At 71.3% G+C, this 42,069-nt stretch carries 44 protein-coding genes; 18 read left to right on the forward strand and 26 right to left on the reverse strand.

Features of this window, described 5'->3' with window-relative positions:
• Nucleotides 1-62: 62 nt before the first annotated feature.
• The 12 genes from ACWEVN_RS16580 to ACWEVN_RS16635 all read right to left on the reverse strand — a co-directional run bounded on the left by ACWEVN_RS16580 (nt 63) and on the right by ACWEVN_RS16635 (nt 10,472).
• Nucleotides 63-830, reverse strand: coding sequence for an enoyl-CoA hydratase family protein (locus tag ACWEVN_RS16580; protein ID WP_449686550.1), 768 nt, complete (start codon nt 828-830; stop codon nt 63-65).
• A gap of 37 nt (nt 831-867) precedes the next feature.
• Nucleotides 868-1,371, reverse strand: coding sequence for a DUF3291 domain-containing protein (locus ACWEVN_RS16585; RefSeq protein ID WP_449686551.1), 504 nt, complete (start codon nt 1,369-1,371; stop codon nt 868-870).
• Nucleotides 1,372-1,413: 42 nt separating this feature from the next.
• Nucleotides 1,414-2,043: a cyclase gene (locus ACWEVN_RS16590; RefSeq protein ID WP_452051817.1), complete on the reverse strand. Its 630-nt coding sequence runs from the start codon at nt 2,041-2,043 to the stop codon at nt 1,414-1,416.
• Nucleotides 2,044-2,197: 154 nt separating this feature from the next.
• On the reverse strand, nt 2,198-2,935 hold the full coding sequence (locus tag ACWEVN_RS16595) for a sirohydrochlorin chelatase (RefSeq protein ID WP_452051818.1): 738 nt from the start codon (nt 2,933-2,935) through the stop codon (nt 2,198-2,200).
• On the reverse strand, nt 2,932-4,194 hold the full coding sequence (locus ACWEVN_RS16600) for a sulfate adenylyltransferase subunit 1 (RefSeq protein WP_452051819.1): 1,263 nt from the start codon (nt 4,192-4,194) through the stop codon (nt 2,932-2,934). Before ACWEVN_RS16600 ends, ACWEVN_RS16595 begins: the two co-directional genes overlap by 4 nt.
• On the reverse strand, nt 4,194-5,114 hold the full coding sequence (gene cysD, locus ACWEVN_RS16605; RefSeq protein WP_452051820.1) for a sulfate adenylyltransferase subunit CysD: 921 nt from the start codon (nt 5,112-5,114) through the stop codon (nt 4,194-4,196). The genes ACWEVN_RS16600 and cysD overlap by 1 nt, the downstream gene beginning before the upstream one ends.
• An 11-nt stretch (nt 5,115-5,125) precedes the next feature.
• Nucleotides 5,126-5,821, reverse strand: coding sequence for a phosphoadenylyl-sulfate reductase (locus tag ACWEVN_RS16610; protein WP_449686555.1), 696 nt, complete (start codon nt 5,819-5,821; stop codon nt 5,126-5,128).
• Nucleotides 5,818-5,967, reverse strand: a complete 150-nt coding sequence (locus ACWEVN_RS16615) for an eL43 family ribosomal protein (RefSeq protein WP_086860657.1) — start codon at nt 5,965-5,967, stop codon at nt 5,818-5,820. Before ACWEVN_RS16615 ends, ACWEVN_RS16610 begins: the two co-directional genes overlap by 4 nt.
• On the reverse strand, nt 5,964-7,658 hold the full coding sequence (locus tag ACWEVN_RS16620) for a nitrite/sulfite reductase (RefSeq protein WP_449686556.1): 1,695 nt from the start codon (nt 7,656-7,658) through the stop codon (nt 5,964-5,966). Before ACWEVN_RS16620 ends, ACWEVN_RS16615 begins: the two co-directional genes overlap by 4 nt.
• 95 nt (nt 7,659-7,753) lie before the next feature.
• A complete protein-coding gene (locus ACWEVN_RS16625) occupies nt 7,754-7,840 on the reverse strand; it encodes a putative leader peptide (RefSeq protein WP_396136942.1) in 87 nt (28 codons plus the stop codon).
• Between the two features lie 74 nt (nt 7,841-7,914).
• Complete coding sequence (locus tag ACWEVN_RS16630; protein ID WP_452051821.1) at nt 7,915-9,921, reverse strand: tetratricopeptide repeat protein; 2,007 nt, start codon at nt 9,919-9,921, stop codon at nt 7,915-7,917.
• A 110-nt stretch (nt 9,922-10,031) separates the two neighbouring features.
• Nucleotides 10,032-10,472 (reverse strand): hypothetical protein, encoded by a 441-nt coding sequence (locus ACWEVN_RS16635; protein ID WP_449686559.1) that lies wholly within the window; start codon nt 10,470-10,472, stop codon nt 10,032-10,034.
• Between the two features lie 116 nt (nt 10,473-10,588).
• Between ACWEVN_RS16635 and ACWEVN_RS16640 the strand changes: the two genes are divergently transcribed.
• The 3 genes from ACWEVN_RS16640 to ACWEVN_RS16650 are packed head-to-tail and all read left to right on the forward strand — an operon-like array spanning nt 10,589 to nt 13,264.
• On the forward strand, nt 10,589-11,005 hold the full coding sequence (locus ACWEVN_RS16640; RefSeq protein WP_452051822.1) for a VOC family protein: 417 nt from the start codon (nt 10,589-10,591) through the stop codon (nt 11,003-11,005).
• Between the two features lie 46 nt (nt 11,006-11,051).
• Nucleotides 11,052-12,284 (forward strand): radical SAM family heme chaperone HemW, encoded by a 1,233-nt coding sequence (gene hemW, locus ACWEVN_RS16645; RefSeq protein WP_449686561.1) that lies wholly within the window; start codon nt 11,052-11,054, stop codon nt 12,282-12,284.
• 59 nt (nt 12,285-12,343) lie between these two features.
• Nucleotides 12,344-13,264 (forward strand): NADP-dependent oxidoreductase, encoded by a 921-nt coding sequence (locus tag ACWEVN_RS16650; protein ID WP_452051823.1) that lies wholly within the window; start codon nt 12,344-12,346, stop codon nt 13,262-13,264.
• On the opposite strand, the gene ACWEVN_RS16655 is transcribed toward ACWEVN_RS16650, so the two are convergent.
• Nucleotides 13,261-13,962, reverse strand: a complete 702-nt coding sequence (locus ACWEVN_RS16655) for a TetR/AcrR family transcriptional regulator (RefSeq protein WP_452051824.1) — start codon at nt 13,960-13,962, stop codon at nt 13,261-13,263. The two genes, ACWEVN_RS16650 and ACWEVN_RS16655, sit on opposite strands and share 4 nt — an antisense overlap.
• 90 nt (nt 13,963-14,052) lie before the next feature.
• Between ACWEVN_RS16655 and ACWEVN_RS16660 the strand changes: the two genes are divergently transcribed.
• The 4 genes from ACWEVN_RS16660 (at nt 14,053) to ACWEVN_RS16675 (ending at nt 16,910) form a co-directional block, all read left to right on the forward strand.
• Nucleotides 14,053-14,463 carry an SgcJ/EcaC family oxidoreductase gene (locus ACWEVN_RS16660; protein WP_452051825.1) on the forward strand — a complete coding sequence of 137 codons (411 nt, stop codon included), beginning with the start codon at nt 14,053-14,055 and terminating at the stop codon, nt 14,461-14,463.
• On the forward strand, nt 14,460-14,795 hold the full coding sequence (locus ACWEVN_RS16665; RefSeq protein ID WP_452051826.1) for a hypothetical protein: 336 nt from the start codon (nt 14,460-14,462) through the stop codon (nt 14,793-14,795). Before ACWEVN_RS16660 ends, ACWEVN_RS16665 begins: the two co-directional genes overlap by 4 nt.
• Before the next feature lie 63 nt (nt 14,796-14,858).
• Nucleotides 14,859-15,671 (forward strand): siderophore-interacting protein, encoded by an 813-nt coding sequence (locus ACWEVN_RS16670; protein ID WP_452051827.1) that lies wholly within the window; start codon nt 14,859-14,861, stop codon nt 15,669-15,671.
• 9 nt (nt 15,672-15,680) lie between these two features.
• Entirely contained in the window at nt 15,681-16,910 is a 1,230-nt protein-coding gene (locus tag ACWEVN_RS16675; protein ID WP_452051828.1) for a serine hydrolase domain-containing protein, read from the forward strand.
• Here ACWEVN_RS16675 and ACWEVN_RS16680 read toward each other — a convergent pair.
• The 6 genes from ACWEVN_RS16680 to ACWEVN_RS16705 form a co-directional block, all read right to left on the reverse strand.
• Nucleotides 16,889-18,019: a type I restriction endonuclease gene (locus ACWEVN_RS16680; protein WP_452051829.1), complete on the reverse strand. Its 1,131-nt coding sequence runs from the start codon at nt 18,017-18,019 to the stop codon at nt 16,889-16,891. The two genes, ACWEVN_RS16675 and ACWEVN_RS16680, sit on opposite strands and share 22 nt — an antisense overlap.
• Before the next feature lie 290 nt (nt 18,020-18,309).
• Nucleotides 18,310-19,746, reverse strand: coding sequence for an alpha/beta fold hydrolase (locus tag ACWEVN_RS16685; RefSeq protein ID WP_452051830.1), 1,437 nt, complete (start codon nt 19,744-19,746; stop codon nt 18,310-18,312).
• A 71-nt stretch (nt 19,747-19,817) separates the two neighbouring features.
• A complete protein-coding gene (locus tag ACWEVN_RS16690) occupies nt 19,818-20,816 on the reverse strand; it encodes a TIGR03842 family LLM class F420-dependent oxidoreductase (RefSeq protein WP_449686572.1) in 999 nt (332 codons plus the stop codon).
• Between the two features lie 9 nt (nt 20,817-20,825).
• Entirely contained in the window at nt 20,826-22,208 is a 1,383-nt protein-coding gene (gene hydA, locus ACWEVN_RS16695) for a dihydropyrimidinase (RefSeq protein ID WP_449686573.1), read from the reverse strand.
• A complete protein-coding gene (locus ACWEVN_RS16700) occupies nt 22,208-22,990 on the reverse strand; it encodes a nitrilase-related carbon-nitrogen hydrolase (RefSeq protein ID WP_449686591.1) in 783 nt (260 codons plus the stop codon). The genes hydA and ACWEVN_RS16700 overlap by 1 nt, the downstream gene beginning before the upstream one ends.
• A gap of 10 nt (nt 22,991-23,000) precedes the next feature.
• Complete coding sequence (locus ACWEVN_RS16705) at nt 23,001-24,560, reverse strand: NCS1 family nucleobase:cation symporter-1 (RefSeq protein ID WP_452051831.1); 1,560 nt, start codon at nt 24,558-24,560, stop codon at nt 23,001-23,003.
• A 241-nt stretch (nt 24,561-24,801) separates the two neighbouring features.
• On the opposite strand from ACWEVN_RS16705, the gene ACWEVN_RS16710 reads away from it, so the two are divergent.
• From ACWEVN_RS16710 to ACWEVN_RS16720, 3 genes are all read left to right on the forward strand, one after another.
• Nucleotides 24,802-25,473: a response regulator transcription factor gene (locus tag ACWEVN_RS16710; protein ID WP_449686592.1), complete on the forward strand. Its 672-nt coding sequence runs from the start codon at nt 24,802-24,804 to the stop codon at nt 25,471-25,473.
• The gene (locus ACWEVN_RS16715; protein WP_452051832.1) at nt 25,470-26,462 is read left to right on the forward strand and encodes a HAMP domain-containing sensor histidine kinase; all 993 of its coding nucleotides are present in this window, start codon (nt 25,470-25,472) and stop codon (nt 26,460-26,462) included. The genes ACWEVN_RS16710 and ACWEVN_RS16715 overlap by 4 nt, the downstream gene beginning before the upstream one ends.
• A gap of 371 nt (nt 26,463-26,833) precedes the next feature.
• Nucleotides 26,834-28,198 carry a DUF4153 domain-containing protein gene (locus ACWEVN_RS16720; protein ID WP_452051833.1) on the forward strand — a complete coding sequence of 455 codons (1,365 nt, stop codon included), beginning with the start codon at nt 26,834-26,836 and terminating at the stop codon, nt 28,196-28,198.
• Nucleotides 28,199-28,321: 123 nt separating this feature from the next.
• Here the strand turns inward: ACWEVN_RS16720 and ACWEVN_RS16725 are convergent, their stop codons facing one another.
• Nucleotides 28,322-28,654 (reverse strand): SSI family serine proteinase inhibitor, encoded by a 333-nt coding sequence (locus ACWEVN_RS16725; protein WP_452051834.1) that lies wholly within the window; start codon nt 28,652-28,654, stop codon nt 28,322-28,324.
• A 58-nt stretch (nt 28,655-28,712) separates the two neighbouring features.
• On the reverse strand, nt 28,713-30,350 hold the full coding sequence (locus ACWEVN_RS16730; RefSeq protein ID WP_449686578.1) for a PucR family transcriptional regulator: 1,638 nt from the start codon (nt 30,348-30,350) through the stop codon (nt 28,713-28,715).
• Between the two features lie 133 nt (nt 30,351-30,483).
• On the opposite strand from ACWEVN_RS16730, the gene ACWEVN_RS16735 reads away from it, so the two are divergent.
• Nucleotides 30,484-31,974 (forward strand): CoA-acylating methylmalonate-semialdehyde dehydrogenase, encoded by a 1,491-nt coding sequence (locus tag ACWEVN_RS16735; protein ID WP_452051835.1) that lies wholly within the window; start codon nt 30,484-30,486, stop codon nt 31,972-31,974.
• On the opposite strand, the gene ACWEVN_RS16740 is transcribed toward ACWEVN_RS16735, so the two are convergent.
• Nucleotides 31,946-32,770, reverse strand: a complete 825-nt coding sequence (locus tag ACWEVN_RS16740; RefSeq protein ID WP_452051836.1) for a helix-turn-helix transcriptional regulator — start codon at nt 32,768-32,770, stop codon at nt 31,946-31,948. The genes ACWEVN_RS16735 and ACWEVN_RS16740 overlap by 29 nt on opposite strands.
• A 111-nt stretch (nt 32,771-32,881) precedes the next feature.
• Between ACWEVN_RS16740 and ACWEVN_RS16745 the strand changes: the two genes are divergently transcribed.
• Entirely contained in the window at nt 32,882-33,940 is a 1,059-nt protein-coding gene (locus ACWEVN_RS16745; RefSeq protein WP_452051837.1) for an aldo/keto reductase, read from the forward strand.
• On the opposite strand, the gene ACWEVN_RS16750 is transcribed toward ACWEVN_RS16745, so the two are convergent.
• From ACWEVN_RS16750 to ACWEVN_RS16765, 4 genes are read right to left on the reverse strand one after another with little or no spacing between them, the layout of a single operon-like run.
• Complete coding sequence (locus tag ACWEVN_RS16750) at nt 33,921-34,415, reverse strand: hypothetical protein (RefSeq protein ID WP_452051838.1); 495 nt, start codon at nt 34,413-34,415, stop codon at nt 33,921-33,923. The two genes, ACWEVN_RS16745 and ACWEVN_RS16750, sit on opposite strands and share 20 nt — an antisense overlap.
• Complete coding sequence (locus tag ACWEVN_RS16755; RefSeq protein ID WP_452051839.1) at nt 34,412-35,593, reverse strand: PPE domain-containing protein; 1,182 nt, start codon at nt 35,591-35,593, stop codon at nt 34,412-34,414. The genes ACWEVN_RS16750 and ACWEVN_RS16755 overlap by 4 nt, the downstream gene beginning before the upstream one ends.
• Entirely contained in the window at nt 35,590-35,916 is a 327-nt protein-coding gene (locus tag ACWEVN_RS16760) for a type VII secretion target (protein WP_452051840.1), read from the reverse strand. The genes ACWEVN_RS16755 and ACWEVN_RS16760 overlap by 4 nt, the downstream gene beginning before the upstream one ends.
• Complete coding sequence (locus ACWEVN_RS16765; protein ID WP_452051841.1) at nt 35,916-36,296, reverse strand: YbaB/EbfC family nucleoid-associated protein; 381 nt, start codon at nt 36,294-36,296, stop codon at nt 35,916-35,918. The genes ACWEVN_RS16760 and ACWEVN_RS16765 overlap by 1 nt, the downstream gene beginning before the upstream one ends.
• 240 nt (nt 36,297-36,536) lie before the next feature.
• On the opposite strand from ACWEVN_RS16765, the gene hrcA reads away from it, so the two are divergent.
• The 6 genes from hrcA (at nt 36,537) to ybeY (ending at nt 42,014) form a co-directional block, all read left to right on the forward strand.
• Nucleotides 36,537-37,562, forward strand: a complete 1,026-nt coding sequence (gene hrcA / locus ACWEVN_RS16770; RefSeq protein WP_452051842.1) for a heat-inducible transcriptional repressor HrcA — start codon at nt 36,537-36,539, stop codon at nt 37,560-37,562.
• Between the two features lie 31 nt (nt 37,563-37,593).
• Nucleotides 37,594-38,760, forward strand: coding sequence for a molecular chaperone DnaJ (gene dnaJ, locus ACWEVN_RS16775; RefSeq protein WP_449686587.1), 1,167 nt, complete (start codon nt 37,594-37,596; stop codon nt 38,758-38,760).
• A gap of 3 nt (nt 38,761-38,763) precedes the next feature.
• The gene (locus ACWEVN_RS16780) at nt 38,764-39,516 is read left to right on the forward strand and encodes a 16S rRNA (uracil(1498)-N(3))-methyltransferase (RefSeq protein ID WP_452051843.1); all 753 of its coding nucleotides are present in this window, start codon (nt 38,764-38,766) and stop codon (nt 39,514-39,516) included.
• Between the two features lie 412 nt (nt 39,517-39,928).
• Nucleotides 39,929-40,297, forward strand: a complete 369-nt coding sequence (locus ACWEVN_RS16785) for a histidine triad nucleotide-binding protein (RefSeq protein ID WP_449686589.1) — start codon at nt 39,929-39,931, stop codon at nt 40,295-40,297.
• Between the two features lie 86 nt (nt 40,298-40,383).
• Nucleotides 40,384-41,451, forward strand: a complete 1,068-nt coding sequence (locus ACWEVN_RS16790; protein WP_013228400.1) for a PhoH family protein — start codon at nt 40,384-40,386, stop codon at nt 41,449-41,451.
• On the forward strand, nt 41,448-42,014 hold the full coding sequence (gene ybeY, locus ACWEVN_RS16795; RefSeq protein WP_449686590.1) for an rRNA maturation RNase YbeY: 567 nt from the start codon (nt 41,448-41,450) through the stop codon (nt 42,012-42,014). The genes ACWEVN_RS16790 and ybeY overlap by 4 nt, the downstream gene beginning before the upstream one ends.
• Nucleotides 42,015-42,069: the final 55 nt, after the last annotated feature.

Genomic DNA, 42,069 nt, shown 5'->3' on the forward strand with positions numbered 1-42,069 from the left:
GTTGGACGCACCGAACGCCACATTGGGTGCGCTGGACGCAACCAACGCCACATTGGGGCGCTTCAGGCCTGGGGGACCCAGTTCGGCTTGCGCTTCTGAGCGAAGGCCAGGATGCCCTCCTGGCCTTCCTCGCTGGCGAAGAACTTCGCCGACAGGCCGAGCATCTCCTCGAAGCCGTCCGAGGGGGTCGCCGGGCGGGGACGGCTCAGCAGTGCCTTCGTCTCGGCCAGCGCCTTCGGGCCGCCCGCCGCCAGCGACTTCACGAACCGGGCCACTTCGGCGTCGAGGTCGTCGGTCGCCGAGTTCAGCAGGCCGATCTCGACCGCGCGGCGGGCGTCGAAGGTGTCGCCCGTCAGGAACAGCTCGTGCGCCGCGCGCGGGTCGAGGCGCGGGAGGACGGTCAGGGAGATGATGGCCGGGACGACGCCGATGCGGACTTCGGAGAAGGCGAACGTCGCTTCCGGGACCGCCACCGCGATGTCGCACGCAGCCACCATGCCGATGCCGCCCGCGCGGGCGGGGCCGGCCAGCCGGGCGACCACCGGCTTCGGGCTGGTCCACAGCTGTTCGAGGATCTTCGGGAACTCGTTCACGCCCTGGTCGCCCGCGCCGGCGCCGCGGGCCTCCTTGAGGTCCATCCCCGCGCAGAACACCGGCCCGGTGTGGGTCAGCACGATCACGCGGACGGCGTCGTCGGCGGCCGCCTTGGCCAGCGAGTCCGACAGTTCGCGGCGCAACTGGGCGGAGAGCGCGTTGCGGTTGTGCGGGGAGTCCAGGGTGATCGTGGCGGTGCCGCCCACCACGTCGTAGTGCACCAGTTCGTCAGCCATGCCGACACCCTTGCACATCCGCCTCGCCCGCCCGGTGTTACGCGGGGCACAGCCAATCGGCCTCACCCTGCCGGGCGGCGGCGGCCGGGGAGAAGTGCTGCTTCAGCGTGAACGCCTCGGGCGTCGGACCGTGGACGCGCAGGTGCTTGATCTTCGCTTCGGCGTCGGCGGTGGTCGGCCGGTACCCGGCGGGCACCCACCACAGCGCGGTCATCACGTCCCGGACGTGGTGGAACCACTCGCGGCGGCGCTTGAGGATCGCCAGGTGCTCGCCGGAGAACACGAAGTCCGCCAGCGCCTCCACCGACGTCCACACGGACATGTTGACCAGGATCCCGGACGTGCCGCGCACGTCCCATTCGAAGGCGCGGACCGAGGTCGCGTCGCCGTCCTCGGTCTGCAGCCGCCACACGAAGCCCGGCGCCCGGTCGGCGACGGCGTTGACCGGCTCCAGAGCGTCGACGAAGTCGCGGAAGGACTCGTCGTCGAGCGGCGCCTTCATCCGGCTGATGTTGACCTGAGCGAGTTCGAAGTTCCCCATGCGATCACCCTACGGACTTTCGCCCGTAGGGTGATCCGGTGCTCAGCCGATGGTCGTCGTGGTGAAGACCGGGCTGGGGTTGGGGAAGCAGGCCGTCGGCGCGGTGAGGTCGCCGATGATCGTGCTCGCCACCGCCTTGAACGTCAGGCCCGGGTCGGTGTAGCCGGTGCCGGCCAGCTTGGTCTGGATCGTGCCCGACTGGCCCGCCTTCAGGTGCGCAGTGACGGTGGGCAGTTCGAACGTCGCGCCGCCGGCGATCGGGCCGGGGAAGCTCAGCGTGGCGACGCCGTTCGCGACCGAGATCTTCGGCGGGGTGGCGCCCAGGCCGGAACCGCCCGCCAGATCCGCGCCGACGTACGACGAGTTCGCCGGGATCGGGATCTTGAGTGCGAAGGTGTTGATGTTCTTGACCTTGTTCCCGCTCACCGTGCCCGGCACGGTGTTCGGAGCGGGATCGATGACGACGTCGAACGCCCCGCCGGGAGCGACCGTGGCGGGCGCGCTGACGTCGGCGTCCTGGTTCAGCGCCACCTTCTGCGGCCCGACGATCGGCGCGTTGGCCTGGCAGTCGAAGGTGACGCTGGTGGCCGCCGACGCCGGAGCGGCGAGAGCGAGGGGGAGCACCGCGGCCGCGGTCAGCGCGGCGATCCGGGAAAAGTGAAGCGCTTTCATCTGTGTCCACCTACCTGCGGTTTCACGAGGGGAGGGAGGAAAGCTGCGCAGCCGACCCGATTGTTACCGGCAAGTTAAGTAGGACGTCAAGGATTCACCGTTCCCATACGCGCTGGGTAACAAAAATGTGAAAAAGGCTCGCCTTTTGGCGGTGTCAGGCGTACTGGCGGAGCAACCCGCTGACTGCGGAGGCGTACCGGCTGACCACGACGTCCGCGACGCGCGGGTCGTCCGCCAGCGGCTCGGCGACGAACGCGCCCGGGTCGGCTTCACGGGCCAGCCGGGCGATCCGGTCCGGCAGCAGGCCCGGCGCCAGGAACCACGACGCGACGACCAGGTGCCGCACGCCCCGCGTCCGCAACGCGGCCGCCGCGGTGGGGATGTCCGGCTGGGTGGCGGACGCGAACGCCTCGCTCACCGGGACACCCAACCGCTCTTCCCACCGCGCGGCCAGCGAAGCCACCACCGCGTTCGCGGAAGCGTTCGACGAACCGACCGCGCTGACCAGCACTCCCGTGCCCCCACGGTGAGGCGCCGCCGCCAGCCGGTCCAAGGCGACCGCCTCCAGCGCCGGGTCGGCGCCCAGCACGTCCGAAACCTGCACCCGGAAGCCCGGGCAGTCCGTGACGACCGAGTCGATCAACGCCGGCAGGTCGACCCGGGCGTGGAACGCGCTGCCCAGCAGCAACGGCACCACGACCGCCGTCCGGTGGCCGGAGTCGTACAACCCCCGCAGCACCTCCGTGACGAGCGGTGCCGAAAGGTCCAAAAAGGACTCGTGCACCGGCACGCCCGGGGCTTGGGCGCGCACGACGTCGACGAGCGCCCGCACGGTCGCCGCCGAGCGGGGGTCACGGCTGCCGTGCGCGACGGCGACCAGGGGAGGCGTCACGAGAAGCGCTCACCCACCAGGCCGGCCGCGAGGGTGTCGCCGTCCTTCGGGTCGATCACCAGGAACGCGCCGGTGCGCGGGCTGACGCCGTAGTCGTCGACGCCCAGCTCCTCGGCCAGCCGCAGCGTGACGCGGCCGATGTCGTTGAGCTCCAGCGACGCCGGCGAGTCCACACTGGACAGGGTCTGCTCGTCGAACCGCGCGTGCAGCTCGTCGACCAGCGCCTGCACCGTGCGGGTGCCGTGCTTGACCAGCACGCGCGCGCCCGGCTTCAGCGGCTTGGACGACAGCCAGCACAGCGTGCCGGTGATCTCGTCGGTGATCCGCGGCGGCGCGTCCGCGGCGGCGATCAGGTCGCCGCGGGAGATGTCGATGTCGTCGGTGAGCAGCAGCGTCACCGACGTCCCGGCGCCGGCCTCGGCCAGCGGTCCGTCCGCGGTGTCGATCCGTTCGACGCGGCTGCGGATGCCCTGCGGCAGCACGACGATCTCGTCGCCCGGCCGGACCGTGCCCGCCGCGATCTGGCCCGCGTAACCGCGGTAGTCGAGGTACTCCGGGGTGCGCGGCCGGATCACGTACTGCACCGGGAACCGCAGCGCGGAGTCGTGCGGGTCGGGTGCGACCGGCACGTCCTCCAGGTGCTCCAGCAGGCTCGGCCCGGTGTACCACGGCGTCCGCTCCGAGCGCGTCGCCACGTTGTCGCCTTCCAGCGCCGACACCGGGATGGCGAGCACGGACCCGCGCTCGTAGCCCAGTGAAAGGGCGTTCTCGGCGAACTCCTCGGCGATCACCGTGAACGTCGCCTCGTCGTAGCCGACCAGGTCGATCTTGTTCACCGCCAGCACCAGCTGCGGCACGCCCAGCAGGGCCAGCACGGCCGCGTGCCGCCGGGTCTGCTCGATGACGCCCTTGCGCGCGTCGACCAGCAGCACGGCCAGCTGCGCGGTGGACGCGCCGGTCACCGTGTTGCGCGTGTACTGCACGTGCCCCGGCGTGTCGGCCAGCACGAACGACCGCTTCGGCGTGGCGAAGTAGCGGTACGCGACGTCGATGGTGATGCCCTGCTCGCGCTCCGAGCGCAGGCCGTCGACGAGCAGCGAAAGATCCGGTGTGGACAGTCCCTTGTCGACGGACGCGCGGGTGACGGCGTCGAGCTGGTCGGCGAGCACCGACTTCGTGTCGTACAGCAGCCGGCCGACCAGGGTGGACTTGCCGTCGTCGACGCTCCCGGCGGTGGCCAGGCGCAGCAGCGAACTCATCAGAAGTACCCCTCACGCTTGCGGTCTTCCATGGCCGCCTCGGACATCCGGTCGTCGGCGCGGGTCGCGCCCCGCTCGGTGAGCCGCGAAGCCGACACCTCGGCGATCACCTCTTCGACGGTGGCCGCGGTGGATTCGATCGCGCCGGTGCACGAGCCGTCGCCGACGGTCCGGTAGCGGACGGTCAGCTCCCGGACCTCTTCGCCGGGCCGCGGGCCGCCCCACGGGCCCTCGGCCAGCAGCATCCCGTCGCGCAGGTAGACCTCGCGCTGGTGCGCGTAGTAGATCGACGGCAGCTCGACCTTCTCGCGGGCGATGTAGTTCCAGACGTCGGCCTCGGTCCAATTGGACAGCGGGAAGACGCGGACCTGCTCGCCCGGGCGGTGCCGCCCGTTGTAGAGGTTCCACAGCTCGGGCCGCTGCCGGCGCGGTTCCCACTGGCCGAAGGCGTTGCGGAGGCTGAAGATCCGCTCCTTGGCCCGGGCTCGTTCCTCGTCGCGGCGGCCGCCGCCGAAGACGGCGTCGAACTTGTTTTCGGCGATCGTGTCGAGCAGCGGCGTGGTCTGCAGCGGGTTGCGCATCCCGTCCGCGCGCTCTTCCAGGCGCCCGTCGTCGATCCAGTCCTGCACCTTCGCGACGACCAGGCGCAGGCCGTGGCGCGCGACGACGCGGTCACGGAACTCGATGACCTCGTCGAAGTTGTGCCCGGTGTCCACGTGCAGCAGCGGGAACGGCACCGGCGCCGGCCAGAACGCCTTGATCGCCAGGTGCAGCAGCAGCGTGGAATCCTTGCCGCCGGAGAACAGGATCACCGGGCGGTCGAACTCGCCGGCCACCTCCCGGAAGATGTGGATGGCCTCGGACTCCAAGGCCGCCAGGTTGTCTTGTGCCGCATCGGTCGCGGGCTCCAAGGTCGTCATGCGTCCCTTCCTCAGCCGTGCAGTCCGCACTCGGTCTTGCTCTGCCCCGCCCACCGGCCGCTGCGCGGGTCCTGCCCCGGCTCCACGCGAGCCGTGCAGGGCGCGCAGCCGATCGACAGGAACCCGATCGACACCAGCGGGTTCTCGAGAATCCCGTGCTCGCGGATGTAGCCGTTGAACTCGTCGTCGGTCCACGCCGCGATCGGGTTGATCTTGACCAGGCCGTTGCGGTCGTCCCAGGTGACGATCGGGGTGTTCGCGCGGGTCGGGGCGTCCACGCGCCGGACGCCGGTCACCCACGCCGAGTAGTTCGCGAGGGTCTTGCGCAGCGGCACGACCTTGCGCAGGTTGCAGCACAGCGTGGCGTCGCGGTCGTGCAGCTTCGGGCCGTACTCCGCGTCCTGCTCGGCGACGCTCTGCGCGGCCTGCGCGTTCACGATCTTCACGTCCGGGTAGACCGTCTGGACGGCGTCGCGCGTGCCGATCGTCTCCGGGAAGTGGTAACCGGTCTCCAGGAACAGAACGTCCACATCGGACTTCACCTTGGTGGCGAGGTCGATCAGCACGGCGTCCTGCATGTTGGACGCGACGATGAAGTCGTCGCCGAACGTGTCGACGGTCCAGCGCAGCGCTTCTTCCGCGGTCGCGTCGGCGAGTTCCCGCGAAGCGCGTTCGGCGAGGGTCTTGTAGTCGGCGGTGGCGGTCATCGGGATACCTCCGGAAGGGACAGTCCGAGGAACTTGACCGAGAAAACCCGGCGACAAGCAGAACACAGCCAGCCGCCGTTCTCTTCCGGCCGGAGGTCCTCGTCGCCGCAATAGGGGCAGTAGTACGGCGCCGCGCGTTCGGTCACTGGAGCGCGCTTTCGTCGGCGCGGGCAGCCCACTGCGCGAACCGCTCGCCGTCTTCGCGCCCGGCGACGTAATTGCGCACGACCCGTTCGACGTACCCGGTCAGCTCGCCCGAAGTCACCTTGTGGCCGCGCAGCTTCCGGCCGAACCCGGCGTCGAGGCCGAGCCCGCCGCCGAGGTGCACCTGGAAGCCCTCGACCTGGTTGCCGTCGGCGTCGGTGACGATCTGGCCCTTGAGGCCGATGTCCGCGGTCTGGATCCGCGCGCAGGAGTTGGGGCAGCCGTTGAGGTGCACGGTCACCGGCGTGTCGAGGCCGTCCTGGATGTCGGCGAGGGACTTCTCGAGGTCCGCGACGAGCTGCTGCGCGCGGGCCTTCGTCTCGACGATGGCGAGCTTGCAGAACTCCAGCCCGGTGCAGGCCATCACGCCGCGCCGCCACGGCGACGGCTTCGTCTCCAGCCCCAGTTCGGCCAGTTCGGCGGACAGGGTGGCGACCTGGGCCTCGGGGACGTCGAGCACGACGAGCTTCTGCTGCGGGGTGAGCCGCACCCGGCCGGAGCCGGCCCGCTCGGCGGCCTTGGCGACGGCGACCAGCGTGCCGCCGCTGGACCGGCCGGCGATCGGTGCGGCGCCGACGTAGAACTTGCCGTCGACCTGGGGGTGCACGCCGACGTGGTCGATCGGGACGGCCGGGTCCACCGGTGGCGGGCCGTCGATCAGCTCGCGCTTGAGGTACTCGTCCTGCAGCACCTGCCGGAACTTCTCCGCGCCCCAGTCCTTGACCAGGAACTTGATCCGGGCCCGCGAGCGCAGCCGCCGGTAGCCGTAGTCGCGGAAGATCGAGATGACGCCTTCCCAGACGTCCGGGACCTCGGCCAGGGGGATCCAGGCGCCGAGGCGCTGCCCGAGCATCGGGTTGGTGGACAGGCCGCCGCCGACCCAGACGTCGAAGCCGGGCCCGTGTTCGGGGTGGTCCACGCCGACGAAGGCGACGTCGTGGATCTCGTGGGCGACGTCGGGCTGGCCGGAGATCGCGGTCTTGAACTTGCGCGGCAGGTTGGCGAATTCCGGCTTGCCGATGTAGCGGCGCTTGATCTCCTCGATCGCCGGGGTGCCGTCGATCACCTCGGCCGCGGCGATGCCCGCGACCGGCGAGCCGAGGATGACGCGCGGGCTGTCGCCGCAGGCTTCCATCGTGGTCATGCCGGCGTTCTCGAGCTTGGCCCAGATCGCCGGGACGTCCTCGATCCGGATCCAGTGGTACTGGATGTTCTGCCGGTCGGTGATGTCGGCGGTGTCGCGCGCGTACGCCTGCGAGATCTCGCCGAGCACGGTGAGCTGCTCGGTGGTCAGCGCGCCGCCGTCGATGCGGACCCGCAGCATGAAGTAGCGGTCGTCGAGCTCCTCGGGCTCCAGCGTCGCCGTGCGGCCTCCGTCGATCCCCGGCTTGCGCTGGGTGTAGAGGCCGAACCAGCGGAACCGCCCGCGCAGGTCACCCGGGTCGATGGCGTCGAATCCGCGGTGGGCGTAGATGTTTTCGATGCGCGCCCGCACGTTGAGCGGGTGGTCGTCCTTCTTGGACCGCTCGTTCGGGTTCAGCGGCTCCCGGTAACCGAGCGCCCACTGCCCTTCACCGCGCTTCTGCTTGGCACGCGCGGGGCGGGCTGGGGTCTGGCGCGTGGGCGTGGTCATGAGGGTGTCCTCCGAGGCGGTTGGGAGGGCGTGGGCCGCGCGGCAGCGTTGCCGTGCGCGACCGGTGCCCGGTCCGTCGTGGTGGTGGCGGGGAGTCAGCGGGACACGACACAGAGTGCGCTCGCCACACGCCGGAGGTCGACGTGGCGGCGGGCCACCAGGCGGATTCCGGCGCGAGTCACGTCGCCAGCGTCTCACGTGCCCACAATGTGGTCGAGCCCCGTCCGGATGTTGGGACCGGGCTCACTCAAGCCGTCTACCTGGCCTTTTGACCGCGAACGCCGGTCCGCGGCCGCGGGGGCACCATGGTCGTCCAGTGGGCGAGGTTCGCGCGGGCGACCGCGGCCTCGGGGTGCTGGGGACCGAGCACCCGGTCGAACGTCGGCAGCAGTTCGGTGAGCTGGTCGCGCGCCTCGCCCGGATCGCCGGCTTCGCCGGTCCAGTGGGCCAGGTTGTGCCGGGTGGTGAGGGTGAAGGGGTGCAGCGCGCCGAGCAGGTTCCGGCAGGCGGGCAGCAGGCTGACGAACTCGTCGCGGGCTCGCGCCGGATCCCCGGCTTCGCCGGTCCAGTGGGCGAGGCTGCCGCGGACGGTGAACGTGTCGAGGTGGTGCGGGCCGAGCACCCGTTCGGTGATCGGGAGCAGCGCGAGGAACTCGTCACGCGCGGCGGTCGGCGAGCCGGTCCGGCCGATCCACTGGGCGAGACTGCCACGGACGGCGAGCGTGCCGGGATCTCGGTGGCCGAACAGCCGGACGTAGGTTTCGTGCAGGGCCGCATACTTCTCGCGGGCGCCCGCCGGATCGCCCGATTTCCCGCTCCAATTGGCGAGGTTGCCGAGCGCGGTCAGGGTGAGCGGGTGTTCGGGACCGAGCACCTCTTCGCAGACCGGCAGCAGTGCGGCGCACCCGGCGAGCGCGGTGGCGGTGTCGCCGGACACCGCCGTCCAGTACGCCAGGTTGTTGCGGGTGGTGAGGGTGACGGGGTGCCGCGGGCCCAGCACGGTTTCGCAGAGCGGGACCAGGGCCGCGAACTGCGCCTGCGCGTCGCCCGCGTTGCCGGCCTGCCCGGTGCGGTCGGCGAGGTCGAGGCGGGTGGCCAGGGTTTCGGGCGAGCCGGGATCGAGGTGCTCCAGCAGCGCCCGCAGGTGCGTGTGCACGACGTTCCACCGGTTCAGTGCCTCGGCGTCGTCCAGCACGCCCGGGGTGATCTCCAGCAGGAGCTCGTGGGCCGCCCGCGCCCAGTCGTCGGCCGTTCCCTCGGCCACCAGCTGTTCGCGGTTGACCGCCTGGAGCAGCCGGTGCACGTCGACCGCCTGCTGCCCGTCGGTCGTGGTGCACAGGCTGTAGGACAGCAGCTCGCCCACCGCCCGGTGCCGGGCCAGCTCGTTTTCGAGCAGCGGCCGCAGCCGGGGTTCCAGCGACGCCGGCAGCGCGATGTAGGCCGGGTCGGGGGGAGCCAGCAGCAGGCCGGCGGGAATCGCGTCGGGGGCGTAGCAGCACAGCAGGTTCAGCACCGCGCGGGCGGTCGCGGGGAGGCGCTCGATGGCCAGCTGCCAGGTGGTGGCCACGGTGTGCGGGTAGTCGTCGCCGAGCCGTCCTTCGCGGTGGAGCTCGGCGCGGTTCTTCCGGTACAGCCGCAGGTAGGTCCCCAGGTCGAGGGCGTTGGCGCGGGCGAACGACCCGGCCTGGACCAGCGCCAGCGGCAGCCGGTCCACTTCCCGCGCGAGGGCGACCGCGCGGGCGCGGTCGTCGTCCGGTTTCAACGAGAGGAGCAGGTCGGCGGCGGCGTCGAGGCCGAGCTTGGTCACGCGCACCAGCAGCGGGTCGGGCCAGTGCGTCGCCCGGCTGGTCACCAGCACCAGGCCGGTGCCCGCGGCCGGGATCAGCGGGGTGGCGGCGGCCGGTTCGGTGACGTTGTCGAGGACCAGCAGCCACGGCTTGGGCTGCCGGGCGAGCGCGGCGTGGGCCGCGGTCACCGCGTCCTGGATGTGCCGGGCCCCGTCCGGGTTCAGCAGTTCCAGCAGGGCGCGGAACTCCCGGTCGACTGCCGCCGGGTCCTCGGCGTGCACCCACCACACGACGCCGTAGTCCGCCCGGTGCCGGCCGGCGTACGCGCGGGCCAGGCTCGTCTTGCCGACGCCGCCGAGCCCGGCCAGCACCCGCACCACCGGGCGGCCGGGCCGGCCGGCGGCGGCCGCGTGCAGCCGCCGGAGTTCGTCGTCGCGGCCCACGATCGGGGCGAGCTGGTTGATCTGCGGCGACACCGGGGTGTCCGGGGCGAAGCCGGCGGTCCGGCCGGATGCGGCGACGAAGACCTGGCCCGCCGTGCCGATGGCGGTGCCGGAGTGGGCGGCGTGCAGCGAGCCGGACGCGGTCAGCCCTGCGACCGGTCCGGCCCCCGAGGGTCCCCGAGCGTCACCTGCCCGCCGGTCACGCCGCCGATCGAGATGCCGCCGTGGTCGGCGCGGACGTCACCGTGGACGACCACGGCGTGCGAGCCGGCGGTCGATTCCAGGCCGGCCACCGCTTGCTCGATCGCGGCGGTGAAGTCCGGGTCCTGCTCCACCGCGTCCTCGAGGGCCAGCCGGACCCGCGCCTGCGTCCGGGTGCCCACTTCGCCGGTCTTCGCGGCTTCGTCCCGCAGCTTCGCCAGCGCCGGATCGTCGCCCAGCTTGGCCGCGACCAGGTCGTGCAGCCGGTCGAGCCCCGCGTCGACGGCCCGATCGACTTCGGCGTCGACCCGCTTGCCCACCCGGCCCGCCTTGCGCACGGCCCACGCGATGAGCCAGCCGACCGCGACTTCGAGACCCGTCATACCGGAGAAGTCGCACGCGATTGCGGAGCGTTACGGCCGGGAATCTCGCTTGCATCCCGTATACCACTATGGTTAGAGTACTACAGACACAGTGATTTGAAGGAGGGGATCCGCTGATGCAGGTCAAGGGTTTCGGGGCGGGCTACCTGGTCGACGACGTCGCCGCGACCACCCGCTTCTACGCGGACGTCGTCGGCCTGCCGGTCACCGTCGAGCTCGACTGGTTCGCCAGCGTCAACGCCGGCGCGCCGGGGTACGAGATCAGCTTCGTGCAGCGGGGGCACGAGTCGGTGCCGCCGGCTCACCGCGCGCGGGAGACGGCCGGGCTGATGTTCGGCCTCGTCGTCGAAGACGCCCGCGCCGAGGCGAACCGGCTGGAGGAGGCGGGGGTCGAGCTGGTCACCCCGGTCATCGACGAGGTCTACGGGCAGCGGCACTTCTACGTCGCGGATCCGAACGGCGTGCTGCTCGACGTCATCGAGCTGATCCCGGTCGATCCGGACTGGGCGGCGGCCAACCTCCCGGCGTCGTAACAGGTGTTAACCCGATCGGCCCCTTGAGGCGACCGGGCGTGACGGGGTGGACAATTCGAGCGTGCCCCAGCTGCGTCCCGACCCCGCCACACCGATCGATCCGGCGTTGCCGGAAAGCGCGCTGAAGGGGCTGGGCAGCAGAGCGTTCGGGGTGTACGTGCACGTCCCGTTCTGCGCCACGCGCTGCGGGTACTGCGACTTCAACACCTACACCGCGGGCGAGCTCGACACCGGTTCGTCGCCGCAGTCCTGGCTCGAAGGGCTGCGGCGCGAACTCGAACTCGCCGCGCGCGTGCTCGTCGTGCCACCCGCCGCCGACACCGTGTTCGTCGGCGGCGGCACGCCGTCGCTGCTGGGCGCCGACGGGCTGCGGTCGGTGCTCGACGCCGTCCGCGACGTCTTCGGGCTGGCGCCGGGGGCCGAGGTGACGACGGAATCGAACCCGGAGTCGACGTCGCCGGAGTTCTTCGCCGGCATCCGCGAAGCGGGCTACACGCGGGTGTCGCTGGGCATGCAGTCGGCCGCGCCGCACGTGCTGAAGATCCTCGACCGCGTGCACACCCCGGGCCGCCCGGGCGCGGCGGCCGCCGAAGCGCGCGCGGCCGGGTTCGACCACGTGAACCTCGACGTGATCTACGGCACGCCGGGGGAGCGCGCCGACGACCTGCGGGCGACGCTCGACGCCGTGCTGGCCGCCGGCGTCGACCACGTCTCGGCGTATGCGCTGATCGTCGAGGAGGGCACGGCGCTGGCCCGCCGCGTCCGCCGGGGCGAGCTGCCGGCGCCGGACGACGACGTCCTCGCCGCGGACTACGAGATGATCGACGCCATGCTGTCCTCGGCCGGGCTGCGCTGGTACGAGGTGTCGAACTGGGCGGCGTCCGACGCGGCCCGCTGCCGGCACAACCTCGGCTACTGGCGGGGTGACGACTGGTGGGGCGCCGGTCCGGGCGCGCACAGCCACGTCGGCGGAGTGCGCTGGTGGAACGTCAAGCACCCGGCCCGGTATGCCGCGCTGCTCGCCGCCGGCGACTCGCCCGCGGGCGGGCGCGAGGTGCTCACCGACGACGACCAGCACCTCGAGCGGATCATGCTCGAGCTGCGCGTCGCCGAGGGGCTGCCGCTCGACGTGCTCGACGAGCCGGGGCTGGCCGAGGCGCGGGCGGCCGCGGCCGAGGGGCTGCTCGATCCGTCCGCTTTGGACTCCCGGGGCCGCGCGGTGCTCACCGACCGCGGCCGGCTGCTGGCCGACGGCGTGGTCCGCCGCCTCGCCGGGTAGGGATTAAAACCGGGAGCCGGGTCGTTGCTTGTATTCAGCAACGACTTAGAGGAGGCCCCATGGCGCGCGCGATCAGGTTCGACGAATACGGCGACGTGGAGGTCCTGCGGGTCGAGGACGTCCCCCGGCCGGTCCCAGGACCGGGCCAGGTGCTCGTCGAGGTGCGGGCCGCCGGGATCAATCCGGGCGAGGCCGCCATCCGGCAGGGATTCCTGCACGAACGCTTCCCGGCGACGTTCCCTTCGGGACAGGGCAGCGACTTCGCGGGGGTTGTCGCTTCGCTCGGCGAAGGCGTCTCGGACATCGCTGTCGGCGACGAGGTGATCGGGTTCGTCGACACGCGGTCGAGCCACGCCGAGTTCGTCGTCGCCGAGGCCGAGAACCTCACGCCGCGGCCGGACGGTGTGCCGTGGGAGGTCGCCGGTTCGCTGTTCGTCGCCGGCACGACCGCGTACGCCGCGGTGGCCGCGGTCTGCCCGCGAGAGGGTGACACCGTCGTCGTCTCGGGCGCCGCGGGCGGGGTCGGCTCCCTGGCTGTCCAGCTCGCGAAGCTGGCCGGGGCCACGGTGATCGGCCTGGCCGGCGAGGCGAACCACGAGTGGCTGCGCGGGCTCGGCGTCATCCCGGTCGCCTACGGCGAGGGCGTGCTGTCGCGGATCCGGGAAGCCGCGCCTTCCGGCGTGCACGCGTTCGTGGACACCTTCGGCTCCGGGTACGTGGAACTGGCGCTCCACCTGGGCATCCACCCGGGACGGATCGACACGATCATCGACTGGGCCGCGGCCGAGAAGTACAACGTCAAGACCGACGGCAACGCGGCGGGCGCGTCGGCCGACGTCCTGCGCGAGCTGGGTCTGCTGCTGGACAAGGGATTGCTGGAGCTGCCGATCGCCCGGGTGTTTCCGCTGGAGGAGGTCCGGGACGCCTACCGCGAGCTGGAGCAGCGGCACACCCGCGGCAAGATCGTGTTGCGGCCCTAGTTCTTCGCCAGGACCTTCAGCCCGGCGAGGTACGCCTCGAGCGCGAACTCGAGGCGTTCCTTCGCCGTTTCCGCGGAAAAGAACTCGCCGGCCTGCAGCAGGTTGGGGAACGACTCGGCGGGCAGTGACCGCATGTACGCGACCATCTGCTTGCCGCGTTCGCCGGCTTCGGCCTGGTCGATCTCGCCCCACGTCCAGCCGCTTGCTTCGTACGCGTACGCCTTGGCGTAAAGGGAAAGCGCGTCGCCCGCGAAGGTTGCCTGCTTGAGCGTCAGCCCACCGGCGCGAAGCAGGGCGAGCATGCCCTCGCCCTGCTTCAGCGAGTTGGGCGTGACCGGTACGGCGATGTCCCACGCGATGCGCGCGATGCCGCGGTGCGCGGCCATCACCTGGATCTGGTCGCGGACGAGGTCCTTGACCTGCTCGTCCCAGCGTGCCGGGTCCGGCTCGGGGACCAGCACGTCGGCGAGCACGGCGTCGAGCATCAGCTCCGCCAGTTCTTCCTTGTTCGACACGTGCGCGTAGAGCGAGGCGGGCCCGGTCTCCAGTTCCTGGGCGATCCGCCGCATGGTGACCGCGTCGAACCCCTCGTCGTCCAGGACGATCAAGGCCGCTCGGACGATCGAGGCCTGGGAAAGAACGGGTTTCGCGGCACGGCGGCGGGGAGCGCTGCGCCACGGCGGCGGGGGAACGGTCACCCGAACACTGTACTTGACGCGAACGGCGTTCGAGAGTAGAACGGTGTTCGTGAGGCGAACGATGTTCGCAGGGGCTGTTTCAAGGGGGTCGTGATGACTGCTGTTGCCGAAGTTCGCGGGGTGCTGGGCCGGCTTGCCGACGCGTGGAACGCCGGTGATGCCGCCGCATACGGGCGGCTCTTCACCGAAGATGCGGACTACGTGACGTTCTTCGGGATGAACTTCCCGGGCCGGGAAGCGATCGAGAGCTCGCACCGGGCGCTGTTCGCGGGGCCGTTGCGAGGGTCGAAGCTGACCGGGTCGCTCGGCGGGGAAGCGAAGGTGCGGTTCGTCCGGCCGGATGTCGCGGTGGCGGTCGTCGGCGGCGGTTCGTCGCTGTCCGGGGCGGCGGTCGCCGACGAAGGGCGCGAGTCGACCGTGTCCTTCGTGCTCGTCCGGGAGGAGGGCGAGTGGCTGATCACGGCGTTCCAGAACACGCGGGTTTCGGATCCACGCGGGTGAAAACGCTTGCGGAGGCGTCGGGGGTGGTCGCGCGGCCGCCCGCCGAGGTGTTCGAACGGCTGCGGCTGATGCTGGGCGGCGGTGGCCACCCGATGCGGATGGAGGTCGACCGAGAGCGCGGGTTCGTCGCGGTGCAGGGCGGCTGGTGGTACCGGGGCGAGTACCGCGTCACGGCCGATCCGGCGGGGGCGCGCGTCGAGCACCGGGTGGTCAACGCGGCGTCGTGGGGCCGATGGGGAGTGCCGTTGGCGAACCGGTTTTTCTTCGGGTTCCGGAAGGAGGTGACCAGGGGATTCGGGAGGTTGCTCGCGGAACTGACCACACCTGAGTAGCCCCGTGCCGATTTCGGCGCGTAGGCTGACTTAGGTAAGCCTTAGCGATGGTTGGAGTGGCCGATGGCTGAAGCACCCCGGCGGTCCGGGCGTCCCGCGGCGCGGCTGCGGGTGCTGCGGACCGAGCGGCTGACCCCGCACATGATCCGGATCGTCGCGGGCGGCGAGGGGATCGCGCAGTTCACGCCGAACGAATTCACCGACGCCTACGTGAAGGTGCTGTTCAAGGTCCCCGGGGTCGAGTACCCGGAGCCGTTCGACGTCCAGGAGTGCCGGGCGACGATGCCGCGCGAGCACTGGCCGCGGCAGCGTTCGTACACGGTGCGCGCGTTCGACGCGCAGGCCGGCGAGCTCGTCCTCGACTTCGTCCACCACGGTGACGAGGGCATCGCGGGTCCGTGGGCGGCCTCGGCCCAGCCGGGTGACGAGCTGCTGGTGCTGGGCCCGGGCGGGGCGTACGCGCCCGGCGCCGAGGCGGACTGGCACCTGCTGGCGGGGGACGAAAGCGCGTTGCCGGCCATCGCATCGTCGCTCGAAGCGCTGCCCGCCGGCGTCCCGGCCCACGCGGTGATCCTGGTCGAAAACGAGGCCGAGGAGCAGCCGCTGGTCACGAAGGCGGACGCGCAGATCACGTGGCTGCACCGGGCATCGGGCGGCGACGTCGCGGCGGCGGTGCGCGAGCTGCCGTGGCCCGAGGGCGTCGTCCAGGCGTTCGTCCACGGCGAGGCGGGCTTCGTGCGCGAGCTGCGGCGCTACCTGCTCGACGAGCGCGGCGTGCAGCGCGAGCTGCTGTCGATTTCGGGCTACTGGCGCTACGGCAAGAACGACGAGGCGTGGCGCGAGGAGAAGGCGGCCGAGCGGGCGCGGGAGAAGTAGCCTCGCCGCATGGCGGATTTCGAAGTGGACGTCGACCCGGCCGAGGCCGGCTTCGACGCGGCGCGGCTGGCCCGGATCGACCGGCATTTCGACCGGTATGTCGAGGATGGACGGTTGCCGGGCTGGCTCGCGGTGGTGAGCAGGCACGGCCGCATCGTCCACCTCGGCCGTGGCGGCTCCCGGGACGTCGAGGCGTCCTCGCCGGTGGAGACCGACACGCTGTGGCGCATCTTTTCGATGTCCAAGCCGATCACCTCGGTCGCGGCGATGATGCTGGCCGAAGAGGGCCTGCTGGAGCTGGACGACCCGATCTCGCGCTGGTTGCCCGAGTTCGCTGCGCCGCGGGTGTACGTCAAGGGATCGGCGCTGGCGCCGCTGACCGAGCCGGCCACTTCGCCGATCCGCGTGTGGCACCTGCTGACGCACACGGCGGGCCTCACGTACGGCTTCCACCACGGCCACCCGGTGGACGCGATCTACCGCGCGGCGGGCTTCGAGTGGGGCACCCCGCCGGGGCTCGACCTGGCGGCGTGTTCGGAGCAGTGGGCCAAGCTGCCGCTGCTGTTCCAGCCGGGCACGGAGTGGAACTACTCGATCGCCACCGACGTCCTCGGCCGGCTCGTCGAAGTGGTGTCAGGCCAGCCGCTGGACGAGTTCTTCGAGTCCCGCATCTTCGCCCCGCTGGGCATGACGGACACGGGTTTCGTGGCATCGTCCCCCTCCCGCCTGGCGGCGATGTACGTCCGAGACCCGGCATCGGGCCGAGCAGTCCGCAACGACGCATTCGGCCGCATGGGAGCATCCCGCCCGGACTGCCTCTCCGGCGGCGGAGGGTTGGTGTCCTCGGCCCGGGACTACTGGCGTTTCACGGAGATGCTCCTCCGAGGCGGCACCCTCGACGACGTCCGGCTGCTGTCCCCGCGAACGGTGGCGTTGATGGTGAGCAACCACCTGCCGGGCCGGGTGGACCTGGAGGCTTTCGGCCGCCCCCTGTTCGCGGAGATGCCTTTCGACGGCCACGGCTTCGGCCTCGGCTTCTCGGTCCTGGAGGACCCCGTGAAGGCCCGAACGTTGTCCTCCCCCGGCGAGTTCGCTTGGGGAGGAGCGGCATCGACGGCCTTCTGGGTGGACCCGGACGAGGACCTGACGGTGGGTTTCTACACGCAACTGCTCCCCTCGAGCACTTACCGCCTCCGCCCCCAGCTGCGGCAGCTGGTCTACCAGGCGCTGGTGGACTGAGCCGGCGCCGGTTCCGGCGTGCGCACGGTGGCGAGGTACCTCGCCACCGTGCTCCTCAAGTGGTCGGCGTGCTGGTAGATGTCCTCGACCGCACTGATCGGCAGGCGGGTCTCGACCTTGTTCTCGTCGAACACCCCGAGGTACTTCTTCGACCGGTTGAACCAGAGCCGCGCGATCGGTTTGCGGTTGTTGTCGTCCAGCAGCACGCCGAAGTAGGTCTTGGTGTCCCGAGCCGCCACCCGCGCGGCGGCGACCTCACCGCAGACGATGGCGCGGACGATCCGGTAGCCCTCGAGTTCTTCCTCGGTCGTGACGACCCGCTCGGTGTCATCGGCCGCCCCGGCTGCCCCGGCCTCGGCGGCCGGCGCCGGCTCCGGCTGCTCCGGCTCGATGACGCTGCCGCTCGACACGCTCACATAGGAGTCGGGCCCGCCGAGGGCGTTCTTCAGGCGGTCGTTGACCTGCTCGTTCAGGAACTGGCGAGCCGCTTTGGCCACCAACGGCCCGAACTGGTCACGGACCCGCTGCGTGAACGCGCCTTCGTACACCCGCGTGGTCAGGAACTTCACCCACTCGTCCTCGGGCTCCTTGAACTGAGCCGCGAGAATGCGCTTCAACTGCCCGATGTACTTCAGTTCGCCCGCGGCGCTGATGACGGAGTCCAGGTCGAAGGACTCCTTGGTGAGCTTGGCCAATTCGGGCAGCAGGGTGTCGTCGATGTCGGCGAAATCGAGCACCAGGAACGGCTTCGCGTCCATCCGGTTCGGGGCGTCGAGGTCGGTGTAGAACTCGTACACCTGCCCGTTCGTCAGGACGGCGATGCGGGCATTCGTCACGGCGAAGTAGCGGAACAGCTGTGAAGCGTGCTCGATCCGGAGCGGATCATTGATCTTCTTGGCCTCGACGAGGACCTGCACCTGACCGTTGTGCACGATCGCGTAGTCGATCTTCTCGCCCCGCTTGGTCCCGACATCGGCGGTGAATTCGGGGATGACTTCGGCCGGGTTGAACACGTCGTAACCCAGGACGGTGCTGATGAACGGCATCACAAAGGCGTTCTTGGTCGCCTCTTCGGTTTCGATGCCGTCCTTGTGCTTGCGGATCTTCAAGGCGAGTGCCTGCGGTCGGTTCGTTGCGTCTGTTACTGGCCGCGGAAAAGAAAATCAGGAGATTGGTCCACGGCGGTCGAGATCGGGCGGAAAATCTTGACCGCCCTCGCCCGTGGTCCTCGGGAATGCACGGACCGGATCGCCGCGGCGCTCCGCGGGGGCGGGTCGTCGTCGCCACCGCGGAGCCGTCCGCGACGACGCCCGCCGTGCCCCACTCGCTCCGGCTGGCGCTCAGCTCGGTCGGGCTCGCCGAGCTGCGCGAAGCCCTGGAGGCCGTCCGGCAGGAAGCCTCAGCCGAACGGGCCTCGGTCCGGTGCGCAGACGGTGCCCGGCGCCGGGACTGCGCCCGTGCCGAAGTAGCGGTCCAGCCAGCCGTCGATGCACGCGCTCTTTCCGCGGGCGCCGTGGCCGTACGTGTCGAGGCTCACCAGGCGTGCGTTCCCCAGCAGGCGCTCGGTTCGCTGCGCTCCCGCGTACGGCGTCTCCAGGTCGCCCTGGCGGTTGGCCAGCAGGAGGATCGGGGCCGTCGGGCGGTTCCACGGTCCCGCGTAGCGGCCCGGATCTCTCACGTCCCAAGTCGCGCACGGCAGCGTCTTGTAGACGTCGAACGGCCCGAAGCCCCGCCCTACTTCGTCCGCGCGCCGGGCGTAGTTCCACCACACGGCCGGGTCACGAGGATTCGCCGCGTCCGAACAGAGCGTGGCGCCGCCGCCCAGGAGGGAGTCGATGTCCGGTGGGCCGCCCTGTGCTGCCGGGGCGGGAGATGCCGGATCCGCCAGAGCCTGGAGGAAGGCCGCCAGGCGGGGAGCGGACTGGGCGTCGGTCAGGTAGTCGTGGATACGGGCGATCGCGCCCTGGTAGGTGACGACCACTTGGCGCCCGGTCGTGTCGGTCACCGTGATCGGGCCGCGCTCGAGCCGGTCGAGAATTGCCGGGTAGTCGAACGGGCAACGGGCGCCGCAGGCGGCCAGGAAGGATTCGAGCGCTCGCGGGGCGTCCGCGAAGCCGTGCAGGCGGTAACTCATCGGGGCGGCGCCGGTCGACCAGCGCACCGGGTCGTCGACCGCGTCGAGGGCCAGTGTGCCGACCCGGCCGGGGAACAGGTTCGCGTACGTCTCGCCGAGGTACGTGCCGTACGACTTGCCGTAGTACCGCAGCTTCGGCTCGCCGAACGCCGCGCGCAGCCGGTCCAGGTCGCGGGCGATCGTTCCGGTCGAGAGGTGGTTCGCCAGCGGACCGGCGTTCCGCTCGCAGAGGTCGGTGACCACGCGGGTGTCGGCGATCTGCTGCTGTTCGGCCGCGCGGGTCAGCGGGAACGTGCCGAGGGCTCGTTGCAGGACTTCCAGTTGGGAGGGATCGGTGAAGCAGCTGATCTTCGCACTCGCGCCGACGCCGCGCGGGTCGAACCCGACGATGTCGAAGCGGGCGTGCAACGCCGGTGTCAGCGCCGGCGCGAACCGGCCGGACGAGCCGGGGCCGCCCGGGTTGTAGAAGATCGTGCCCAGTTTGTGGGCCTGGTCGGTGGCGGGCAGGCGACCCACCGCGAGGCGGACCGTGCCCGCCGATGGGTCCTGATAGGACAGTGGGACGTCGAGGTGGCCGCATTCGTAGCCGGCCGGGCAGGAAGCTTCCCAGACGATCGGTGCGGGGCTCGCCGCGGCCGCGGGCGCAATTCCGGCGACTGCGCTCGCGACGGCCCCCAGGGCCAGCGCAACACGAAGGTTCATCACCCGATCGTCCCGGCACCGGGACCGGGGACGCGCTGGTGCGCGCCCCCGGATCCGCGGTGGGGCGGGCCCTACGCGGTGAGCTTCGGGATGATCTGCGTCCCGTAGGACGCCAGCGTCGCCTCCCGGTCGTCGTGCATCAGGTACAGCGAGAACTGGTCGACACCCAGCTCGGCCAGCTCCTGCAGCCGTTCGACCTGGGCCGAGGCCGGCCCCAGCAGGCAGAACCGGTCGACGATCTCGTCCGGGACGAACTCCGTCGACGGGTTGCCCGCCTTGCCGTGGTGGCTGTAGTCGTACCCCTCCCGCTCGCGGATGTAGTCCGTCAGCTCCCGCGGTACCGCCCCCGACGAGCCGTACCGCGCCACCAGGTCGGCGACGTGGTTGCCGACCATCCCGCCGAACCAGCGCAGCTGTTCGCGCTGGTGCGGCAGATCGTCGCCGACGTACGCCGGGGCCGCGACGCAGATCGTGATCCCGCCCGGGTCCCGGCCGGCCGCTCGGGCGGCGTCGCGGACCGCGCCGATCGTCCAGCGCGCGATCGCCGGGTCGGCGCACTGCAGGATGAAGCCGTCGGCGTGCTCGCCGACCGTCTGCAGCGCCTTCGGCCCGTACCCGGCCATCCACATCTCCAGGCGGCCGTTGCGGATCCACGGGATCTGCACGGTCTTGTCGTTCATCGTCACCGCGCGGCCTTCGGCCAGGTCCTTGACCACGCGCATGCAGTCGCGCACGGTGGCCAGGGTGGACGGCGGCTTCCCGACGACCCGGTGCGCGGAGTCGCCGCGGCCGATGCCGCAGACCGTCCGGTTGCCGTACATGTCGTTGAGCGTGGCGAACGTCGACGCCAGCACCGACCAGTCCCGCGTGCCCGGGCTGGTCACCATCGGCCCCACCACGAGGGACGACGTCGCCGCGAGGATCGCCGAGTAGATGACGAACGGTTCCTGCCACAGCACGCAGGAGTCGAACGTCCAGCCGTAGCGGAACCCGCAGTCCTCGGCGTCCTTCATCAGCCGCACGACGTCCCGCGCGGGCGGGTCGGTCTGCAGCACGATCCCGAAGTCCATGCCCCGCTCCTAGTTTAGGTACTGGTTCAGCGAGCGGGACAGGAACTTGCCGTGCGACGTCGAACCCGAGAACCCGGACGGCGACACGACGACGCGCCCCCGCGAAAGCACCGTGTGCACCCGCCCGGTGATCTCCCGTCCTTCGTACGCCGAGTAGTCCACGTTCATGTGGTGCGTCTCGGCCGACAACGTCTGCGTCGCCGAAGGGTCGTAGATCACGATGTCCGCGTCCGAACCCGCCGCGATGACGCCCTTGCGCGGGTACAGCCCGAACATCCGCGCCGGTGTCGCCGAGCACGTCTCGACCCAGCGGCCGAGCGTCAGCTCACCGGCGACGACGCCCTGGTGCAGCAGGTCCATCCGGTGCTCGACGCCCGGGATCCCGTTCGGGATGGCCCGGAAGTCGCCGCGGCCCAGCTCCTTCTGGTCCTTGAAGCAGAACGGGCAGTGGTCCGTGGACACCACGGACAGGTCGTTCGTCCGCAAGCCCCGCCACAGGTCTGCCTGGTGCGACTTCTCCCGCAGCGGCGGCGAAGCGACGTACTTCGCGCCCTCGAAGTCCGGCTTCGCGAGGTCCTCGATGGACAGGTAGAGGTATTGCGGACAGGTCTCGGCGAAGACGTTCTGACCGTCGTTGCGCGCCTCCGCGACCGCCGCCAGCGCTTGCGACGCCGACAGGTGCACGATGTACAGCGGTGCTCCGGTGACCTTCGCGAGCTGGATCGCCCGCGACGTCGCTTCTCCTTCCAGTTCCGGCGGCCGGGTGAGGCCGTGCTGCACCGGGTCGATGTGGCCCGCGGCGAACGCCTGCGCCGCCAGCTGGTCGATCGCGATGCCGTTTTCCGCGTGCATCATGATCGTAGCCCCGATTTCGCGCGCTTTCTGCATCGCGAGCAGGATTTCCCCGTCCGTGGAGTAGAACACCCCCGGGTACGCCATGAACATCTTGAAGCTGCCGACCCCGGCGCCGACGCAGGCTTCCATCTCCTTCAGCGACTGGTCGTTGACGTCGGAGACGATCATGTGGAAGCCGTAGTCGATCGCGCAGTTCCCGTCGGCCTTGCCGTGCCACTTGTCCAAAGTGGACAACAGAGAGGTGCCCTTGGCCTGCACGGCGAAGTCGATGATCGTGGTCGTGCCGCCCCACGCCGCGGCCGTCGTCCCGGTCGAGAACGTGTCGACCGAGTGCGTGCCGCCGAACGGCATCTCCATGTGCGTGTGGGCGTCGATGCCGCCGGGCAGCACGTACTTCCCGGTGGCGTCGATCGTTTCGTCGCCGGTCAGCGTTCCGGGCGCCCCGACGGCGGCGATGGTCTCGCCGTCGACGAGGACGTCCGCCAGGAGGGCTCCCGACGGCGAAACGACCTGACCGCCCTGGATGAGCGTGGTCATCAGGCCTCCGCGAGGGGGCCGTAGGTGTCCGGGCGGCGGTCGCGGTAGAACGCCCACGTGTTCCGGACTTCTTCGAGCAGGGACATGTCGAGGTCGCGCACCACGACCTCGTCGTCGGTGTCGGAGGCGGCGTCGTCGATCAGCTGCCCGCGCGGGTCGACGAAGTACGTCTGGCCGTAGAAGTCGTTGTCGCCCAGCGGTTCCACGCCGACCCGGTTGATCGCGCCGACGAAGTACTCGTTCGCCACCGCGGCCGCCGGCTGCTCCAGCTTCCACAGGTACTGCGAGAGGCTGCGGCTGGTCGCCGACGGGTTGAACACGATCTTCGCCCCGGCCAGGCCGAGCGCGCGCCAGCCCTCCGGGAAGTGCCGCTCGTAGCAGATGTAGACGCCGATGCGGCCCACCGCCGTGTCGAACACCGGGTAGCCGAGGTTGCCGGGGCGGAAGTAGAACTTCTCCCAGAACCCCTTGACCTGCGGGATGTGGTTCTTGCGGTACTTGCCGAGGTAGGTGCCGTCGGCGTCGATCACCGCGGCGGTGTTGTAGTAGACGCCGGGCTGCTCGACCTCGTACATCGGCACGATCAGCACGATGCCGTGGCGCTCGGCCACCTCCTGCATGAGCTTCGTGGTGGGGCCGTCCGGGATGGCCTCGGTGTAGGAGTAGTAGTCGGCGTCCTGCACCTGGCAGAAGTACGGCCCGTAGAACAGTTCCTGCAGGCAGACGACCTGGGCGCCCTGGGAAGCGGCGGTGCCGATGTGGTCGACCGCCGCCTTGATCATGGACTCCTTGTCACCCGTCCACCGCTGCTGGATCAGGCCGGCTCGAACCACGCTCACTGATTTCCTCCTTCGTCGTGGACAAGGGCATGGAGAGGGCGGCGAAGACGGCGAACGCGCCGACCAGGCCGACCACCCAGTTGTAGTCGTAAAGGGGCTTGAGGAACGGGATGAGACCGCCGTCGGGGAACGGCCCGCCGTAGGCGCCACCGACCGCGAGCAGGGCTCCCACCAGCGTCGCGACCAGGGCACGCCAGTTCCAGCCGCCGCTGAACCAATACACCCCATCGGGGGTGTAGAGGTCCTTCAGCCGCAGCTTCGTGCGGTTGATGACCCAATACCCGGCGACGAGCACCCCGGCGACCGCGCCGAGCAGGCCGCCGTAGAAGCCGAGCCAGGCGAAGATGTAGATGTTCGGGTCGGAGTACAGCCGCCACGGCTGGATCAGGATGCCGATGACGCCGGTGATCCCGCCGCCGACCGCGAACGTGATCTTCTTCGGGAACGCGTTCGAGAAGTCATAGGACGGGCTGACGACGTTGGCCGCGAGGTTCGCCGAGATCGTGGCGAGCACCAGCGCGACCAGCGCGACGACGACCACGACCGGGCTGGCGAACTTGTCGGCCAGCTGCGCCGGGTCCCAGATGTCCTCGCCGTAGAGCACGTGCCCGCCCGACGTGGTCAGGATGGCCACGATCGCGATGAACGTCATCGTCGTCGGCAGGCCGAGGATCTGGCCGCGGACCTGCTTGCGCTGGCTGCCGCCGAAGCGGGTGAAGTCCGGCATGTTCAGCGACAGCGTCGACCAGAACGCGATCATCGCCATCAGGGCCGGCGCGAACACCTTCCAGAAGTCCGGTCCCCAGCCGAGCTTGCCGCCGTCGGACAGGATCGGACCGAGCCCGCCCGCCTTGACCAGCACGTACCCGAGCATGATCAGGAAGCCGACGGACACCAGCGGCGCCGTCCAGTTCTCGAACCGGCGGACCGCCTCCATCCCGCGCCAGATGATGAGCATCTGGCCGATCCAGAAGACCACGAAGGACAGCCAGAGCGTCCAGTGCTGCCCCGCGACGACGGCGGAGTCGCGCCACCACGAGCCGAGCAGCCGGCCGAGGATGACGTAGATGGCCTCGCCGCCGACCCACGTCTGGATGCCGAACCAGCCGCAGGCGATGAACGCGCGCAGCAGCGCGGCCAGGTTGGCGCCGCGCAGGCCGTAGAACGCGCGGGCGAACACCGGGAACGGGATGCCGTACTTCGTGCCGGCGTGGCTGTTGAGCAGCATCGGGGCCAGCACGATCAGGTTGCCGATCGTGATGGTGAGCAGCGCCTGCACCCAGTTCATGCCGAGCGCGATGAGCGACGCGGCCAGGGCGTAGCTGGGGATGTTGTGCGCCATCCCCATCCAGAGCGCGAAGTAGTTGTAGGTGGTCCAAGTGCGTTTTTCGACCGGGACGGGGGCCAGTTCCTCGTTGAAGAACCGGCTGCCTTCGAGAGACCGGACGTCGGCGGGGTCGAGCTCGACCCGGCCGTCGTCGTGCACGCGCTGGGCTGCGGGTGTCGGCGCCATTGCGGAATCCTGCGCGCCTGGTCAGCGCCGGGGCAACGGCAGTCTGTTCACTCTTCGCTGATCAGGAGTGCAGTCTGTCGATTGCGCGAAGGGGCCTCGGAGTGCATGACCTGCGTCACACATCCGGCCGTCACGAACCGGCAAAGAGGGTGAAACGTCTCCACAGGATCTTCACACTTCACACGAACCGTCTCCACCGGGGGTGCTTAGGGTCGTGGTCATGGAACCGGGAGTGCGGCGGGTGCTCGTCGTCGAGGACGACGTCACGATCGCCGCGTCGATCGCGGCCCGGCTGCGGGCCGAGGGCTTCGGGGTGGACGTCGTCCACGACGGACCGGCCGCCGTCGAGGCGGAGGCGTCCGGGGAACCGGACCTGGTGGTGCTGGACGTGATGCTGCCGGGCTTCGACGGCCTGGAGGTGTGCCGCCGGATCCAGGGTCGGCGGCCGGTGCCGGTGCTGATGCTGACCGCGCGGGCCGATGAGACGGACCTGCTGGTCGGACTCGGCGTCGGCGCCGACGACTACCTCACGAAGCCGTTCTCGATGCGGGTGCTGACGGCGCGGGTGCACGCGCTGCTGCGGCGCGTCGACCGTTCGGCTTCGGTGGCGGGCACCCGGATCGTGCTGGGCGACCTCGAGATCGACGTCGACCAGCGGCGGGTGGCCCGGGCGGGGGTCGCGGCGCAGCTGACGCCGATCGAGTTCGACCTGCTGGTGCACTTCGCCCGGCGGCCGCGGGTGGTGCAGCCGCGGGAACGGCTGCTGTCGGAGGTGTGGGATTGGGACGTCCACAGCACGTCCGCGGGCACGCGGGCGGTGGACAGCCACATCAAGGCGCTGCGGCGGAAGCTGGGGGCCGATCTGATCCGGACCGTGCACGGCGTCGGCTACGCGCTGGAGGCGGGCTCGTGAACTTCATCCCGCGGCCGCTGGACCGGATCCGGTCGATCAAGCTGAAGCTGGCCATCCTGATGGTCGCCTCCGGCGGGATCGCGTTCGCGTTCTTCAACTGGCAGATCGGCTGGCTGCCGCCGAAGACGACGATCACCGCGATGGTGCTCGCGCTGGTGCTGTCGCAGGTGCTGGCCCACGGCATGACCCGCCCGCTGCGCGAGATGACGGCGGCGGCGCGGGCGATGGCCAAGGGCGACTACACGCGGCGGATCCGCGCGACCACCCGCGACGAGGTGGGCGAGCTGGCGCAGGCGTTCAACCAGATGGCGGGGGACCTCGGGGACGCGGACCGGCAACGCCGCGAACTGATCGCGAACGTGTCCCACGAACTGCGGACGCCGATCACGGCGTTGGGCGGGGTGCTCGAGAACCTCGTGGACGGCGTCGAGGAGCCCGATCCGGGGACGCTGAAGACGGCGCTGCAGCAGACCGAGCGCCTCGCGACCCTGGTGGACGAGCTGCTCGACCTGTCCCGGCTCGACGCGGGTGCCTCCTCGCTGCACCTGACGTCGTTCTCGTTGTGGTCGCTGTTGTCGGAGGTGGTCGGGGAGGCGGCGTTCGCGGGCCGCGGGGTGACGTTCGAGGTGTCGGTGTCGCCGGAGGGGGCGGTGGTCACGGCGGACCGCGGGCGGTTGTTCCAGGTGGTGGCGAACCTGCTGGAGAACGCGGCCCGCCACGGCCCGGCGGGTGGGCAGGTCCGGGTGGTGGCGCAGGTGCGGCCGGGCGAGGTGCGCATCGACGTGTGTGACGACGGGCCGGGCATCGCGCCGGCGGACCGGGAGCGGGTGTTCGAGCGGTTCACCCGCGGAGAGCGGCCCTCCGGCGGCGGGACCGGGCTCGGCCTGGCGATCGCCCGGTGGGCGGTGGAGCTGCACGGCGGGACGATCGGGGTGGTGGACCCGTCGCCGGGCACGGGGAGCCGGATCCGGGTGACGCTGCCGGCTTGAGGCTGGGTGGCGGTGGTCTGCGGGGACGTGCGGACGCGTGATTCGCAAAAGCGAACGGGAAGTGGGCGGAGATGCCGAAGAGCAGTGTGGGTGGGACCGGGGAACCGGGGAATCGGGTGCCGCGGGGGAAGCGGGCGGTGGCGGCCGCGCTGCGGGAGGAGGAGGGTTCGCCGGGATCGGGACCGGCGGGCTCTTCCGGCGAGGCCGCAGTGCCTGCGGGTGGTGCTGGTCGAACGGGCTTCGGGGCGCAGGTCTCAGGCGGAGGCGTCGCCGTCGCCGGTCAACCCGTCCTCTTCCGGCCGATTCCGCCGCCGAAGTCCACCGTCGTCCCGCTGCCGGCCGCTGTGCTTCCTGCCTCGGGCCTGGCCGGGGTGGCCGGGGCCCTCCTCCTGCCCCTCGACCGGCCCGGGGTCGGGTGGCTGCTCTCCGGGCTGGGCGTCGCCGCCGCCGTCGTGGTTGCCGATCGGCGCTCGCGGGACGGTGAGCCGAGCGCTCTCACCTGGCGCAACGCCGGGTGGGCCGCCCTCGCGCTCGCGCTGCTCGCCGTGGGGACCGTGCGGGCCTCCGGGTGGCTGTTCGTCCTCTGTGTCGCCGCCGCCGTCGTGGCCGGGTCCCTCTCCGTCGTCGGGGAACGGACGGTGCACCCCGTCCTCTACGACATGCTCGCTGTCCCGATCGAGGCCTTCCGCGCCATCCCGTGGGTCGGGCGCGGGGCCGGGCGCTTCGCCGGCCGCCGGGACGGGGTCGCGCGGCGGATCGCGCTCGCCGTGCTCGCCGCCGCCGGGCTCGTCGGGGTCTTCGTCCCGCTGCTGGCCAGTGCCGATGCCGCCTTCGCCGCCGTCGTCAACGCGGTCGTCCCCGAACTCAGCGTCGCGACGCTCGTGCGGTGGTGCTCCGTCTTCGCCGTCGTCACCCTGGTCGCCGCCGGGGCCTGCTACTTCCTGGCCGCTCCGGCGCCCCGCGCGTCCAATGATCGTCCACATCGGACCGAATACGGTCTGGAGTGGACGTTCCCGCTCGGCGTTCTCGTGCTGGTGTTCGGCGTCTTCGTCGGGGTCCGGCTGGTCGTGCTGTTCGGCGGCACCGGATACGTCCTGCGCACCAGCGGCCTGACGTCGGCCGAGTACGCCCGCGGCGGCTTCTGGCAGCTGTGCACCGTCACCGTCCTGACCCTGGCCATCGTCGCCGCGGCGCTGCGGTGGGCGCCCGACGCGACGAAGGCCGACCGGCTCCGGCAGCGCGTCCTGCTCGGGACGCTCAGCGCGCTGACCCTGGTGCTCGTCGGCTCGGCGTTGAGTCGCATGTGGACATACCAGGAGGCGTACGGCTTCACCGTGCTGCGGCTGCTCGTCGAGGTCTGCGAACTGTGGTTCGGCGTGGTGTTCGTGCTGGTGCTGGCGGCCCTGGTCCGGCTGCGCTCGGCGTGGCTGCCGCGCGCGGCGATCGGCACGGCCGCGGCGGCGCTGCTCGTCCTCGCCGTCCTCGATCCGGAACGCCTGATCGCCGACGCCAACCTCGACCGCGCGGCCGCCGGCAAATCCCTGGACGACCGCTACCTGGCCCGCTTCTCCGCCGACGTGGTCCCGGTCGTCTCGGCCCGCCTGCCGGAACCGCTGCGCACGTGCGTGCTGCGGCAGGTCCTGCGCGACGACACGCCGGACGGCTGGCCGGCCTGGAACATCAGCCGCTCGGCGGCCCGGGACGTGACGTTCGGCCCGGTCACCGGCTGCGGCTGAACCGGACCGGTGGGTGGTGCGTGGTTAAGAGGTGCGCGGAGCCACCGGGCCGTCGTGGGGGCGGCCCGGCGGCTTCCGCGCGTTCGAAAGCGATCGGAAACGTTCGACAGCAGCCGGAAGCACTCAGAACGCGAAGACTTCGTCCGAATCCCGGTCCGCCTCGCAGCGGTTCGCGTAGGTCGTGCTGAACGACACCGGCTTGCCGTGCCAGGTGCCGATCGCCGTGGCCTCCACCGGGGCGTAGATCAGCGTGCACGCCTGGTGCCGCGCGTTGATCCGGGAGAAGTCGCCGCCGGCGCCGGACAGCACCGCGCACGCCTTGTCGCGGTGGGGGTGCGTGCCACCCGCCGGGTCGCACGTCAGGACCACCGAGCCGATCCGGCCGGCGGTGTCGTGGGTGGTCAGCTGCAGCGTCGAGGCCGGGGGGTGCGCCGGCGCCAGACAGCCGAGGCTCATCAAGCAGGCTGCGAAGGGGAGTAGGGCCATATCGGTGTCATCGGCCGTCCGGAGTCGATCACTGTGCTGCACGTCCGGGTGAGTCTTCTTCGCTCGGCCGGGTGAGATCCCAGGCCAGCAGCGCCACATACAGCGACAACATCGACTCCGGGTCCTCCAGCCGGACACCGAGCACCTGCTCGATCCGGGCGAGCTGCTGGTAGTAGGCCGTCCGCGAAGTGTGGGCCGCCGCGGCCGCCGCCGACTTGTTGCCGCCCTGCTCGCAGTAGTGCCGCAACGCCTGGACGAGCCGGCTGCCCGACGCCGCGTCGCGCTGGACCAGCGGCCCGAGCTCCCGCGCCGCGAACGCCGTCACCCGCTCGTCGCCGGAAAGCAGGTGCAGCAGGCCGCGCAGGCGGACGTCGGACAACCGGTGCACCACCCGATCGGTGCCGGTGCCCAGCGCCGCCGCCGCGACCTGGCTCGCTTCCAGCAGCGTCCGGCGGGCTTCGGCGGGGGACGACACCGTCGTGCCGACCGCGAGCACGCCCGGGGCGCTGCCGCGGGCCTCGTGGACGTCGGTGGCGAGCCGGTGCAGCACGGCGTCGGCGTTCGCCTCCGGGGACAGCGCGATCAGCGCCCGCACGCCGAGGTCGTCCGTCGCCACCAGCGCCGACACCTTCGCGCGGCGGGCCGCCAGCACCGTCGCCTCGGCCAGCTCGCGCAGCACCGGCGGGGCCGACAGCGCCGGGCGCGCGGTCCCGGTCAGCCGCGGCCGGACCGCCAGCCCGGTCAGCTGCCGCCCGGGCAGCGGCACGGCCAGCGCCGAGGCGCGGGCCAGCAGCTCCGCCGTCGGCGCGGGCGAGGCGAGCAGCTCGGCGAGCACCGCGCGGTGGGCCTGGCGCTCGAGACCGTCGGAATCCTTGGCGACCAGCCGGTGCACGGCCAGCGCGGACGCCGCCCGTTCGGCGACCACCCGGTGGCGGTGCGGCGGCTGGTCGGCGCAGACGAGGATCAGCCGTCCCCAGTCGTGCCCGCGGGCGCCGACCACGGTCACCAGCCAGCCCGACCCCGGGTGGTAGCCGGTCCGCTCGCCGACCTGGACCACCCGTGAGCGGGACGGCCAGCCGGTGAGCAGCTCGGCCGGGTCGGTGCCCGCCGCGTCGTAGGCGAGGACCTCGTGGGAGAGCGTCTCCAGCACCACCGGCTGCTCGGTGAGCCGGGCGACCTCGCCCAGCACGACGCCGGGTTCGGCGCCCGCGACCGTCAGCGCCGTGAACGTCTCGTGCACGCGCTCGGCGGCGCGCAGCTCGGCGACCTGGGCGTCGACGATCTGGCCGTTCACCGCTTCGGTGACGCTCACGAACCGCGTCTCCCGCGAGAGCGTGACCAGCGGCAGGCCGTGCTCGTCGGCCGCGCCGACCAGCGCCGCGGGCAGCTTGTCGCTCCAGTGCCGGACCAGCTCGACCACCACGCCCGCGGCGCCGACCCCGGCCAGGTCGGCGACGTACCGGGCCAGCGCCGGGCCGTCGTCGGGCAGCGCGACGCCGGTGGTCAGCACCAGCTCGCCGCCGCGCAGCAGGTGCGCGATGTCGGCGACTTCGGCGACGTGCGCCCAGCGCACCGGGGCGTCCAGCCCGGCGGCGCCGGCGACGACGTGCGGGCGGCCCTGGCGCAGCACCGGCAGCGCGAGAACCTCGGCGACGGTCGGGTACATGGCTCCTCGAGATGATCGGCAGGGACAGACTGTACGGCCGGCAGTCAACTGACGTACACGTTGCCGATGGCCTGGCGTGGCGCCTGCCCGGAGACTCGGGACGGGATGTTGCCGAGTGCGAGGAGTGCCCGCCGTGACCGACCGCATCAGCCACTGGATCGACGGGAAGCCGTTCGGCGGGACCGCCACGCGCTCCGGCGAGGTCTTCGACCCGGCCACCGGGGAGGTCCGGGCGCACGTCGACTTCGCCGGTGACGCCGAGGTCGAAGCCGCCGTCGCCGCGGCCAAGGCGGCGCTGCCGGGCTGGCGCGGGACGTCGCTGGCCGGCCGGACGCGGGTGCTGTTCGCCTTCCGCGAGCTGCTGTCCGCGCGCAAGCACGAGCTGGCGAAGATCATCACGAGCGAGCACGGCAAGGTCGAGTCCGACGCGGCGGGCGAGATCGCCCGCGCGATCGAGAACGTCGAGTTCGCGTGCGGCGCCGCGCAGCTGCTCAAGGGCGGCTTCAGCGAGAACGCCTCGACCGGGGTCGACGTCTATTCGATCGCCCAGCCGCTCGGCGTGGTCGGCGTGATCTCGCCGTTCAACTTCCCGGCCATGGTGCCGCTGTGGTTCGTCCCCAACGCGCTGGCCTGCGGGAACACCGTGGTGCTCAAGCCGAGCGAGAAGGACCCGTCGGCGGCGGTGTTCATCGCGGAGCTGTTCGCCGAGGCCGGGCTGCCCGCGGGCGCGCTCAACGTGCTGCACGGCGACAAGGCCGCCGTCGACGGGCTGCTGACCCACGCCGACGTCAAGGCGATCTCGTTCGTCGGGTCGACGCCGATCGCGCGCTACGTCTACGAAACCGGCACCCGGCAAGGCAAACGCGTCCAGGCCCTCGGCGGGGCGAAGAACCACATGGTGGTGCTGCCGGACGCCGACCTCGACCTGGCCGCGGACGCCGCGGTGTCCGCCGGCTTCGGCTCGGCGGGGGAGCGGTGCATGGCGGTGTCGGTGGTGGTGGCCGTGGACCCGGTCGGCGACGCGCTGGTGGAGAAGATCACCGAGCGGATGTCCCGGCTGCGCGTCGGCGACGGCCGCGACCCCGCGTCGGAGATGGGGCCGCTGGTGACGGCGGCGCACCACACCCGGGTTTCGTCCTATGTGGACGCCGGGGTGTCCGAAGGTGCTTCGCTGGTGGTGGACGGCCGCGGGATCGAGGTGCCCGGGGACGGCTTCTGGCTCGGCCCGACGCTGTTCGACCACGTCCGCCCGTCGATGTCGATCTACACGGACGAGATCTTCGGCCCGGTGCTGTCGGTGGCCCGCACGGCCTCGTACGACGAGGCCCTGGAGCTGATCAATGCGAACCCGTACGGCAACGGCACGGCCATCTTCACCGGCGACGGGTCCTCGGCGCGGCGGTTCCAGAACGAGGTCGAGGTCGGGATGGTCGGCGTGAACGTGCCGATCCCGGTGCCGGTCGGCTACTACTCGTTCGGGGGCTGGAAGGACTCGCTGTTCGGCGACAGCCACGCGTACGGGCCGGAGGGGTTCCACTTCTTCACCCGGACCAAGGTGGTCACCTCCCGGTGGCCGGACCGGTCGCACGCCGGGGTCAACCTGGGCTTCCCGCGGAACTCCTGAGCGCGGCCCGGCTCGCGTCGTCCGCGGGACGGCCGATCAGCAGCCGCTGGCCGGCGTCCCGCACCGGCACGAGGACCTCGAAGTCGACGGTGAGCACCCCGGCGCCGGGGTGGCGCAGCACCTTGCTCCCGCGGCCGGTGCCCCCGACGTCCCGTTCCGCCCACCACCGCGCGAACTCTTCGTTGCCGCTGGTGCATTCGGCGATGAGCGCGGTCAGCACGGGGTCGTCCGGGTGCGCGGCCCACGCGGCGCGCAGGTGGGCGATCCCCTCCCGCACCACGCGTTCGCGGTCGACGTAGTACTCGCGGATCTCCGGGTGCACCAGGCACAGCCACATCGCGTTCCGCCGGGCCGGTGGCAGCTCGGCGAAATCCAGCAGCAGGTGGGCCATCTCCGCGTTCCAGGCCAGGATGTCGAAGCGGTGGTTCAGCAGCATGGCCGGCAGCGGTGACAGGTCTTCGACGAGCCGGGCGAGCGCCGGCTCCGCGGTGGTGACGGGGTCGCCGGTGCCGCGGGGACGTTGCCCGGTCAGGTCGAAGAAGTAGGCGCGTTCTGCCCCGGTCAGGCGCAATGCCGCCGACAGCGCCTCCACCACGGCCGCCGAAGGGCGCAACCCGCGTGCCTGCTCCAGGCGTACGACGTAGTCGACGCTGACGCCGGCCAGCTCGGCGACCTCTTCGCGGCGCAGCCCCGGGGTCCGCCGCGACCGGCGTACCGGCAGGCCGAAGTCGCGCGGGTCCAGGCGTTCCCGCCGGGTCCGCAGGAACGCGGCCAGCTCCCGGGTAGCGGTGATCATGCCCGGTCCAACCACCGGGGTGGGACTCGTGTTCCCAGGAAGTTCCCTCCCTTACCCCCGGTCCGCGGTGGCCCGAGGCTGGTGCCCGACGACCGAGTTCAGGAGGAACTGATGGCTCTCACCCTCGACACCTACCGGCTGCTGGGCCGGTCCGGGCTGCGGGTTTCCCCGCTGGCGCTGGGCACGGCGACGTTCGGCACCGAGTGGGGCTGGGGCGCGGAGAAGGACGAGGCGCGGCGGCTGTTCGACACCTACGTCGAGCGCGGCGGCAACTTCGTCGACACCGCGCCCACCTACACCGACGGCAGCTCCGAGCGCCTGCTCGGCGAGTTCGCGCGCGACCGTCGCGAGAGCCTGGTGCTCGCGACGAAGTACTCGACGCTGCGCCGCCCCGGCGACCCGAACTCCGGCGGCCCGCACCGCAAGAGCCTGTTCGCGTCCGTCGAGGCCAGCCTCCGGCAGCTGGGCACGGACTACCTCGACCTGCTCTACCTGCACGTCTGGGACTTCACGACGCCGGTGGAGGAGATCCTGCGCGGCCTCGACGACCTGGTCCGCCGGGGCACGGTCCGGTACGTGGCGATGTCGAACGTCCCGGCCTGGGAGGTCTCGCGGATGCAGGCGATCGCCGACCTGCGGGGCTGGTCGCCGCTGATCGCGCTGCAGGTCGAGTACAGCCTGATCCGGCGGGACGCCGAGCGCGACCTGATCCCGATGGCGCGGGAGCTTGGCCTCGGCGTGACGCCGTACTCGCCCCTGGGCGGCGGCGTGCTGTCGGGCAAGTACCGCGGCGCCGGGTCCGGAGGGAGCACCCGCCGCGGCTTCAACGCCGGGCTGGGCCTGGTCACCGACCGCACGCTCGCCGTGGCCGACGCCGTGACCGAGGTCGCGGCGTCGGCGGGCCGCACGCCCGCCCAGGTCGCACTGGCCTGGACGCTGGGGAACCCGGCCGTGACGGCCCCGATCGTCGGTGCCCGCACGCTCGCCCAGCTGGCGGGCAATCTCGGTGCCCTCGACGTCGAGTTCACGCCGGAGCAGCTGGCCCGGCTCGACGAGGTGAGCGCGATCGAACTCGGCTACCCGCACGATCTCCTCGGCGGCGACCACCTCCGCGCGGTGGCCCGCGGTGACCTGGTGATCGAGCCCCGGGCTACGCCGGGAGGACGTTGATCAGCAGCTTGGACCGCGGCGCGATCAGGACGGTGTTGTTCCGGCCGGGCTCGATCCGCTCGCGGAGCTTCCGCTCCAGCGGGTAGGTCCGGCCGCCGGCGCGGAGGCTGAACGACTCGAGGCTCTTGAACCCCTCCGGGCTGCGGTGCAGGCCGATCGGGTACTCGTCGGTGAGGCGGGCGCTGTCGAAGTCGTGCGTCCAGCCGGTGACCGCGACCAGCCGGCCGCCGAACGCGTCGGCGAGCCGGCGCCAGCAGACGAACGCGAACCAGCCGGTGATCGCCAGGAGCGGAACCACCGTGCCCAGTACCTCTCCCGCGGTCTCCGCCACGAGGGCGATGCCTACCGTCACCACGAGACCGGCGACGGCCACGGCCGCCGTCATCCAGAAGGTCAGGTCGAGCAGCGTGCCGCGCTGCGCGGGGTGGAGCCGGCCGGTGCGGTTGGCCGGCTCCACCTCGGGCCGGTCGTTCACTCGGGGTGCTCCTTCTCGTAGGCCTCCTGGGCCTCGTGGTAGCGGTCGTACTGCTCGTTCTCCTGGCGGCGGCCCTCGGTCGCCACGCCGATCCCGTCGGCGAAATTGAACCCCGGCACCCCGTCGCCTTCCTGCCACTTCTTCTGGTTCAGGACGCTGCGGCCCTCTTCGGAGTACCGGCCCGGGCCTTCCAGCTTCTCCCGGAAGGGGACGCGCTCCTTGGCGGCGTCGCTCCAGCCCTTCGCCGTCTCCTCCGCCGGCTTCGCCTCGCGGCCCGCCTGCTTCAGCTCGTTCGCCCGGCGCTCGATGCCCGCCGCCGTCTCGACGCTGCGGTCCACGATCCGGTCGGTCGCCTTGCCCGCCTTCTTCAGCGCGTTCGCCGCGCCTTCGAGCGCCGCCTTCGACTTGCCCGCGCCCTTCGCCAGGCCCTCCAGCTTTTCGACGATCTTCGCGATGCGCGTGCTGATCTTCTCCGCCAGCACCCCGCCCTCGATCACCGTGTCCGCGATGAACGCCGCGATCGTCCCGCCGAACGTGCACCACGAAGCCGCCAGCGCGGCCAGCGCCTTGACGATCAGCTCGCCCACGAACGACGAGATCAGGTCCCGGATCAGCCCGCGCTCGGTGCCGACCAGCGCCGCGCCGACGTTCATCGCCGTCGACGCGCCTTCGGCGTGCGAAGCCGCGCCGCGCAGCACGCCGACGTAGCTCTCGGCCGTCCGCTGGTACGCCTCCGCCGACCCGCAGTCGCTGAACGACTGCTGGACCTGCTTGGCCTTCCGCTCGTAGCTCTCGGCCGTCTCGGTGAGCTGCTTCGCGATGTTCGTCCAGGTCATGGCCTTGGCGGTGATCGCTTCGGGCTTGCCCGCGAGCTTGTCGAGGCCGTCCTTGAGGAAGCTGATGTGCTCGATCAGCCAGCCGACGCCCGCGCCGGCAAGGGTCCCGAGCGGGTCCATCGCCGCGCCGAGCAGGTCGAGGGCGTCCGTGCCGACGTCCAGCGCGAGGTTGCCCCAGTCGCCGTGGCGCGCGTCGGTGAGCGTGGCCGCCGCGTCGTTGAAGATCCCCGCGCCGCCGGTCTGCGCGTTGAGGTTGTCGAGTTCGCCCTTCGAGCCGTCGCCCATGCCGCTCCAGAAGCCGCCGGCCGGTTCGGCCGTCGCGACCAGCGGGTTTTCCGTCATGCGGGCAGCTCCTTGCCGATGCCTTCGAGCAGGCACTTCGTCTTCTGCTCGTGCTCGCGGAACGCGGTGTGCGCGGTCTTCACCCGGTCCGCGACCTCGTGGCCGGCCTCGACCGCCGCGGCGAGGAAGCCGTCGGCCGTCGTCAGCCACCCCTGGATCGGGACCGCGAAGACCTGGCCGACCAGCCCGAACGCGTCGAAGTCGAGGGCCTGTGCGGTGCCCGCCGCGTCGAGTGCCTGCTGGACCTGGCCGGCGATCTCCCGGATCTCGTCCTCGTGCCCGCCGAGCACGTCGAAGTCGACCCTCAGACCCTGCGGAGTCATCAGAGCCCCCGGCGCAGGACCGGGCCGCCGAAGTCGTCGTCGGACGGCGGTTTCCGGCGCGGTTCTTCGGCAGGGACTTCCGGCGCCGGAATCTGTTCCTTCAGGAATTCCATCGCCTCGCTGCGCTCGCCGATCACCGGCGCCATGACGGCGGTCAGCTGCTGCGCCGCGTCGAGCTGGGCCCGCTTGGCGGCAGCCAGGACCGCCTGGGCCAGCCGGGTCCGCGGCAGCTCGTCCGCACGCGGCCCGAACCGGAGTTCCTGCAGCGCACCGGCGGTGTTGACGGTGACCGTGACGGCCCCGTCGGCGCTCGTGGCGGTCGCCGAGACGCGCTGCAACCGCGCCTTCGCCTCGGCCGCGCGCCGGGCGATTTCGGGCATACCGGCCGTAGCCGGGTCAAAATTGTTCACGGCGACCTCGTCCGTCGGGGAAAGCTGCGTCGATCAGAGGGAGCAAACCGGTTTTCGGTTCCCCGTTCAAGTCGGAAAAGTATTTCGAGAACAATTCATGGGAGCCCGTTTGTGTGCTCTTTACCCGGCGGGGGCGGGCCGCGTTGAGCGCGACCGGCTCAGGCTTCCGTAAACTCGGATCGAGCAGCGAGCGAGGTAGGTGAGGAACCGGTGGCCAACGCGGAGGAACGCCGCTTCGACGTGCTGCGCGCGATCGTGGCCGACTACGTGTCCAACCAGGAGCCCGTCGGGTCCAAGGCGATCGTCGAGCGGCACAACCTGGGTGTGTCGAGCGCCACCGTGCGCAACGACATGGCGACGCTCGAAGAAGAGGGCTACATCACCCAGCCGCACCCCAGTGCCGGCCGCGTGCCCACCGACAAGGGCTACCGCCTCTTCGTCGACCGGCTCTCCGAGATCAAGCCGCTGAGCGCCGCCGAGCGCCGCGCCATCACCACCTTCCTCGACAGCGGCACCGACCTCGACGACGTCCTCAGGCGCTCGGTCCGGCTGCTCGCCCAGCTGACCCGGCAGGTCGCCGTCGTCCAGTACCCGATGCTGACCAACGCCAAGGTGCGGCACCTCGAAGTGGTGCCGCTCACCCCGGCCCGGCTGATGCTGGTGCTGATCACCGACAACGGGCGCGTCGACCAGCGCACGGTCGACCTCGGCGACGTCGTCGTCGAAGAGGACGTGGCCCGGCTCCGCACCGTGCTCAACGCCGAGATGTCCGGACGGCGGCTCAACGACGCCGCCGCGCGCGTCGCCGAACTGCCCGACAAGTCGCCCGGCGAGCTGCGCGACGCGCTCATCCGGATCACCACCGTGCTGGTCGAATCGCTGGCCGAACACCCGGAGGAACGCCTGGTGCTCGGCGGCACCGCCAACCTGACGCGCAACGTCGCCGACTTCCCGGGCTCGCTGCGGCAGGTCCTCGAAGCGCTCGAGGAACAGGTCGTCGTCCTCAAGCTCCTGGCCGCCGCGCGCAACCCCGGTGCGATCACGGTGCGCATCGGTGAGGAAAATGAAGACGAGCAGATGCGCAGCACCTCGGTCGTCTCGATCGGCTACGGCCGCGACGACGTGGTGCTCGGCGGCATGGGGGTGGTCGGCCCGACCCGGATGGACTACCCCGGCACGATCGCCGCGGTGCGGGCGGTCGCCAACTACGTGGGGCAGATCCTGGCCGGCCGCTGAGCCGGGCAGAGCAGAAGGAGAAGCAGAGACGGTGGCGAGGGACTACTACGGCATCCTCGGGGTGGCCAAGAACGCGAGCGATCAGGAGATCAAGCGCGCGTACCGGAAGCTGGCCCGGGAGCTGCACCCCGACGTCAACCCGTCGGAAGACGCGCAGCACAAGTTCGGCGAGGTCACGACGGCCTACGAGGTGCTGTCCGACCCGCAGAAGCGCAAGATCGTCGACCTCGGCGGCGACCCGATGGACGGCGGCGCGCGCGGCGGAGGCGGCGGCGACCCGTTCGCCGGCTTCGGCGGCCTCGGCGACATCATGGACGCCTTCTTCGGCGCGGCCGGCGGAGGCGGCGGGCGAGGGCGCGGCCCCCGCAGCCGCGTCCAGCCCGGCTCCGACGCGCTGATCCGGCTCGGCCTCACCCTCGAGGAGTGCGCCACCGGCGTCGACAAGGAAATCGCCGTCGACACGGCCATCGTCTGCGACCTCTGCCGCGGCGCCGGCACCAGCGAAGGCACCTCGGTCAAGACCTGCGACACCTGCGGCGGCGCCGGCGAGGTCCAGTCCGTCCAGCGGTCGTTCCTCGGCCAGGTCGTCACCGCCCGCCCCTGCCCGGTCTGCCGCGGCTTCGGCGAGGTCATCCCCGACCCCTGCCGCCAGTGCGGCGGCGACGGCCGCATCCGCGCCCGCCGCAACGTCACCGCCAAGATCCCGCCGGGCGTCGGCGACGGCATGCGCATCCGGCTCTCCGGCCAGGGCGAAGTCGGCCCCGGCGGCGGCCCGGCCGGCGACCTGTACGTCGAGATCGACGAGACCCCGCACGAGGTCTTCGTCCGGCAGGGCCACGACCTGCACTGCAACTTCCGCATCCCGATGACCACGGCCGCCCTCGGCGCCACCGTGCCCATCTCGACCCTGGTCGACGGCGACTACGAACTCGACGTCGAACCGGGCACCCAGCCCAACGCCGAAATCGTCCTCACCGGCAAGGGCATGCCGCGACTGCGGTCCTCCGGCCGCGTCGACGGCCGCGGCGACCTGCACGTCCACATCGACGTCGTGGTCCCCACCAAGCTCGACGAGGCCCAGCGCGACCTCTTGGTCGAGCTGGCCCAGCAGCGCGGCGAAGAAGTACCGACGCTGGCCTCCAACGGCACCAAGCACGGCGGGCTGTTCTCCAAGCTCCGCGCCAAGAACCACCGCTGAGCCGTGCCCGACACCACCCTGCCGGTCTTCCTCGCCGCCTCGGTCCCGGCCTCGGGCCGCACGGTCCTCGACGGCGAGGAAGCCCGGCACGCGGCAACCGTCCGCCGCCTGCGCGTGGGCGAACGGCTGATCCTCTCCGACGGCGCCGGCGCGATGGCCCGCTGCGTCGTCGAGAGCGTCCAGGCGGGACGCGACGCCCAGGTGACGCTGACGGTCGAGCAACACTGGACCGAGAAGCCGCCCGCACTGCGCGTCCTGGTCGCACAGGCACTGGCCAAGGGCGATCGCGGGGAGCTCGCGGTCGAGCTCGCCACCGAAGCCGGGGTCGACGCGATCGTCCCGTGGCGGGCTTCGCGGAGCGTCGCGAAGTGGGAGGACGGGGCGCGCGGGGAGAAGGCGCTCGCGCGGTGGCGGGCGACGGCCCGGGCAGCGGCGAAACAGGCGCGGCGGGCGCACGTGCCGGACGTCACCGAGCCGGTGACCACCGGGGAGCTGGCCGGGCTCGTGGCCACCATGTCGCTGGCCATCGTCCTGGAGTCGGACGTCCCCGACCGGCTCGCCGACCTGCCGCTCCCCGACGCGGGAGACGTGTTGCTGATCGTGGGACCCGAGGGCGGGATCACGGACGAGGAACTCGCCGCGCTGCGCGAAGCCGGCGCCCGCGCGGTACGGCTGGGAACGACGGTCCTGCGCACCTCCACCGCGGCCGCCGTGGCACTGGGAGCCCTCGGCGCCCTCACCACCCGTTGGCAGTAGCCCACGGCGAAAATCGACGCCATATTTTTGCGCCCAGTTATGGCGCGATCACGCTCCGACCCGTTACTCTCATTTACTAACGCACCGACCATCGGCTCGGTGCGCACTGGGAAGAAAGACTCCGCCGGGCACCTCCCCCCTCGGTCCGGCGGCCGCCGCGGCCGCGGTGAGGCGACCCCCAGGCTTCACCGCCGCCGCGGCATCTCCTTGCTCGCTTCGCTCGCCGTCGAGCCGCGGCTTTGGCTTCGTCCTCTTCTCTGGGGGTCAAACCCCCAGACCCCCAGCCGGGGGCAAGCCCCCGGACCCCCCGCTAGTTGGGTGGGTGGTTGTGTTGTGCTGGGCGTGTTGCTGGCTCGGCGGCCTTCGGCCTTCTCGCTCGTGTGGATCGGTGTTGGGTCTATAGGGTGCTCTCATGAGCGGAACTGAGGCTGAGACGCTGTTTGAGCGGATCATTGGCGGGGAGATCCCGGCCGATGTCGTCTATCAGGATGCGAGCACCTTTGCCTTTCGGGACATTCGGCCGCAGGCTCGGGTTCATGTGCTCGTCGTTCCTCGGAAGCGGTACCGGAACCTTGCCGAGCTTGCCGCCGGGGATGCTCAGTTGCTGAGTGATGTTGTTGCCACCGCCCGTAAGGTTGCCGAGCTCGAGGGCATCGTCGAGAGCGGCTACCGGGTTGTCTTCAACACCGATGAGGATGCCGGGCAGACCGTCTTCCACGTGCACGCCCACGTCCTGGGCGGCGAACCGCTCGGGCTGTTCGGGGCCCCGGACCAGGACTAGGGAAACCGGCCTGCGTCCGATCGGTGGGTGCCAGTAGCATCGGTGGGGTCCGTTCTCCCTCACCGAGAAAGCAGGCCTGAGGCCACGTGGCCGGAACCGTACCGGGTGGTGCCGCCCGACCCGACGTCCCCGGAGACGTCGCCAAGACCGAGGATGCCGCCGTCCAGGCCGCGCAATCCCGGTTTCCCATCCCCGACGCCGCCGCCCTGAGCCTGCTCGGCTCCCGCGACGAGAACCTCCGGGTCGCCGAGGAACTCCTCGCCGCCGACGTGCACGTCCGCGGCAACGAAGTCACCCTGACCGGGACACCCGCCGACGTCGCGTTCGCCGAACGCGTCTTCGCCGAACTCGTCCAGCTCGCCACCGGCGGCCAGCAGGTCGGCCCCGACACCGTCCGCCGCACCATCGGCATGCTCTCCACCGGAGACGCCTCGCCCGCCGAGGTCCTCAGCCTCAACATCGTCTCCCGGCGCGGCAAGACCATCCGCCCCAAGACGCTGAACCAGAAGCGGTACGTCGACGCCATCGACAAGCACACCGTCGTCTTCGGCATCGGCCCCGCCGGCACCGGCAAGACCTACCTCGCCATGGCGAAAGCCGTCCAGGCCCTCCAGGCCAAGCAGGTCACCCGCATCGTGCTGACCCGCCCGGCCGTCGAAGCCGGCGAACGCCTCGGCTACCTGCCCGGCACCCTGAACGAGAAGATCGACCCCTACCTGCGGCCCCTCTACGACGCGCTGCACGACATGGTCGAACCGGAGTCGATCCCGCGGCTCATGCAGGCCGGCACGATCGAAATCGCGCCACTGGCCTACATGCGCGGTCGCACGCTCAACGACGCCTTCATCATCCTCGACGAGGCCCAGAACACCACGCCCGAGCAGATGAAGATGTTCCTCACCCGGCTCGGCTTCGGGTCCAAGATCGTCGTCACCGGCGACATCACCCAGGTCGACCTGCCCAGCGGGCAGCGCAGCGGCCTGCGCGTCGTCCGCGACATCCTCACCGGCGTCGAGGACCTCCACTTCGCCGAACTGACCAGCCAGGACGTCGTCCGGCACCGGCTCGTCGCGAGCATCGTCGACGCCTACGAGAAGTGGCAGGCCGTGCAGGACGCCCAGCAGAACGACGGCTGGAAGGGCAACCGGCGTTGAGCATCGAAATCGCCAACGAGTCCGGCGTCGACGTCGACGAGACGTCCATCGTTTCCGCCGCCCGCTACGCCCTCGACAAGATGGAGGTCAGCCCGCTCGCCGAGCTGTCCATCCTCCTCGTCACCCTCGACGTCATGGAAGACTTGCACGAACGCTGGATGGACCTCCCCGGCCCCACCGACGTCATGGCCTTCCCGATGGACGAGCTCGACTCCTCCCGCCGCCCCGACGCGCCCGACGCGTCACCGGCCCTGCTCGGGGACATCGTGCTCTGCCCGGCCTTCGCCAAGGACCAGGCCAAGACCGCGGGCCACGCCCTGATCGACGAGCTGCACCTGCTCACCGTGCACGGCGTGCTCCACCTCCTCGGCTACGACCACGCCGAACCCGCCGAGGAACGCGAGATGTTCGCCCTCCAGAAGCGCATCCTCGGCGAATACCAGGAGGCCGTCGCCGCGCTGGAGAAGCGGGACGCCCAGCGCAACACCGACGACCGCGTCCTCGGCATCGCCGGCCTCGACGCGCCCGCCGCCGCCGAGCCACCCGCCGGGGAAACGCCCTAGTGTCGCGCCCCAATCCCAGCGCCGGCCCAAGCGCCCCAATGTGGCGTTCGGTGCG

This window comes from Amycolatopsis sp. NPDC003861 (assembly GCF_053605405.1).

Bases quoted from the DNA above. Each gene is read 5' to 3' on its own strand.
- ACWEVN_RS16580 (WP_449686550.1), bottom strand. From the start codon at position 830: ATGGCTGACGAACTGGTGCACTACGACGTGGTGGGCGGCACCGCCACG.
- ACWEVN_RS16585 (WP_449686551.1), bottom strand. From the start codon at position 1,371: ATGGGGAACTTCGAACTCGCTCAGGTCAACATCAGCCGGATGAAGGCG.
- ACWEVN_RS16590 (WP_452051817.1), bottom strand. From the start codon at position 2,043: ATGAAAGCGCTTCACTTTTCCCGGATCGCCGCGCTGACCGCGGCCGCG.
- ACWEVN_RS16600 (WP_452051819.1), bottom strand. From the start codon at position 4,194: ATGAGTTCGCTGCTGCGCCTGGCCACCGCCGGGAGCGTCGACGACGGC.
- cysD (WP_452051820.1), bottom strand. From the start codon at position 5,114: ATGACGACCTTGGAGCCCGCGACCGATGCGGCACAAGACAACCTGGCG.
- ACWEVN_RS16610 (WP_449686555.1), bottom strand. From the start codon at position 5,821: ATGACCGCCACCGCCGACTACAAGACCCTCGCCGAACGCGCTTCGCGG.
- ACWEVN_RS16620 (WP_449686556.1), bottom strand. From the start codon at position 7,658: ATGACCACGCCCACGCGCCAGACCCCAGCCCGCCCCGCGCGTGCCAAG.
- ACWEVN_RS16635 (WP_449686559.1), bottom strand. From the start codon at position 10,472: ATGACGGGTCTCGAAGTCGCGGTCGGCTGGCTCATCGCGTGGGCCGTG.
- ACWEVN_RS16640 (WP_452051822.1), top strand. From the start codon at position 10,589: ATGCAGGTCAAGGGTTTCGGGGCGGGCTACCTGGTCGACGACGTCGCC.
- ACWEVN_RS16650 (WP_452051823.1), top strand. From the start codon at position 12,344: ATGGCGCGCGCGATCAGGTTCGACGAATACGGCGACGTGGAGGTCCTG.
- ACWEVN_RS16670 (WP_452051827.1), top strand. From the start codon at position 14,859: ATGGCTGAAGCACCCCGGCGGTCCGGGCGTCCCGCGGCGCGGCTGCGG.
- ACWEVN_RS16675 (WP_452051828.1), top strand. From the start codon at position 15,681: ATGGCGGATTTCGAAGTGGACGTCGACCCGGCCGAGGCCGGCTTCGAC.
- ACWEVN_RS16685 (WP_452051830.1), bottom strand. From the start codon at position 19,746: ATGAACCTTCGTGTTGCGCTGGCCCTGGGGGCCGTCGCGAGCGCAGTC.
- ACWEVN_RS16690 (WP_449686572.1), bottom strand. From the start codon at position 20,816: ATGGACTTCGGGATCGTGCTGCAGACCGACCCGCCCGCGCGGGACGTC.
- hydA (WP_449686573.1), bottom strand. From the start codon at position 22,208: ATGACCACGCTCATCCAGGGCGGTCAGGTCGTTTCGCCGTCGGGAGCC.
- ACWEVN_RS16700 (WP_449686591.1), bottom strand. From the start codon at position 22,990: ATGATCAAGGCGGCGGTCGACCACATCGGCACCGCCGCTTCCCAGGGC.
- ACWEVN_RS16705 (WP_452051831.1), bottom strand. From the start codon at position 24,560: ATGGCGCCGACACCCGCAGCCCAGCGCGTGCACGACGACGGCCGGGTC.
- ACWEVN_RS16725 (WP_452051834.1), bottom strand. From the start codon at position 28,654: ATGAGCCTCGGCTGTCTGGCGCCGGCGCACCCCCCGGCCTCGACGCTG.
- ACWEVN_RS16730 (WP_449686578.1), bottom strand. From the start codon at position 30,350: ATGTACCCGACCGTCGCCGAGGTTCTCGCGCTGCCGGTGCTGCGCCAG.
- ACWEVN_RS16740 (WP_452051836.1), bottom strand. From the start codon at position 32,770: ATGATCACCGCTACCCGGGAGCTGGCCGCGTTCCTGCGGACCCGGCGG.
- ACWEVN_RS16745 (WP_452051837.1), top strand. From the start codon at position 32,882: ATGGCTCTCACCCTCGACACCTACCGGCTGCTGGGCCGGTCCGGGCTG.
- ACWEVN_RS16755 (WP_452051839.1), bottom strand. From the start codon at position 35,593: ATGACGGAAAACCCGCTGGTCGCGACGGCCGAACCGGCCGGCGGCTTC.
- ACWEVN_RS16760 (WP_452051840.1), bottom strand. From the start codon at position 35,916: ATGACTCCGCAGGGTCTGAGGGTCGACTTCGACGTGCTCGGCGGGCAC.
- ACWEVN_RS16765 (WP_452051841.1), bottom strand. From the start codon at position 36,296: ATGCCCGAAATCGCCCGGCGCGCGGCCGAGGCGAAGGCGCGGTTGCAG.
- ACWEVN_RS16785 (WP_449686589.1), top strand. From the start codon at position 39,929: ATGAGCGGAACTGAGGCTGAGACGCTGTTTGAGCGGATCATTGGCGGG.